The sequence below is a fragment of the Nocardia sputi genome (assembly GCF_023501985.1).
Genome location: NZ_JAMFLC010000027.1, coordinates 1 through 57,671, shown reverse-complemented (window position 1 = coordinate 57,671; position 57,671 = coordinate 1). Strand labels below are relative to the sequence as shown.

The following is a 57,671-nucleotide window of genomic DNA, read 5'->3' as shown; positions in this document are numbered from 1 at the left end:
ACCGGAAAACAGCGACGACTGCCCGGAAAGGAATCCCGAGACCATGCCCCTCCGCACCGCCCTCACCACCCTGTTCTACTCCCTCACCGCGCTTTTCCTCTACGACGCCATCACCAGCGTCGCTCGTCGACGCGCTGCCGCCGCGACCCACGACGTGCTCACCCACTACGGCACCGACCACCACGACACCACCCCCGGCGTCCCCCACAACTGAAACCCCAGGCCGTCGCGGCGTCGCCGACCATACACCTGGGCTGGATCAAAACAACCACCCCACCCGCCAAAGACCCTCAACGTCAAGGAATCCGATGATTGAACACGGAACCGTGAAATGGTTCGACAACACCAAGGGCTACGGGTTCATCGCCCGCGACAATGGCGGTGATGACGTCTTCGTCCACCACTCCGACATCATCGCCGACGGCTTCCGCAGCCTCGACGCCGAGCAGCGCGTCCAGTTCTCGATCGGACAAGGCCGCAAAGGACCCACCGCGCAGCAGGTTCGACCGCTGTGACCACCACCAGCACACCCCATCCCAGCACCGAGACCATCACGCCGCCACCGCGCGCGGTGCGCAAGCACCGCACCCGCCAACGCTTGCTGCAGTCAGCCACGAAGCTGTTGCTCACCGACGGCTACACCGCCACCTCCATCGACCGCATCGCCGAGCACGCTGGATGCACCAAGGGTGAGTTCTTCACCCACTTCGATCACCTGCAGCAGATCGGCCACGACGTCGCTGACACGCTGACCCGCCATGCCATCCGAAGGATCGGCTGCTTCCAGCCACGTGACAGCGACCAGCTCATCGCCACCCTGGCCAGGTGGGCCTCCATCCTCATCACCCGGCCCGGCTGGATCCGGCTGGAACTCGACCTCGCGGCGCTCGACTCATCCAGTCGTACCCAGGTCATCTGGCGGCGCAACCAGCTGCGCGATGAGGTCCGTGATCTGCTCACCAGCAGCACCGGCCCACATGACCCGAGGATCGATCTCGACCTCACGATCTCGCTTCTGCTCTCGATGATCGTCGGCATGGCCACCCCACACACCGGCGACCTCCTCGCGTCCCGGGCCACCACCCGCGACAAGGTGGACCTCGTCCTGCGCAGCGCCGGAATCGCCTGAAACCACCACAGCGCCCGGCCGTTCACCCGCGGGCACGAGATCCCGATCACGGCTGCGCCGCTGCCCAGCCAGACGTCGATCGGCGCGCCAACCGAACGCTCTCCGCGATACGACAGCGTCATCACCGCAGAGCACACGCAATCGTGTTCCAGCAAACGCACGAACTCGCCGACCACTACCGCGATCCCCCGGGGAGTTACGCATGCCCTATCCCGTACCTGACACCGGTGTTCGCACACCGGTCGGTGTCGATACCACCCGCGCGAGCATCTCTCGCGTGTACGACTACAGCCTCGGCGGCAAGGACAACTACGAAGTCGACCGCTACGTCTTCCACACATTGTGCGAGGTCGCACCCCGCCAAGCCGAGGTCTCCCGCATGAATCGCCGCTGGTTACACCGCGTCTTGCGCTATCTCGCCACCGTGGCGGGTGTCGATCAGTTCCTCGACCTCGGCGCCGGACTGCCTACTGCCCTCAACACCCATACCGTCGCACAACGGGAGAACCCCGACGTGCGTGTCGTGTATGTCGACAACGACCCGGTCTGCCACATCCACGGCCGAGTGCTGCTGGAAACCAACCGCAATACCCGGTTCGTGCTGGCAGACCTGACCCAACCCGAGTCGCTGCTAGGGCTCGCCGAGATCACCGATCATCTCGACTTCACCCGGCCGGTCGGGCTGATCCTGTGCGGGATCCTCCACCATGTCGATGACGCTCTGGACCCGGCCGCCATCACCCGCCAGTACATCGACGCTCTCGCACCCGGCTCGTATTTGGCGATCACCCATTTTTGGGACCCCGCCGACGGCTCCGCCGCCCACGACCTGGCGTGGGAGCTTCAACGCCGGTTCACCGAGACGGGGTTGGGCTCCGGCTGGTATCGCACTCGCCGGGAAATCCTCGACTACTTCGGTGACCTCGAGATCATGGCACCGGGCCTGGTGGAACTCGATGACTGGTGGCCCGGGGGTCCGGCTTTCCGACCCCGTCTGCTCGAGGAGCGACTCATGCTCGGCGGACTCGCTCACAAGCCGCGTTCCGCCCGGGTTGTGCGGATGGTCGCCCGATGAGCCGCAAACCGCATCCCCGAACCTTGCGACTATCCCCGTGCCCCGCGGACGCCAGCAACCGCCGGCAGTTCCGGAACGTTCGGTCACACCGATGGCAGCTATGGCGCGGATGTTCGAGCCGCATCGCCTGTTTATGCTGGTCATTCCGGTCGCACGGGCTGCGCAGATGGGGTTCGGGATCAGCGCGGCGTCGCGGTGACCTACCTGCTAAGTTCGCGGTCATGCCCGCTCGCGACGACAAGACTGTCGGCCTCGTATTGGTTACCTACCAGAGCGCGGAGGATCTGCCGCCGTTTCTGGAGTCGCTACCGGCGGCGGTGGAGCCCTACAGCCTCGACGTGGTCGGGGTCGACAACACCTCCACCGACAACAGCGCCGACCTCGTCGAGGCATTCGGGGGCGCGGTCATCCGTAACAGCAAAAATGTCGGGTTGGCCGCCGCGATCAATCAAGGCGCCGCCGCCACCAATGCGGGCTGGATACTGGTCGCCAATCCCGACACACGCTTGGCGCCGGGATCGATCGCCGCGCTCGTCGACACCGCCGCGGCTGATGACCGGATCGGGATGATCGGGCCGAAGGTCGCCCGGCTGGACGGCACACCGTATCCGACCGGCCGACGGTTCCCCTCCCTCGCGGTCGGGATCGTGCACGCTCTGCTGGGCGGGGTGTGGCCCACAAACCCCGCCACCCGCCGGTACTTCGGTGAACCGGTGACAACGGTGGGTGATGTCGATTGGATCTCTGGCTGCTGCATGCTGTTTCGGCGCGAAGCCTTCGACGCCATCGGTGGGTTCGACACCCGCTACTTCCTTTACTTCGAAGAAACGAAAGTGGCACTCGACATGCATCGCGCCGGATGGCGGGTCGTGCTCGACCCCAGCGTCGAGATCCGCCACCGCGAAGGCGGCAGCATGCGCTCGGCTCCGTTCCGCAAGATCCGCAGCCACCACCGCAGCGCCCTGCGCTTCTACTGCGACTACCACCAAGGTTCACCCTGGCTGCTGTTCGCACCACTGGTCGCCGCGGGACTGGTCGTGCGTGGTGCGCTATCGGTGCTGCGGACCGCGGTCACACAGCGCCTGACCCGCTAGGACCCAGTCTCGCAGCACAGCTTCAGGCACTTCCGCCAGCCAAGCGGGTACGAACCACCGCTCTAGGCGAAGGACTGCTCGTCGATTCCGATCCCGGCATCGAGGTCGGCGAGCAGCTTGTGCACCATCCGGTTTCCTGTTCGGGAGGACGGCATGCATTGGGCGCAGTCGTCGGGGATTCGTTGGTACGCGGAGGTCGAGACCACCTCTAGTATCCGTGACCGCTTCACCGACCCGAGGTCGTAGCCGGTTTGCGCGAAGCGGGGCTCGGCTTTGAGGTCGCAGGGCGTGAGGTGTCCATAAGCGCCGATGGTGGGGCGGAAATAGCGGCCCAGGCATTCGTCGGTGCGTATGCGGTCGATAGGTTGTCCATTGGCGACGGCGACGAGTTCGTCCGCGATGTCGATGCGGGTGTGTGGTGGCGGGTTGTTTCGGACTGTCCGCAACTGGGCGCGGATGTGTTCGAGTTGGTCGACGGTGAGTCCGTCGGTGACGTCGACTTCGTCTTTGCGCAGGTCCAGCCAATCGGCGCCGAGATTGTGCGCGAACTCGGCCATGTCGGTGATCTGCTGGTGGTTGTCCGGCTGGATCACGAAGCCGATCCCGACGGCAAGGTCGCTGTCGCGCTCGTCGAGAAGAGCTACGAGATTCGCTGTGACGCGTTCGAGGGCGCGCTGCCTGGGGCGCGTGCGGGCGATGTGGTCGTAGGTTCGCGGGTCCGGGGAGTGGATGCTGAACCGGATGCGGTGGCACCGCAGCAGGGCATGGAATAGGGGCGTGCCGGGGCGGATGCTGAATCCGGTTGTATAGACGTGAATTTCGAACTGAAGGTCAGCCGCGGTGTGGAGGATGGTCGGTAGGTCGGGGTTGAGCAGCGCTTCGCCGCCACCGGAGACGACTAGCCGGCTCACGTCGTTGTCGCGCAGGTCGTGGAGGACACGAATCCATTCACTGGTGGTCATCAAGCCGTCGGTGTCCAGGTTCTTGGTGGCGTAGGTGAGATGCTTCTGGTCTGACCACAGGCACATCACGCAGCCGTAGTTGCAGGTTCCCCGGGTGGGGTGGATCTCGATGGTGTCCGACAGAACCGCCTGGCGGGCACGGATACGTGCCGGACGTTCAGGAGACCGTCGCCACTGCTGGACCGTCGCTGCAGCGAACGCCCAGCGCAGCCGATGCGGGTAGTACGCGGAGCTGATGAGCTGGCTGATGGCTGGGGCTTCTCGGCAGACACGGTAAGCGGCGCGTACCGTGTCGAGGCCGCCGTCCAAGCCGGTGGCGAGAGCAGTAGCCGGGGTCGATGGTTGCGCGAGGTGGCACAGGATCGCCGCGCGGACGGAGTCGTCTCTCGGAGCCGCACTGATCGCGTTCTCGGCGAGCTGAGCGAGGTTTTCATCGGCGCGCAGTACCTGGAAGGCGTTCTGCAGCAACATGGTCATGCTGTCCTCGATCCGGTCGCCGCCAGCGCGAGTTCGCTACTGAGGGCTTCGCATTCCTCAGGCTTCAAGAGCGTGACCAACGAACGCGTGCGGTCGAACACGAGCACGATGCCCGTGGGATGTTGCACGATCCGCTGGCTGTCCGGATCGGTGCACAGCTGCGCCGCTACTGCGGCGAAGTCCAGTGGGTTGCTCATGAGCCAGTGCTCATCGACGCTGGCAATCGGTGTCATCTCGACCTCCCGCGCCGGACTGTCCGTGTGTGCGATGAGTTGGTCGGTGATGGTCTGGTCGGCACCCATTCCGATCTGGAACTTGTGGCGCGCCTCGACCACGCGGGGCAACTGCCGAGCGCGGCCATCTGACAGCAGCGATTGCGCGGTGACCAGCAGATCCGAGATACGTTCGGTGTGGGTCGACCCGATGACGGCGTTGCCGACCATTTCGCGGCCCCATGTCGCGGCCTGCAACCGGAACTCTCCGTTGGGGCGGATGTTGCACAGCGTGTCTTTGACCTGTTCGGACAGCTGCTGCAGGGTGATGGTACGGCCCGAGTTGATCACCACCGGGCGCACGCCGGTGGCTGGCCACATGGAGTTGAAGGTCAGGTACACCCCGCGGTCGAGCATGGTCTGGTGGTGGCGGTCGACGAGCGCTTGTACCTTGTGGAAGTCATTTTCTCGCAACGCCAGCCGGGGGTAGTTTCGCCGGGCTTGGCCGGAGAAGCTTGGAGCGCACAGGTGGTGCTGGGTCGCCAGCCCCGTCTCGGCGAGGTAGTCGGTCAGCTCGATCACTCGCGCCCAGTTGCCTTGGTGGACCACCGTGATCACGGTGATCGGCTTGCCGGTCTCCCGCAGGCGCTGTAGTCCTTCCAGCACGGTCGGCAGGTTCTTGCCTCGCGCGGATCCGTGCAGGTCATTGTCGACGCCGTCGACGCTGGTGCAGATCCGGGTGAGGTTCGATCCGGCGAGGGCACGCTGTGTGCGGTCGATGACCATGGTGGCGTTCGTGATCAGTGTGGAGGCACACCGCCTCAGCCGATGGGTGGCATCGAGGATTCGCGGCAGGTCCTCGTGCAGCGTGATCTCGCCGCCCGTCAGGACGACCTCCAGGATCCCCGCATGCTCAGCCGCGTCGAACGCGTCGGTGATGACCGCAGCCGGGAGTTGTTCTTTGAGCCAGACCTTGCCCGGGTGGCAGTAGCTGCACCGCAAGTTGCATTCGTTGACCGCGTCCACGACCAACCGCAAGGTTCGTCCGACGGGCTCGGTTCGCCAGGTGCGCCCGACTGAGGCGGGATCGAATTCCGGTTCTTTCATGGCTGATCTCCTGTTCTTTGCGCATCGCGGTCCGCACGCACGTCCATGCGTCCGAGAGCGCGGGTGTCCCTGACCGGGGCGGCGAAATTTGTGGCAGGCGGCCACGGGATCTGCTGCCTACGGCCACCACATGCGCGCCTAAGCCGCGCTCTGTTGCCTTTGGAAGCGGGGCAGCAAGCGACGAAACCCGTCACCGGGGGCAGTCGCTATTGGGAACGTGGGCGAAGTCGGTGCCTACCGAGCACCGATGGATGCTTCCTCGCTACCCATTGGCAGGCGCGCAGGAACGGACGGTTTGATACGCCGCTTCCCACACCGCCGATTCATCGCGACGTTGGTCGCTGTCCTAGCTGGTCATAGGAGATAGCGTCGCTCGCGCGACCTCGGCTGCGCTAACAACGCAGCGTTGTACAACACCTTGTTGTGATTGGATCAACTCAGTTGTGCGACGGCGAGTCGCAGAGCGGCTATTCCCGCAGCCTGCATCGGATGCTCGCTGACGATGCTGTGGACCTGATCAGCGGTGAACGGCTGCAACTCGAGGACACGGCCTTCGGCGTTGCTGGTCACGGCCGTCCCGAAGAGGTCGTCGAAGACTGGGGCATCAATAACGACTGCGGTCAGTAGGTCGGTGGCGAAGCTGAGCGGATCGACTCCCAGACCGAGGCAGTAGGCGGTGAGCGCGCCGTCGCGGCGCGCCTGCTCCATGCGGGCCGCGAACTCCCACGCCGCATAGTCGATGGGGGCTTCTTCGCTGCCGTGATCTTCGTCGGCGCCGCAAAGTTCCTCGGCGTACTCGCGGATCATGTTGCGCCACAGCGAGAAGTCGTTGGCGACGTTCCAGTCGGGGTATCCGGAAGGCTGGAAAATTCCCACCGGCACGACCTGGTACAGGCCGCCGGCGTGCCCGACCTTGCGCGGATCTCGCCAATGCAGCAGGAACGAGCGCGAACCAGTGCCGGGATCGCGGCGAATGGTCAAGGAGCTGATGGCCAAGTTGATCGGCCGTTGCCCCGGATCGCACGGGTCGGCGATTGCCGCGCGAACACCACCTGCGCCCCTGTGGCCCAGCTGCTCGGCAGTGAATTCGTGAGCAGCAGCTTCACCGACGTTGATGCTGTCGAAGTAGTAGCCCGTGCCGAACCGCAACACTGGGGCGCCGCAGGCCAGGTCGGCGTGCAGCAGCCGGTAGGTCGGCCGGTTCTCGAACACCACTGGGGCAGCGATCTCTCCCACTGCTTCGGCGTAGGTTTCATACGGCTGGCCGCTGGCGCGCACCGGCAACACCGGACTTGCCAACGGCAGGACTGGCGGGACTTGTTCTGGACACCATTCGAGGGTGATGTCCTCCAGCAGCAGCGGCGCAGTCGGAATCCACTGACTTCGGGTCAACAATGGTGTGTCAGCAACCCGAGGTGCCTCGGAAAACATTCCAGCCGCAGCCACATCGAGGGTCGTTCGGCGCTCTCGCAGGTATGTGCGGGTATCTATCCATGCGCGTTCGCTCGATGTCAATGTGCGGATGTCCGCGCCCATCACTACCTCCGCGTGCTCGGCCCTAGCTGATCAAGCTGTCGCGATGCTGCCACGCCAACGCCAGACATGCAGCCCCCGGCGCGGCGACCGGCTCATTCTCCAACAACCGCTGAATCGCGGCAGCGGTGAACGGCACACCGTCGGCGGCGCGGCCACCCTCGACAGCGACCACTTCACCTTCGTCGTTGAACTGCACCGTCGAGCCGAAGACCTCATCGAAGACGTCGTCATCGATCACGACCACCGTCAAGATCGTCGCCGCCAACGTCAGCGCATCCACTCCGAAACCCAGAATATGGGCCCGCAGCTTGCCTTCCTCCCGTGCCGCGCTCAGCCGCTGATACAGCGGCCACCGTTCGTAGTCGATCGCCGCGCTGCGGCTACCGTCGTGCTCAGGCAGCCCTAGCAGCTCCTCGGCGAACTCACGGACCATGTTGCGCCACAGGGAGAAATCGTTGCGCCGATCCCACAACGCGACGCTCGACGGCTGAAACTCCCCCGCCGGGATCACGTCGTACACCCCAGCGGCCGTTGCCACCCTCGCCGGGTCACGCCAATGCAGCAGAAACGACGGCTCCGCCGGATACCGGCGCAACCGGATCGTCAGGGTCGTGATCGCCGGGATCACCGCGCGACGCGCCGGATCGAAAGGGTCGCCCACCAGCTCGCGAAACGGCAGCCGCTCTTCCAGCTCCGACACGTGATCAGGCCAGCGCTCCATGCACGCCGCGGCCATCTCGTGTGCCAGCGCCTCGGAGACGTCGAGCTTGTCGAAATAGGAAGCCAACCCGAAATCCAGCACTCCGGCCGCGATTGATCCAGCCAGGAATCGGTAACTCGGACGCGACTCGAACAGCCGCGGAGGGTCCAGGTGTTTCACCGCGGCCGAATAACTGTCGAATGTCGTATCGGCCGTGCGCAGCGGCCGAACCGCCAACGTCTGCGCCTCGGTTCCCGCGACCTGCACCGACTGCGGTCCCTCGTGCAAGCGAAGCCGTACTGAATGCAGGTCCACCGGGCGGGTTGGGACCAACCCTCCCGCGGCGATAAGCGAAGTCCTCGGCACTCGGTCCTCGCTCGGGTACCACTGGGCCGCCAACCGACCGAGCTGTGCGCGATGCCGATTCAGCCAATGCCGTTGCACCCGCCACCGCCCTCGGCTGGCAACCACAGCAGCCGGCGCTGCCACCGACACGGAACGCCGACGCTGCACACCCGCCATCCCGAGTTCCTCCAGCGGAATGCCCAGAACCGATGCCAGGCTTTGACGGTGCTCGACGTCCGGGTTACGGACACCAGTCTCCACTTGGCTGAGAAACTGCTGCGTTATCCCCATCGCACTCGCGACAGCGGCCTGGTTCAACCCTATGGCCAGACGGTATTCACGGACGACGTCCCCAACGTTGCGGAAGTGGCGAGGCTCGATTTCACGCCGCAACCACCTGGGAGCTGGTTTTCCATCCACGTCGCCTCCTCCTCCCTGGCCGGTCACCAACATCGAGCAGATGTCAGGGCAACAGCACAGTATGGGCAGCGGCCACGGCAAAGACAATGCCAGCCCCTCCCGGCGAGCAACTGCGGATCGACCCCAATGGCGCCGGAAGATCCCGGGAATACGACCGACGTGCTGTCTCGCTACTCCTGGACACGGGAAGTCCGGGCTGTCATCGCTTGCGGAGTGGTGGTTTTTCTGCCAGGCCAGCCGTTTAGGCCATTCGGTCAGGTAGTCGGAGTCGATCGGCGCGAACGGTGGCGGTGGGGAGGTCGAACGCGGCGGCGATCTTGTCCAGGTGCGGGACCAGGGCGGTGTACCGGTCGCGCAATTCGCGTCGTGTCTCGGCCACTCAAGCTCGATGGTCGTCGGCGGCCGAACCATACTGTCCGGAAAGTCGCGTCGCGCGAGCTCCACTATCTTCCCGGTGGGCTCTGCGCGTCTTCGCCGTAGGATCTCGAGCTTCTACAGATCCCCATCGCACCCGCCACGTCAATCCGGAGCGCGCCGCTGGGGCAGGCCGCGCCGAGATGGCTTCGGGGTTTGATCAAGCAGTGACCGGGAAATTGGAACTCGTGTTGAGAGGAGCGGTTTTGGGGAAGGTCACCGGGAGTCGCTGCAGAGCACGGTGAAATGGTCCGGGACGCCAGGCCAGTTGTTCCGCGCGTACGGCCAGCCGTATGTCGGACAGAGTATCCAGGAGTTGGTCGATGGCGTGCTGCGCGATGAGGTAGGCCACGTCCGTGGCTGGGCAGACGTGTGGTCCTGCGCCGAACGCGAGATGGGAGCGGTTGCCGGTGAGGTCGCCACCGGCGATGTCGCGGTCACGATGACAGGCGGCGATGCCGATGAGGACGGGCTGGTCGGCAGGTATCCAAGTCTGGTCGATCATGATCGGCTGGCGGGGGTAGGTGGCGCAGAAGTTTGCCATCGGCGGGTCGGTGAACAGCACCTCGTCGAGGGCGTCGCGGGTCATCAGAGACCCGCTGAGCAGATCGCCGCCGAATCGCTCGTCGGTGAGCATCAGCAGCAGGGCGTTGGTGATGAGGTTGCGTATCGGTTCGATGCCCGCCCCGTAGAAGCTCAGCAGCTGAGCCAGCATCTCCCGATCGGTGAAATCGGCTGCATGGTGCGCCAGCCGGGAGGTGATGTCGTCGCCAGGTTTGGCGCGCTTGTGCCGGATCAGCTCGATCAGCGCCGCGCTGGCCCTGGCCATCCCGGCCGCGGCATCGGGGCCGGAGTCGAACCGCGCGGCCATACCGGCCGCGACTTCGTTCCCCATCTCAGGTGAACAGCCGATCATGTGATTGAGCACATCGAAGACGAGCGGGAACGCGTAGTCGGCGGCAAGGTCGGCGCCACCGCGGCCGCAGAAGGTGTTGATCCGCGGGATCGCGAGCGCTTCGACCGAGCCCTGCAGGCCATGCAGATCGATCTCCGCGATGGCATCCGACGAGCCTTCCCGGTAGCGGTCGTGCGCCGATCCGTCGTGGAATCGGGCGGCGGGCTGCCACCCCAGCATCGCGCGAATGGGTGAATTCGGCGGGATGGCTTTCTCCCACTTGCGTGGGTCGGCCGGAAATCGGGCTGGGTCGTGCAGGATGTTCACGGCCGTGCGGTAGCCGAGCACTAGTGTTGCCGGGACACCAGGTGCAAGCTCAACCGGCGCCAACGACCCGAACCGCTGACGCATCGACTGGTAGGTGCCGTGCGGGTCGGCGGCGAACTCTGGGCTGTACAGCGATACCCGGTGTCCGTCGCCAGTGTCGTGGGGGGTCCCGTGCCCGACGGGGCATCTTCCGGGCATCATCGGATTCGGCGGGGTGGTCATTGAGGCAACTCCAGATGGGATGCAGCGGTGGCCGGGCGGACCTCGGGGCAACGCGCAGACGGTCACGAAGGTGTCGAGGTTCCGCAAAGCGCGGACCAGCGTCGTTGCGCGTGGCAAGTCGAGTCCGCTGTGGGAGGTGAATAACCGCGGCGGTGCGCCGCGATGGCGAGCGGCTAGGTCAAGACAGTGCCGAGGGCGGTGAGTAGCGCTTCCTGCTCAGGCAATCCGCACAGTGCATGGATGTGGCCGTCGGGGTGCAGCAGGCACAGGGTGTCGGTGTCTTCGGCGCCGTACAGTTTGTGGGCGGCATAGCTGTCGGCGACGATGGCGCCGTCGGGCGCGGCGGCGCGCTGATCGGGTGATGTGATCACTGTGGACCGCACTCGATCACCGAACCGCCGCGCGACCTGTCTTTCCAGTGCTTTCAATGCGGATGCCGAGTGGGCGTCGCGCTGGAATACGAGCAGCGTATGCCCAGGGTGGTGCAGCAGTGCGTGCAGGCGCTGTCGGGAGGTTAGGGCAACATCGGGGGCGCGGTCCCCCGCGACGAGCCCACCGAGTGACGTGATGCCCGGGGCTGTAGAGACGGTGTGCCGATAGGTGGTGCCGATCCCAGAGATTCCGTTCACCGCTTGTTGGACGAATCCTGGTTCCCGAATGATCGCGAGGCGCTCGGCGATCGGCGTGCCGTGTGCCATGAGCAGGTCGTGCAGCGTTTGCGTCCTTGCGATGACCTGTTCCGCTGCCGGGCGCCGCTGCGGCTCGTAGGTGTCGAGTAGCTCCTCGTGGGCTTCTCCCTTGGTGACCAGGGCGAGCTTCCAGGCGAGGTTGTAGGCATCCTGCAGGCCCAGATTCATCCCTTGGGCGCCGGCGGGTGAGTGGTGGTGGGCGGCGTCCCCCGCTAGGAAAACGTTGCCGCGCCGATAGTCGCTGATGCCAATGCGGATGGTGAAGTTCGACGCCCATTCGGGCTGGCCGAGGGTGACCGTGCCGTGGAAGTAGCGGTCGAGCACCGCCTGGAACGCTTCCTGCGTGATTTCGGTTTCGGGATTGGCGCCCATATCGCTGACCAGCAACCGGTGGATGTCCGCGGGCAGGGGGATGAGCAGCGTCATTCGGTCGCGTTCGACGAGGTAATCAAGGTCTTCCCCTGACAGCGGGAGCCCGGATATCGGCGCGTCGGTCATTCTCATCTGGTCGGCGTAGTACTTGCCGCTGACGACGGTCATACCCATCTGCTGGCGGACGGTGCTGTGCACCCCATCGCACCCGATGATCCGATCGGGATGCAGGATCTCCTCGCGACCATCGGCTTTGTTCACCACCCGCGCGGTGATGTGACCGGCACTGTGGGTGCTGATGGAAAGCAGTTCGGTGTTCCACTCGATAGTGCCTCCGAGCGAGGCGTGCTCCTCGTGCAGGATCCGCTCGGTCTCGGCCTGGCTGATGGTGAGCATGTAGGGATAGGGGCTGTCGAGCTGGGTGAAGTCCAGTCGCGCAACTTCGCTCGTGCCCAGGAAGTGATAGTTCATCCGGCGAGCACGGCGTCCCCGCACAACCAAGGGGTCAGCGAGCCCCAAGTGAGCGAGCAGTTCCAGCGATCGCGCATGCACAACGCACGCGTTCGAGGTCGTCGCCCGACCGTCGGCCATATCGATCACGCGGCACGCCACTCCCCAGCGCCGCAAGATGATCGCGGCCAGCGACCCGACCGGTCCAGCACCGACGATGAGGATGCGGTTGCTGTGTTCGGAATCATGAGACATGGATTGGCCTTCCTGATCCAGGGCTACGGTTTGCGAGCGACCGCCCCGTAGGCGGAAATCGGCCGAGTTTCACCGACTTCGGTCTTGCCGCAACGCCATTGGGTGATGGATACGAAGCCGGGCTCGACCAGCTGCAGCCCGTCGAAGACGGCTTTCAGCTGTGCCTGCGGGCGCGGGACATAGGGTGTGCCGCCGGTGCCGGTGTAGTTCTGGCACAAGGTGACGTATGCGCGGCTGTCGTCGGTGCCGTCCCACAGCGCCAGATAGCTGCCCGGCGGGACGGCATCGATGACGGTGTTCACGATGCGCAGCAGCTCGTCGTAGGTTTTAGCGTGCCCGAGCACGCCCATGAACATCACCGCGATGGGCTCGTGGAAATTCAGGACGTTCTTGGCGTCGGAGATGATCCGCTCGGGATCGTGGTAGTCGGCGTCGATGTAGGTGACCACGCCCTCGGCCGTGGTGCTGGTGAGCAGCGCCCGCGCGTGGGTGAGCACCAGAGGGTCATTGTCGACGTAGACGATCCGGGCATCGGGTGTGGTGGCTTGGGCGACCTCGTGGGTGTTCTGCATGGTCGGCAGACCCGTTCCGACGTCGAGGAATTGCCGCACTCCGGCGTCGCGGACGAGGTAGCGCACTACGCGGATGAGGAACTGGCGCGATTGCACGGCCATGGTGGTGATGTCGGGGTCGACTTCGATACCGGCGTCGCCTGCGATGCGGTCGATCTCGTAGTAGTCCTTGCCGCCCATCCAGTAGTTCCAGATCCGCGCCGACTGCGGGATATCTGTCCGGATGAGGGGCACACCGACACCGAGTTCTGCCGCCATGGTCCTCCCTCGTGCTGCTCCACCACCGCGATACAGCGGTGACGATCAGCGTCTCGGGCAGGCACGATCAGCGGTAGATGAGAGCAGACCTCGCTGATGGGGCGGGCAGTTGCACGCATCACTGCTGTTCAGAAAGCTATTGGCGGGTTGAGCGCGCGCGGCGGTGAGGCGGCCTCTCACCTTGCAATCTTGTCTGCGAGATGATCACCGCGCGCCGGGTTGACCGGTGGGCCCGGCGAAGGCGGACTACCGTGAGACTGTTCACTGGTACGTGGCAGGGGCGGATGAGGGATGAACACCAACAGGGCTCGATCATGCGAGCCGACATGCGCCAGACGTATTCGCGACCGAACCGTCGCACAGCAGGGGGAAGGGCAGAAACCGTCCATCGAATCGTTGCATGCGATCGCCACCGAAATCGCGACTCACTGCGGGCATTCCGCGTTCAAGTCGCATCGGCTGGCCTGGGGATGGACCGTCGCCCAGGCCGTCGAAGAATTCCACCGGATGTGCCGGCGCGAGAACTTCAAACCCCGCGGCCTGGTCGTGCGCTCGTGGATGGAATGGGAGGCCGGGGCACGTCCCAGCTGGGACTACCAGGACCTGCTGTCACGGCTGTTCTCCACCAACCCCGTGGCCCTGGGATGGGCCACCGACTACGGCCCGGCCACACCACCAAGGTCCTCTCATGATGTCCTGCTGTCCGCTCGCACGCTGGTGCACCTGCCACCGGCCACCGACGCGTTCACCGGCCACCGCGACGAGGTCGCGCGATTGGTGAGTCTGCTGGAGAGCCCGTCCACCGCCGCGGTCGTGATCGCCGCGATCTCCGGCACGGCCGGTGTCGGTAAGACGGCGTTGGCCGTCCACGTCGCCCACCAGCTCCGTGACGCCTATCCCGACGGGCAGCTGTATGTCGACCTCGGCGGCACCCACACCAGCCCGGTCGCGGCAGCCGATGTTCTCGCCGGGTTCCTGCGCGAGTTCGGTGTCGAGGGCAGCGACATTCCCGAAGGTCTCGACGAACGCGCCCGCAAGTACCGCGCATGTCTGGCCGGGCGGCGAGTGCTGGTCGTGCTGGACAACGCCTCCGACGAAACACAGCTTCGCCCTTTGCTTCCCGGCACCGCCGGATCCGCTGTCCTGGTCACCAGCCGCGCGCCCATCGCCACGCTCGGAGGAATGCACGTGCCCCTCGATGTGCTCCCCGAAACCGAGGCCATCGAATTGCTGTCGCGGCTCATCGGAGCCGACCGCGCCGGCACCGAATCCGATGCGGTGCGTGAGATCGCGCGGCTGTGCGGCGGGCTGCCGCTGGCCCTGCGGATCGCGGGCGCCCGGCTTATGTCACGCCCGAACTGGACAGTGGCGTGGTTCGCAGACCGCCTGGCTGATGAGAGCCGACGCCTCGACCTCCTCGCGGTCGGTGATCTGGAAGTACGCGCCTCGTTCGCGCTGAGCTACCACAGCCGCAGCGCCGAGGAGCAGTCCGCGTTCAGAATGCTCGCACTGACCGCCCCGAGATTCCCTGCCTGGAATCTCGCCACTCTGCTCGATACCGACCTCGACAAGGCCGAGCAGCTGCTCGAGAACCTCGCCGACGCCCAGCTGGTCGAGATCGCCGGAATCGACACCACCGGCGCGATTCGATATCGCCTGCACGATCTCGTCCGCGTATTCGCCCGCGAATGCTCCACCCGCCACGACACCGACGATGCGCGCCGCAACGCCGCGCGACGGCTCATCGGCGACTACGCCACCGCAGTTACCGCTGCTGCCTCGATCCTGCACCCCGGAACCGACCCCAACATCAACAACCCCGACGGCGCCGACCGAACCGCCGCGGTCGAGATCGCCCGCGCCGCCCCCCGGCGATGGTTTACCGTTGAGCAGCGCAATCTCGTTGTCGGCGTTGAACTTGCCCACCATCTCGGATTGTGGGAGCAGACCTGGCAGCTGGCCGCCGCACTCTCAGCGATGTTCGAGTGGCGCGCGGACTGGCAAGCATGGGCCCACACCCACGAGCTGGCCCTGGACGCCGCCGGCAAGATCGCCACCGACGGCTACGGCGAAGCGGTCATCCTGCGTAGTCTCGGTGCGCTCTACCGGGAACTGGGCCGCTTCGAGGAAGCCGCCACGATGCTGACCCGCGCAGCCGCCGTCTTCCGGCGCCTCGCCGATCAGCGCCGGTGGGCAGCCACGATGAAACTGATCGGTGACACCCGCCGCTACCAGGGCCGTCTCGATGATGCCCTCGACGCGTTCTCCGCCTCGCTGCTGACCGCGCAATGCGAGTCCGACGACCGATCCGTCGCCGGTGTCCTCAACGGCCTCGGCGACGCCAGCCGCGGCCTGTCCCGCTTCGCCGAAGCCGACCGCTACTTCACCGAAAGCCTCACCATCTACCGCGACCTCGGCGACGAACTCGACCACGCTCGCACCCTCGTCCGCTACGGCCTGGCGCACCGCGACCAGTGGAACAACCCCGAGGCCCTGCGCCTGTTCGAACAAGCACTCTCAGTGTTCGAGGAATTCGATGACCAGCGCTGGCAGGCACGCACATTGCGCCACATCGCGGTCGTCCACCGCAACACCGGAAACCCCGACCACGCACTCGGGTTGTTCGAGGAATCGTTGTCGCTGTTCGATCGGCTCGCCGACCGCCGCGGCACCGCGGTCACCCTCCGCAACCGAGGCGACGCCCATCGTCTCACCGGCAACCGCCCGTCCGCGGCCGCCGACCTCACCCGCGCCTTAGCTATCTTCGAATCCATCGCTGATCACCGCTGGATCGCCCGCTGCCAGCTGAGCCTGACCGACCTGCACCGCGTCAACGGCGCCTACGACCAGGCCCACCACGCCCTCGACACCGCCTTCGACATCATCTACCGCACCACCGGTGACCGTCCCGCCCAAGCACGCGTCCAACGCCAACTCGGCATACTCTGCCGCGACGGAGGTGATTACGACACCGCCACCACCGCCTTGGTCGACGCCCATGCCCTGTTCACCAACCTCGGTGACGAGCTGTGGATCGCCCGCGTCCATGCCAGCCTCGCCCGGCTGGCGCAATGCCGGGGAGAGGACCCGGAGCCGGAGAGGAAGGAAGCCCTGGCGATCTGCCACCGCCGCGGAATCACCACACCCGACAGCATCGAACTGGTGTTGAAAGAATGGTGACAATGCCCGAACCCGTCGCCGACCCGACCCGCTACGAGCAGATCATGCGCGAGCACTCCCGGCACATCGGGGACGCGGCTGCCGTGCTCTGCGACGCCAGTCAGGCGGCGCGCTCGCTTGTTCCGGTGTCCAGCGAACATGAGCGGGTCATCCGCGATGTCGCCGCCGGTGTCGCCGCACCAGCGCTGGTCGGCGCTGTGGTGTGGATGCTGCGCGAAGCCGAGCGACGAGGTCTGGCGCGGCTGCGTTTCCTGTCCCGGGACGGGCAGATCTTCTACGAACTCACCAGGCGCCTCGCTCCTGTCGTGGGCGTCGATATCGACATCGAGTACGTCTACAGCAGCCGCCTGACCTGGAGCCTGGCCGCCAGCGACCCCACCCGGCTCGATGAGGAAGCTTGGCTGTTCAACAGCTTCATGAAATCCAACGCCCACGACCTGTGCGCGCGATTGGGTCTTACACTCGACCCCTACAGGACGCTGCTGGCGACTGCAGGAGTATCCCTGGACCCCGATGCTCGCGCCGACCAGCCTCGGCAAGCCGAAGCGATGCGACGGTTCCTGCGCACACCTCAGATCGCGGACGCTGTCGGGGACCACATCAACGAAACTCGCCGCATGCTGGTGGATTACGCCGCCGAGCATCTTCTCCTCGACCGTGAGACCGGGTTGGTCGACGCCGGATGGACCGGCCGTATGATCAACTCCCTGGCGCGCGCCTGCGGCATCACCGGACCGCAGCGGCCGCACGTGCTGCTGTGGGGGTACGAGCCGCGCGAAGTCGACCAGGCCGGCTTCGACCGGGTCGCGGCGTATATGTACAACACCGCCACCGGCGACGGCCTCCAATGGCGGGTACCCGACGCCCCCTTCCTCATAGAAACGTTCTGCATGGGCGACCATGGAATCGTCCTCGGCTACCGAGAAACCTCCGCAGGGCATGTACAACCAGTCCTGCAAACGTCAGGAAATCCCGCCGCCGAGGCGTGGGGCCTGCACACCTACCGCTCGACCCTCCACGCCTTCACCGAGCAGCTGACCGACCTGCCGAGCCAGGATCTGCGCCCACTCATCCACCAGCTCATGGACTCGTTCTGGTGCCATCCCTCGCCCGGCGAAGCCGCAGCCTGGGGCTCGTACCCCTACGACAGCGACCCCGCCGCCACCGCGACCCGGCCACTGGCCAGACCCCTCGATGAACATGCTCCCGTCCGCGGCGACCGCGCCTGGATCGCCGGTGCGCTGGCATTGAGCTCACCGACCGCCCGCGGACGCTACCTCGCCGAAGCCTCCGCCGGTGAACTTCTCGGAACCCCCGCCGCAGACTGAACGATCATCACAGGCGAACCGCGCGGCCCACCTCCCGCGCAGCGCTCAACGACCGATCGGCGGCCTGTCCTGTGGGGTGATGCCCAGCCGCTATAGCAGTATCCAGGAAAAACCCCACTGAGAGGGCGTCTCATATGGACGGAAATGGCTACACCGCATGGCGTGAGCGGCATGGCCGCTCGGGTGCCAGATCAGCCGAATACGGTTGCGGCAAAGCAACATCCGTAGACTCAAGCGAGAACTAATAGGACCTCGCCATAGGATGAGAGTCAATATATGGACAAATACAGTATTATCTGGGCGCAAGCGGCGCAAGAGTTGTTCTATGCCCAATCTAGCGAGTATGTGATCCTCAAACTCCCGAAACACAAGGATGTACCCGACTCCTGGACTGTCAGCGGGAAATTTGACGCGTTCCTCGGGCAGCTTCCGAAATCTGATTGCCGCTATGCCTTGTTGGCGTTCTTTGACGAACCCGTCGATGGGTGGAGCCGCGCCAAGTACTGCTTTGTCTCGTGGCTACCTGAGGACGCACCGGCGGAGACCGCGGTACGGTACCACTTCCATCAAGCTGACCTCTTCGACTCTCTATGCGAGGTGCTCCACAATGGTTTCCAGCACGTCGCAAAGACAGTCGCGAAGATAGAGGCCAGATATTATGACGATCTGGCCTACGAGGCAGTGCTGGACCAGGTTAACCGGCAAATCGAGAGCTGACCTGCGCGCGGGCAGAGTCGGTCACCTGTGGAGTGTGGTGAAGAAGGACCTTTCTTCCGTTGTCGCGGGCAGGTAGAGCGGAATATCGGCGAGGTCGGTGAAGTCCAGCCCGATGCCCGGATGCTGGACGGTCAGTCCGCACGATCGGTAGAAGGAAGTCAAATGCCGTCGCTCGGTGTCGAATCGCCCGTAGAAGATGCGAGCCTTCGCGGCTCGTGCGACGTCGATCGCGTTGTCCACGAGCGTCTTTCCGACCCCTCGTTCGCGATGCTCGTCGTCGACTCCCACAATCTGTAGTTCCGAGGTTTTCAGCAGCGCCGCCATCACCTTGTCACGGTCGGCCGACAACACCTGGGTCAGGACCGCCCAGGACGGCCCGGCGATGATCCCGCCCACGATGTGGCCGTCGAGAACGGCCACGAGCACCGCGGTGCGGGCAGCTACCGCCGCCGGGACACCGCCCTTGCTCTTGAGCAGCTGCTGTATCGGTTCGGTGGCTGGGCTGGTCAGCACCGATCCGAGGATTGCGGTCCGATGGAAACCGATCAAGAGATCGACCAGCATCCGCGGGTCGGCGTGACCTGCCATCGCCGACCATTGCTCGAATCTCCATAGTTCGCGCTCGCTTTCGGCACGGCGCACGATTAGCCGGCCAGTCGAGCCGCTGCGTAAGCTGTTGTCGCGGTCGGCAGCGTGGGGCGACTGCGCGGTGGTGCTGTCGGGGTGACGATCGATGGACATTGTTGTGTTCTCCTGTATCTAGAGGGTGTTCAGGACGCTGCTCGAGTGGAGACCGAATGCGCGCTTCGGCGTTCGCGGCACGCCTCGATCGGGACGGTGGTGAAGGCGTCTTCCGGTGCGCGGCGCGTGAACTGCTCGAATGCCCGCGCTGAGGCCGGCCAGGGGTTGGTGACCTGTCCGCTGGGGTGCTTGTACCAACTCCGCCCGGCGAGCGGCCACACGGTGTGGTCTATGACGTGGTCGAGCCATCGCTGATAGCGCTGCATCGTGGTCGCGTCGACTTCGATCGCTTCGGCGCCGATCTGTTCGCGCCAGCGCAAACTACGGATGATGTAGTCGATCTGGCGTTCCTTCATCACCGGGTTGCTACCTGCCGGGTTGAAGGTGTTCGGTCCGGCGATGAGGAACGCGTTCGGGAACCCTGGCACCGCCACTCCGAGGAATGCCGAGGCGCCCGAGGACCAGTGTTCGTGCAGCATCAAGCCGTTCCGGCCGCGGACGGTGACCGGTACGAGGAATTCAGGTGCTCGGAATCCGGTGGCGTAGATGACGGCGTCGGCTCGGTGGTGGCTGCCGTCGGCGGTGTCGAGTCCGTCGCTGGTGAACCGGGTGATCGGGGCGGTGATGAGTTCGACGTTGGGCCGGGTCAGTGCCGGGTAGTAGTGATTGTCGAGGATGATGCGTTTGCCGCCGATCGGATAGTCGGGGGTGAGTTTCGCGCGCAGCACCGGATCGGGGACCTGCCGGTGCAGGTGCCAGCGGGCAAGCAGTTCGGCCGGGCGTGCCGACCAGCCGCGGCGCATGATCGGCGCGATCACGGCGTCGGCGCCGCGGTACAGGGCCTGCCGGTAGAACCGGTGAGCGCTGGGCAGGCGCAGCACGGTACGCGACAGCGGCCCGAATTCCGTGGCGGGCTTGGGTAGCACCCACTGGGGTGTCCGCTGGAATACACGCACGCGTCGTGCGGTCGCCGCGATGGCGGGCAGGATCTGAGCAGCACTGGATCCCGTACCGATCACCGCGACATCAAGGCAGGACAAGTCGACGTCGTGGTCCCAGCGCGCGGTATGGAACATTGGCCCGATGAACGCCTCCTTCCCCTTGAAGGCGGGGACATTCGGCCGGTGCAGCTGCCCCACGGCGAAAACCACGACTTCGGCCACTATCTGCTGCCCAGATGCGGTCGTGAGTCGCCAGCGACCCTGGTCGTCGAGGTAAGTTGCCTCGCTGATCGGGGTGCCCAGCCGCAAATGCGCGGTGAGCCGGTGTTCACTGACGACCTGTCGGAGGTAGTCGAGAATCCGCGGCTGGCCGGGGTAGCGGGTGTGCCGGTTGCGGTAGGGCGTGAAGGAAAACGAGTAGAGATGCGCCGGGACGTCGCAGTTGCAGCCGGGGTAGGTGTTGTCGCGCCAGACGCCGCCGACGTCGTCGGCTTTCTCGTAGATGGCGAAGCGGTCGATGCCCGCGCGCCGCAGCGCTACACCCATACCGATCCCGCCGAAACCAGCACCGACGACAGCCACCTGCAGCTCCTCGGGTTCGACGTCGATCGGCGTCGCGGCGGAAACGGCTGGAGGAGAGGAGTGCTGCGCGGATGTGGTGTTCACTGGTTCACCACCTGATGAAACAGCGTTTCCCCGGGCAGGGGCGCGACGCAGGCGGGCAGATCGATCAGTGCGTTCATCTGCAGTGGCGCATCCGGTTGGGACACGTTCATGCCGCCGTGATGGTAGAACTCGGCCAATCCTGGTGTGTCGGTGTTGAACTGGCCGTATACCAAGCTCGCTCCGGCCTGGCGAGCGGTGGTGAGGGCGTGGCGCAGCAACGCGGTACCGACACCACAACGTCGCCAGCCGGGCTTGATCGCGAGGGCGTGGATCTTGATCGTTGCCAGCGCTGCTTGCAGGACGGTCGTGGGGCCAAGCATCGCCAGTTGTGCGCATGGGAAGAATGACGGTCCCGCTGCCAGGCCGCCGATGGGACGGTTATCGGCGACGGCGACCAGAGCCATCGTGCGCGCGGCCAGCACCGTCGGAATGCCGCCGGGGACGCTGGGGTTGTTCAGCTTCTCCGCGGCGTAGCTGTGGGTGAGGCCGGTGGAGAGGAGGCCCGCGTCGGCGACCTCGACGAGGTTGCGTCCGGCCGGGCGTGACTGCGGCACACCGGCGAGGTGATGCCATTGGGTGAATTCGCGCAGTTCGGCGCGGGAACTGGCGGGGCGGACCTGCACGGTGGTGCGGGCGGGGGTGGCATTAGTGGAGGGTTGCACGGGGTATCTCCGATCGAGGGTTGGTGAAGGCGGGACGTTGGCACACACGGCCTTCGGAGGGGCGTGGGCTATTCGGGCTGCCATATCCGCTGACCGTCGTGGGAGGTGGTGGCCCGGCCGAGTTGGGCGTCGGCGAAGTGCAGGCCGAACCCGAGAGTGCCGGGGGTGGTGAGCTGGGCGATGGCGGCGCGGCTGGTGATGACGGATTGAGCGGGGTCGTCGTCGATGGCGGCGGTGAGTTCGGGGTGGCTGATCTGCAGTGGGGTTTGCAGGGCGTCGCCGAAGACGATCAGCCGATGTCCGGGTGAGGTGATCACGTAGCCGAGGTGCCCGAGGCTGTGGCCTGGGAGGGCCAGGGCGTGGACGCCGGGGAAGATTTCCTCACCGTCGGTGATGGTGCGGACTTGGGCGGTGAAGATGTCGAGCATCTCGGTGCTGGCGCCGGTCGCGGCGGCGAGGCGGCGGTGCTGCCATTCGGTGTCGCCGATCAGGACGGGGATGTCGGCGAATGGGCTGCGCGCGGCGTCGGGGGCGGCCTGCCAGAGCCAGCCGATGTGATCGAGATGTAGGTGGGTGATGGCGACGAGTTCGATGTCGGCCAGGGTTTTGCGCGCGGCGGAGAGGCTGTCGAGCAGTTGCCCGCCGCGCATCAGCCCATACGGGGTGGGTACGGCCAGGGGCCCGAAGCCGGCGTCGATGAGCATGGCCCGGTTGCCGTGTTCGATCAGCAATGCGCCGACGCTGGCGACGAGGTAACCGTCGGGGTTGATCAGATGCGCGTGCTCGGCCCAGATGCGGTCGTCGGAGTCCGGCAGCCACGTGCGGGGTTCGAGCAGGGCGACGCCGTCGGGGAGGTAGGTGATGCGGTGGTCGCCAAACTGGTGGTGATGGAGAGTGGCGGGGCGGGTGTAGTGGTCGAGGCTGATAGTCATGATCGGGTCTCCTGATGTCGGGGTTCGGGGTGGGTGTGGCCGCCGCCGAGACGCGCGGCCCTGTAGCGCGGCGGGTCGGTGTGCTGGAGGGCGGGTGAAGTCGCGGCGGCTTGGCGGCCGGGTCACGGCGCGACCTCGCGTGTGGGTGCGCTCGCCCGGTGTTCTGTTGCGGGCTCCGCGGATTCGGAAAACGGCATGGGCTTCTCGCAGGTGGGATCAAATGCGGGCAACGGCGGTCTTGCCGCGTCGGTTACGGATCGGGCCCGGCGTCCGGATACGCCGCGACCGAGGCGGTCTCGCCTGCGTCGACGCCAATTGCGCTGTCCCAGCTGTCGGTCGCAGCCTCAGGGATCGCGGCGTCGAGGGCGTGGCGGGCTTGTTCGATCAGCGCTTTCGGTGTCGGAGGCTGCTCAGCATCCGGGTCTACGGTGGTGAGGTCGCGGTCGATGCGACGGAGGCTCTTCAGCGAGCGCCGCACGCCATCGGCGATAGCGGTGTGGGTGTAGCTGCGCCAGTGGGTGTCGAGGTCATCCTGGTTGTAGTGCAGGTAGCCCTCGACTCGCTGGGCGAGGTCCCTGGTGGCGGTCTCGAATGCTCGGGCACGGGACCGTGCGCCCAGGCCGATCGAGGTGGCGGTGCGGTCGGCGCGCGTCCACAGCGCTTCCATGTTGCGCCGCAACTGGTGGGCGGCGGCCGGGTCCGGCTCGGCCTCGGCGGTGGTGATACCGAGGAGATGGTCGCGGGCGACGGCGATGGCGGCCATGTCGGTGAGCTGGCGCATGTCGTCCGCGACGCGAGGGGTGCTTCGCCGTCCCGGGCCGGGCGTGGCGCCGGAAGCAGGTGATCGTCGTTCCAGGCGCGGCCGGTTTCGGCGAACCGCCGAACAACCCCGATCCAGTCGGCCGGCACACCACGATCGCGGGCTTGGATCTCCGCCAAGCTGAGTTGCCGGTCGGTCGCGGCGATCTGCTCGAACAAAGCTGTCGTCGCTGTGGCCTCCGCGTCGATGGCCGGGAGGGTGTCGCGCAGGTGGGTGGCGTCGGCGGCCAGCTGGTGGATGCGGCGCAGCAGGACCGCGTGTTCGGGTGGGATATCCCCGCTGCGGATGCCTGGTCGTGGGTGGGTCATTGTCCGTAGCCCTCGCCCGGTGAGGAGAACTCCGGCACACCGATCTCGGGGTCCGTCGTGGGGTCGTTCACCCATGCCTCGGTGCCGACAGCGTGGCTGAAAACCGCTGTGGCGCGGTCGGTTTCGGTGTCGTGGACGGCTGCGCCGGTGGGAATCGCGGCGTCGACCGCGGCGTCGATGTCGGCGCCGGTGGTGTCAGCGGACCGGAACAGCGGCGGCGGGAGCGTCAGCCCTGTCGTGATCGCGTGCACCAGCTCGTCGTGGTCGCACAACGCCGCCGCGGTGGCGGTCGGGATTCCTGCGTTGTTCAGTGCGATGGCTTGCAACGCGTAGGAGCGAGTGTCGGTGCGGGCGATCTGCTGCCAACGCTGTATCACCTGTTCGGCGGGAAGGCCGTCGACGGACGCGAGTGCGGCGTGAGCCCACTCCTCGGTGTTGCCCCACAAGTCGTGGCCTTCCTCGCTGGTGAGGCCGAGCAGGTTGGCCACCGCTGCGGTTCTGGAGCGCAGCGCATGTAGGTTGCCCTCGACCTCGGCAACGGTGGTGGCGTCGCTGGCCGGGTTGATCCGGTCGTTGGCGGTGTGCACGGCGGTCCACTCGCGCAGCTGGTGCACATCGGCGGACAGATCGCCGAGGACGCGGTCCCAGTCGGCGGGTTCGGGGGTGCGCAGGTAGAGGTCGGCGCGCCAGTGGGTGCCGCGGTCGCCGCGTTCACGCACGTGCTCGATCCACACGCGCGGCACCCCACCTGCGGAGGCGGCATCGATCAATGCCTCACGCACGAGCGCGCGGCCTTGATAGTCCTCATACCAGGACTGCGGCGGTGTTTGCCCGGTCTGCTGCTGGCGTTCGGTGGCGTTGGCGACCATCCGGTTGAGGAACACCGTTTGGTTCTGCAGAGCTTTCAGCACCGCCGCCTGCGCCCGCGTTGGCGCCCTCACGACCCCGCCCCCGGGGTGAAGCTGTCACCGAAGGCGCGGAAGTCGGGACCGAACCCGAGCCGCTCGATCGGGGTGCTCGCGCCGGGCGCCCCGAACCACGCGGCAGGCACGGGTTCGGCCGGGAGGCCGGGGGTGTCGATGTGCTGGTCGGGGGTGCAGCGGTGCAGGGGTCCGTTGGCGGCGTCGAGGATGTAGCGCAGGTGCGGGTCGATGTGGCGGGTGAACAGGGTGCTCATCGCGGATTTGTCTTGCGCCACGCGGGCGGCTTCGAACCCCCGGTGCAGCCCGGCGAAACGGACCGCGACGGCGCGATGCGCCCACCACCGGCGACACCACGTGTATTGGCCTTCGCGGTTGTTGGCCGCGATCCGCACCGAGGTCACCGGCAGCAGCCACTGCTGCACGAACTCACTCCAGTGCTCGAATAGCGGCGGCGGCCCCTTCTGCTCCTGGTGGTCTCCGTTGTTTGCGGGCTGGGAGGGTGTGAAATAGCGGGTGGGGACCGGCTCGAACGGCAGGCTGGGTGTGGCGATGTGGGTGGTGCGGGTGCAGCGGTGCAGGGGGCCGTTGGCGGCGTCGAGGATGACTTTGAAGTGGGCATCGACGTGGGAGAGCACGAAGGTGCTGAAGCCGTTGCCGGTGCGGGCGCGTTTTTGGGCTTCGAACGCGGCGTGCAGGTGCGCGATGCGCACCGCGACCGCGCGGTGTGCCCACCACCGTGGGCACCAGGTGTAGGTGTTCTCCCGGTTGGCTTCGGCCAGCCGGACGCTGATGAACGGCCACAACCACTTCTCGGCGAAGTCGGTGAAATGCTGATACGACGGCGGCTGCGGCTTCTTCGGCGCGTTGTTCTTCCCCGCCGCGGGACTTGCCGTCCCCGGGGTCGGCGCGTTCACCGGTGCTCACCGCCATCGGCCGGATCCTCCTCGGATCCAGTGGCTGACGCCGCGTTCTGCTCGGCGGCTTTCTGGAACCGGGCGAGTGATGTCCGGATCAGGGGCGCGTATTCGGTGTCCGACCACCAGATTTTGCGGACCACAACGGGTCCGTGGTTCGGGAGCCGGACTAGGGCGCGGTCTTTCGGCAGGGCTGCCAGCAACGCGGTGTCGAGGATGGGTTCAGCGCGCCAGGACACGGTGCGGTTGGTGCCCTGGGCGCCGCGGCTGCGGGAGCGGTCGGCGACGTCGTGCGGGCCGGTCATCGCCGACCAGTGCTCCAGATAGTCGGTTGCGGCGATGCCGCCGCCGTAGACCTCGATGGACTGGGCGCGCATCGTCTTCAATCCGTTGACGCCCCAGAGGTCTTCGCCTTGTTCGAGGACTTGCAAGATCGTCATCAATACGATTCCGCAGCCGCCGGCGTAGGTGTAGTAGGCGGGCAGTTCGGCGATGCGGGCGCAGTTGGCGGCCTCGTCCAGCACCGCCAGCAGCGGCACCGCCAGCCGCCCGTCCGGGCGAGCTCGTGCCGCGTCCAGCGCGGCTTCCAGGATTTGCCCGACCAGCGCGGAGGTCAGGGGGGTGGCGCCGTCGGGTCCGGCCATCGACAGCGCATACAACGTGTCGCTGCTGGTGACGAACTGCGCGGGTTGGAACTGCGGCAGGTCATGGGTGGGGTCTTGTTCGGTCCGGTCGATGACGACTTCGGTTTTGCGGGTCTTCTTATCGACCGCCTCGCGGACCGCTATTCGCACTCGCCGTTGGGGTGTGACCATGCGGGCGTAGCCCTCGTCGGTGAGGACGTTCAGGAAGCGGCGGGCCATGTCGAACAGGCCGTCGCGTTGGCGGCTGTAGAGCGCTTGGGATTCGAGGATGCGTTCGGCGGAGCGGTGGTGTTGGTAGTGGCGGAGGATCAGCGCCGGGGTCTGGTCTTGATCTTTGCCGAGCCATTCGGCCACATGCAGCAGATCCCCGCCCACGCAGGCCGCAGCGTACAGATACAGTGCCAGCAGTTCTTGGGCGCCGCCGTCGAAGTAGGAATCGACCTTGGCGTTGGCGGCTTGTGACGCGGAGCCGGAGGCGGCGGAGACGAAGAACCCGGCCAGCTTCCGCGCCTTGGGCAGGCTGGTGACCTGAGCCAACAAGTCGACCCAGAACCCGCATTCCACTTTCCCGGTGACTCCTTGGAGGTCGCACAGCCAGATCTGGCCGCGCTGTTCACGCCCGTGGAGGGTGTGCCGGTAGAGGTCCGGTTTGTTGCTGGTCGCCAAGCACGGGCCCCACGCTGAGAGCACAGCCGGGATCGCCCACGCCATCGTTTTGCCGGTGCGGGTGCCCGCGGCGATCGTCACCCCCAGCTCGGCGGGCACGAATAGTTCCACCCCGCCGATGACGGTCTTGCCCAGCGGTGGTCCTTTGAGGGCTTTGATTTCCTGGGGCGCGTCGCGCAGCAATCGCTTGTTGGCGCGCAGGATGTCCCGCTTCCGCGCCATCCGAATGTCGCGGGGCCGTTGCATGGTGCGCGCGGCGGCGTCGATCTCACTGCCCGATCCGAATGTCCGCCAACCGAACACGGCCAGCCCGCTGCCGGCCAGCAGGTAGACGGCAGCGATGAGGGTGGCTTGCCACGGCCAGGTGTGCTGCCCGGTAGCGACCTCCAGCAGGGCACCGACGGGGTGGCGGGTGACGGGCAGTCCGGCCCAGCGGCTGCCCAGGCTCAGCGCAGACCACGCTGCCAGCGCGATCAGCACCACGACGAGAAACAGCAGCAACAGGGTGGTTTCCTCGCCGAGTCCGCGTTTCGTGCGGCGGCGAGTTTCCCGAGTCGAGAACATGATTCAGTCCTTCCGAGGGATGCGCATGTCTGGGGAGCGAGGGGTGTTCAGGCCGTCGGGTCGGCGTTCACAGCGGTCTCGTGCGAGGTCACGGCCGGGTGGCCCTCCAGGTCGTCGGTGGGGCTCCACTCGCCGAACTGGCTGTCGGGCAGCGCGGCGTCGATGGCCGCGCCGATCTCCGCGCCACCGCCGTGTTCGAGGCCCGTCACCGGGTCCGGCAGCGCGAGGTTTTCGAGGTTCGCAGGATCATGTGAGTAGGTACCTGCCAGTCCGGCGTGATAGGCGGCCTCGATGTCGGCCGGTGAGGCTGCGGCGTCCGCGGCGGCGACGCGGGCCGTGCGGGCGGCATCCAGAAGGGATTCCAGCCGTGCGAGGTGCTGTTGATACCGCTCAGGTGCGCTCGGCCACGCATCCGAGAGGTGGGTGTGTTCGGCGGTCGCGTCTTGCAGTTGCCGCAATGCCATGCGTTGACGGCTGAGGCGTTCGTCTCGGCCGGTGTCGCCGTCGCCTTCTGTTTCCTCGGCTTCCAGCAGCCGGTCGGTTTCGGCGATGATCGCGTCGACTTCGGCGAGGCTGGCCAGTTCCGGTCCGCGTCCGCCGAGCGCGCGTTCCAGCACGCTGGCGCGCTCGGTCGCGCGTTCTGGTGAGTGGTCGGGTGGTCGCCAGCGGGCGCCGTCTTGTTCGGAGCCGGTGGTGGGGGTTTCGATGTGGCCGGTGATTTCGGCGGCTTGGCGCAGATTCCGCCACACCACCGGCTCGACGGCGAAGTCCCCGGCGGCTCGGGCGCGGGTGATGCGGTGGTAAGCGGCGCGGGTGAATTCCGGGCGCGCCTCCCACCCGGCGACCGCAGCCTGTAGTTGTCCCCACAAGCGGCGGTGCTCGGGTGCTTCGTGGCGTCCCCAGTGGGCGGCCAGCTCGTCAGCCCAGGCGGTGAATTGTTGCTGTTGTTCCGGGGTTTCGCCGTGTGGTGCGATCAACCGCAGCTGGTAGTAGTGGGTGAAATCCGCCCGGATTCGGGCCTCGGTGTCGTTGGCGGCGTCGCGGTAGTAGCGCGGATCGGTGGTGCCGCATCGCGGATCGGGCCAGCTCATCGCCGCACCCGCCGATCATCGTGAGGGATCGGTCGATGCTGCTGCGCAACAGCGGGATTGAGTGTGGTTTCGGACATCGTCGACCTCCGGTGAAGGAAGGGCGTGTACCGCGTTCCGTCATGTGACGGCATTTGCGCGGTAGTGGATGTCCCCTGGCGGTTCGGGTTCGAACGTTCCGGTCAGTACCCGGTGACCAGTACGTCGACGAGAAAGCGTGGGCAATGAAGTCGTCAGTTCAGTTGATCGGTCGTCGGCGGGTGTGTTCCCTTCTCTGTGACGGCTCGAGCAGGCTCGGCTAGTACGGGTCGATACCCAGGTCGGTCGGCCCGCGGGAGCCCCCGACGGGATGGGAGGGGTCGGGCTCGGCATCCCACGCGTGTTCGCCTGTGGCGACGGCGGCGTCGACGGCCGCGCTGATAGCGGCTGCGGCGCCGGGGTCTGCGTCGGTGGGCTCGCTGTTGAGGGCGGCGTCGACGAACTGCGCGCGCAGTGATGCCGCGGCGGTGTCGATCATCTGCTGCGGTGTCGGTGGCGTGACCTCGGTGCCAGCGGTGGGGGTGCCGGTATCGGGGTCGGTGGGAACGTAGGGCGGGATCGCCAGGTCGGGGCTCGGGGCTGCGTAGGCGTTCCATTCGGCCACCAAATCCAGCTCGTTGTAGGTTTCCAGGTGCACCGCGTGCGTGCGGCGCGAGCCTTCCGCGGCCGGACCCCAAAACAGGTCGGCTTCGGTGGCGGTGAACTGCGCGGCGTGCGCCAGCGCAGTGACTCGTTGGTGATACAGCTGCATGTTGCGGGCGAACTGCGCTGCGGCGGCCGGGTTGGTGCCGTAACTCCACCGCCCGGTGGAGATCCGGTCCGCGTGGGCGGCGGCGAGCGCGGCCATCCGCTCGAGATGCCACAGATCGAGGCTGAGCATGTCGATGTAGAAGTCCTGTGCGGCGTTGTCGCGCACCGGGTTTTGCCGCACCCCGGCCTCCACCCGGGGGCGGGTGCTGGCGGTGCCGAGTTCGCGAGCATCGGCGATCCACGCTGGTTCGATGCCTGCGGTCAGCGCGGTTTGTTCGGCCTGCTCGCGTTGAGCTTCCAGTCCGTCCAGATGCGCTTGCCACGCGGCCTGCTGGTCGCCGTCGCTGGTGAGCGCTTCGAACTTCTCCCACCCGGCATCTGCGATGCGGGTGTGTTCGGCGGCCAGCCGCCGGATCCGCATCAACAACTGCGCCTGCCACTGCGCCACGGTCTGCGCGGGCGAGAATTCCGCTTCAGGAGTGGTCATCGTCGTGCCCGCCTCACCAATCACGCTCGATCGACGACCCGGATTCCGGTGGCCGGATGTCGGGTTTGCCCGCAGGTTCGCTGTCCCATACCGCGGTCAGGTCGGCAGGCAGCGCCGCGTCCACCGCCGCACCGATACCGGCCTCGGCGGCCACCTGCCCGGGTGTGACGGTCGACAGTGCTCTGGTGGCGCGGTCGATGAGCAGGTGCGGGGCGGGTGGCGCGGAAACCGGTTCGGGGGTTGTCACCTCGTTGATGGCGAGGGTGTCGAGTGCTCGGCGGGCGTCGTGTTCGATGCCGCGCCAGGCGTAGGCGCGCCACCGTTCCGACAGGGCATTGTCGTCGTAGCCGCGCACGGTCACCGACACCAGCTTCAGCCAGCCCGCGTCGTCACGCTCCCACAGCTGCGCGCGTTCCTCGGCGCTCAACCCGATGACGTGGGCGGTTTCGGCCGCCCGGATCCACAAGGCGTCCATGTTCCGGTCGAACTGCTCGCGCGCGGCGGGGTCGTCGGCCAGAGTGTCGTCGAGTCCGCGCAGACGGTGCTCGACCTTGACCGCGGCCATGTGCTCGAGCTGCCAGATGTCCGCGGCGATACCTTCGACCATGTGCGCGCGTACCGGGTCTTCCCCGTGGCGCATCGTGGGTGGGGAGTGCACGCTGTCGCCCCACCGTTGGCCGCGCTGTCCGGCGATGCGGGCTGCGGTGATCGCCGTCTGCGGTAGGCCGACGGCGGCGGCGTGGATTTCGATCTCGCTGCGGTCGGCGTCGAGGGCGCGTAAATGGGTGCGCCAGGTCTGGACTTGGATCTCGCCGCTACCGTAGTGCGGCTGGTAGTTCGGATATCCCTGGTGCAGGACCCGGGTGTGGTCGGCGGCGGTGTTCTGGATGCGTTCGAGCAGCCGCAGCTTCCAGCTCGGCAGCCCTTCCAGATCAGGTGTTGGACGACTCACGGGCATGTGCCTTTCTTCTGCAATGTGTGGACAGGCGATCGGTGCATTCCAGGCGGGTCACGGCTCGGGTCCGGGAGTGAGTTCGGGCGGCGAGCCGGCCACCTCGAGCGCGTCGTCGACCGGGTTGGGGCCTGCGCTGCGGGTGTCGGACAGGCCGGCGGCGTCGATGGCGGCGGTGATATCGGCGGCGAGCCCGGGTTCGCGGCCCGGGTCGACGACGATCAGCGCGGTGGCGGCGCGGTCGGTGGTGGTGAGCGCGGCGGCAGCGTGTTCGACCATGCGGTCGGGTGAGATCGGCATCTGGGTGGCGATGTCGTCGGGGGTGATCCCCGCGGCTTGCAACACCAGCATCGGCATCGCCACCGCGGTGAAGTCCGCGCCCGCCACTTGCTTCCACCGCTTCGCAAGCTGCTGGTCGCTCTGCCCGCGCAGCTGCTCGGCCACCGTCGTAGCCCAGTGCCCGTATCCGCGCTGCCACACCTGGTGGCGTTCGTCCTCGCTCAATCCCAGTGCGTGGGAGACCGCGCCGAGGCGCTGCCAGGTCATGCCCATCACTCGGCGAAACCGCGCTACCGCGTCCTCGTCGAGCGCGGTGCGGCGGGGGTAGGCGGCGCCGAGACCGGCCATGTCCTGCAACCCGTGGATCTCCTGCCGCAGCGCGGTGACCAGGGCGTTGCGCTCGACCTGCCCGGAACCGAGGAGGGCTTGTCCGGGCTGCCAGCGGGTGCCACGTTCTCCGGCGGCGCGCGCGTAATCGATCCACGACTTCGGTACCCCGACCGCCAGCGCGACCGCTTCGCACTGGTGGCGGGAGCGCTGCCCGATCCGTACTTGCGCCACCACCTCCGGCGGCGGACTCGTGTGACCGGCCTGGTGGGCGCGCTCGAGCAGTTGCTGGCTGTCGTAGGCGAGGTTCTGCACCGCTTTGAGCAGGTGCGCCTGCAACGGAGTCGGGGCGTCCATCTCACCGGCCTCCGCCCCGCCGCTGTCGCTGCATGCAGCTTCGGCGGGTCATAGCTCGTGACCAAGATCAGGTGTGCGGGGCATCGCAGCATCGGGGAGTTCGGCCTCGATCCCGAAATCCAGCACCGGTGTCGCGCCGTCGTCGGTGAGTCCAGCGGCATCGATCGCGTCGCCGATCACCGACCCCTCATCGGATGTGGTGTCCGGTTCGCCGACGAGATCAGCGAATTCGTGGGTCAGGTGCGTGGCGATCGATAGTTCTTCGGTCAGTCCGATGACGTCCTCGATCGCCACCGCCGAGGGTCGGCGTGCAGTGCTCAGCGGGAAGTCGATGTCCTCGACAGTGGTGGCGTCGATGATGGACGGGCCAGCCTCGATCGCCAACGCCGCCGACTCAGGTGCGGCGGCGCCGAATGTGGGATCGATGTCGTCGACGAGGGTGGCGTCGATGACGCTGGAAGGGTCGCTGCCGGTGTCTTCGGTGAACCGTTCGGCGTAGGCGTCGGCCTCGTCGGCGTGCTGGTGCGAGAGTCCTTCGGCGCCTTTCGCCGCAGCGAAGGCGGCGGCCGAGGACATCGCTTCGCCGGTGTCGCCGTGCGCGCTCAAGGTGTCGCTGAAACCTGCTGCGCGGCGGCGGATGTCGATCAGCATGTTCTTGTATTCGACATCGAGTTCGTGCAGCTCGTTCTCGCGAGTCTCCCGATTCCCATAGGCGGTGAGCTTCGCCCGGTGGAGCTCACGGCTTTGCCTGCGTTCGAGTGAGCCCGCCTTCTCGCGACGCGCCAAGTCGGTGTCGGCGCGTTCGATCTGCCGTTGCTTCTGTCGCTGCTCGAGTGTGTGCTGTTGGTCTCCGCGCTGGATACGGGCACGGACTTCATCCACTCTGGCGCTGTTGAGGTCTCGCGCGTGCCCGGCGGCTTCTACCGCGTTGGTCACCCGCACCCAGTGTTCGACCGACGAGCGGTGCTCTTTTGCATCGGCGTGGCGTATCCGCTGGTCGGATTCCGCTTTCGAGCGGGCGTGCCCGCTCTGGCCGCGCATCAGCGCGGCGGTGGTGTGCGCGGTTTGCAAGGCTTGGACGAAGCCTTGGCGCATCGCCTGGCTGGATTCCTCGACTGGATCACCGCTCACGACGCCACCTCCATTCCCGACAGCAACCACGCCGACCGGTCCGTGGTGCGGGTGGCGCGGGCGTAGACGGTCCAGCGGATCGGTGGCTGACCGGTGGGCTGCAGTTCGACCGACAGCACCCGGTGTGCGGTGGTGGCGGTGTCGGCCGGGTGATCGTCACCGGTCACCCGTGCCGTGGTGGTGATCGTGGTGGCGGTGGCGCGCCACTGCTGCCACTGCGCCACGGTGACCGGCGACCACACCAGTGCCGCGGGCTCGGCGCGTTCGGCGAAACCGGGATCCAGCAACGGGCGCGCCACCCGCAACGCTGCCCGCTGATCTGCCTGCTCGCTCGGGCGATAATCGAACACCGCCGCGACTGCCGCAGTGAGGACCTGTTCGGGCGAACACGGATCCACGCTGGTGAACGGTGTCGCGAAACGGTCCGCGTGGCACAGCGGTTCGCTACTGGCAGTCTGTGGCGTGGCCGTCGCACCGCACCCCGCGACCGTCACCGCGGCAACGCCGATGAACAATGCCGGCGTGAGCGTTCGGGCTCTCACGGCTCACGCCCCGGATCGGGTGGGGACGGCGCAGCGGCAGTGTCGGGTTCGTTGGCCGGTTCGGCGCTCCAGCTCAGCTCGAGCTCATCCGGCAGGGCAGCGATGACCGCCGCGTCGTCGGGTGCCGTACTGGCCGTGTACTCGGTGCCGTCGTCTGGGGTGCCGCTGTGCTGCAGGTGATGGATCGCGTGCTGGATCAACTGCTGGGGCCGTGGCGGCAACGCCTCGGCGTCCAGGACCCGATCCCGGTCGCGGTCAACGGTGTCGCGGATGTTGTCGACGACGTAGCGTGCTTCCCGCTCGATGCCCGGCCAGGCGTGGGTGCGCCATCGCTCCTCGAGGGTGTCGGTGTCGTAGGAGTGGACCGTGGCGGTAAGCAACACACCCCACCCGCGCGCGCTCCTCGCCCACAACTGCCCGCGTTCGAGGTCGACGAGGTTGACCGCCAAGGCCAGCTCGCACGCGCGTTGCCATACCGCGGTCATGTTGTTCTGGAATTGGCTGGCCACGACCGGGTCGGGCTCGGAATGGATGCCCTGGGCGGCCAGCCGAGCGCGGCGCGCGGCCGTCAACACGGCCATGTGCTCCAACTGCCACACATCATCGGCGAGTGTGTTGAGGACCCAGGCGCGGCGGGCTTCTGCTCCGCGCGGCGGGCGCGGGGGCGCCGGGTCGCGGTCGGCCCAGCGCACACCTTGGCGGCCCAGCAGCCGGGCAGCCTCGATCCACGGGGGCGGAACCTCGACCGCGCGGGCGTGGATTTCGGCTTCACTGCGTATCGCGTCCAAGACGCGCAACCGGCTACGCCAGCTCTGGATCTGAAACTCACCGTCACCGCTAGGGGTGTAGGTCGGGTAGCCGCGACGCAGCAGATGCGCGCGTTCCACCGACAGCTCCTGGATGTCCTCCAGCAGCCGCACCTTCCACGGCGGCAACACCTCCCACGGCAGCCCAGCCCCGGTCACCGCCGAACCTCCGTGCCGCGGGCAGCCGTGTGCAGGTGAAGGATGTATCGGTTCACGAAAGCCTCCTCATCTGCGCGGGAAACGCAGTCGATCACCGGGACACGGCTTCTGCGGCGAGCAATGATCAGTAAGTAGGTGTGATCACACATTTCGATCTCCTGGGAGTGGGTTGCTGTAGCGGCGCACGTCCATGCGTTCGCCCTCCCACGCGCTCAGCGGGGTGAGGGTGACGGTCTGCCCGGTTTGCGGAGCGTGCAGCAGCAGGTCGCGGCCCTGTGCGTCGCGGCCGTAGTAGATGCCGACGTGATGGGAATCCGTATCGCCCGGGGCGGTGAAGAAGATCAAATCCCCTGGCGCTCGCTGCGCGAACGGCACTATCTGAGCGGACGGGTGGTCTTGCTGGGCTTGGGTGTAATGCGGTAACCGGATTCGGCCACCGGAGGCGTGGTAGACCGCGTAGAGCGTCAGGCCGGAGCAGTCGAACCCACCGCCGGTCGGGCCGTTCACGTCGCCGCCGCCCCACACGTAGGGTGTGCCGATCCACCGTGCACCGTGCTCGATCACCGCCCGCCCGAACTCCTTTGCTTCCGCTGGCAGCGGTGTGCCGGAGTCGGTCGTTCCGCATCCTGCGGGGGGTGACCCGCCCGGTGTGCGGGGCATTGATCCGGGGTCGAGGTCTGCGAACATCGCATACAGTCGCCGCGCCAACTCCAGCTGTCCGGCGTAGGCGTTGGGGGCGGAGCGTTCGATCGCTTGGGCCAGTTCGGCCGGGGACATCCGCTCCGCGGCGGCTCCGAGCTGTGTGGCGTGGTCGTAGAACCAGTTGATCTGATAGATCGGGTCCATCAGTTTCGCGATGCCGACCGAGTCCCAGACGCTGGCACGCATCTGGTGCGGGCCGACAGAGTCGTGGTCGTAGCCGAGTCCGTCGTTGCTGTAGTTCAAAGACTCCGGCACCGCGGGATTCGCCAAGTTCCGGAAGCTCGATTCGGTGGCTTGGGCGGCGAGTTCGGCGATGATCACGTTCTCCGGCATGCCGCGCTGTTTGCCGATCGCGACCCCGTTGCGCGCCAGCTGCAGCTGCGACTCCGATAACCCAGCCACCGTCTGCCCGGTCGGGCCGCTCACCCCGCCCGCGGCCCCCGCCCACATCGGTGCCGCGCAGGATGTCGTCTGGTCGACGCCGAGGAGCACCAGAAGCAGCAGTAAGAGCGCAACTGGGAGCCCCAGTGCGGTCGCGGTGACGGTTTTCGTGGGGGTGCCCATGGGTGCTCACCGGTTGGCCTGCCCCGTGCCGGGGAGGTTGTCGAAACGTCGGTTGGTGTTGTGGACGTCCGCGGCCCGCTCGCTCGGGGTGAACACCATCCGGAATGGGATTCCTGGCTCGTTCGCCTCCCCGGTTTTCAGTAGGAAGCAGCCGGTGCCGGGCGGTGTTTCGCGCCGGGCGGGAGCCAGGTCGTCGTCGCTGGGCGGCCGCGGCGCGGCCCACGAGGTGACCAGCAGCTTCTCGGTGTCGGTGATGCCGACCGCCGCGCGGATGCGGTGGATCTCTTCCGGGCCCACGGGTCCGATCAGCTTTGCCCGTGCCCGTTCGAAGAACCCGAGGGCTTTCGCCTGCGCGGCCGGGGAGTCGAACGCGGCCAGGTCTTTGATGGTGTGGCTGCACATGATCAACCCCGTGCCCAGCGTCCGGTTCAACCGGGTGAGGGCGTCGACCCGGTCGACCATGAACTCCCCCACCCCGAGGACACGCCAGATCTCGTCCATGACGACCTCGAACGTGCGCGGCGGCGCGAGACCGGCGTCGGCGAGGGCATGGGCGGCGGCGACCGCGCCGAAACCTTCGCTCCAGCACACCATCAACACCGCGGCCAGCAGTTTGGTGTCGCCTTCGGGGATACGGGAGACATCCACACACACCGCCGGACTGCCGAGGTCCAGCCGGGTGGTGGTGGGTCCGTTGAAGATCGCCCCGAACGGGCCTTCGACCAGCGCCCGCAACGAGCGGCGCAGGGTTTTGGTGCTGGCTCGGTAAGCGGTCTCGTCGTCCTCTTCGGCGAACTGTCGCAGTTGTTCGGCACCACCGGAGATGACCGCGAGCAGGTCTGACAGCAGCGGCGGGCGCTGATAGGTGAAGCCGCCCGTGGGGCTGTAGAGCTGGCGCAGCCCGGCGGCGAGCAGCACTTCTTCGTAATCGGCAACTCGGGAGCCGCGCACGAGCTCGATCAGCCCGGCGACGATGTTGACTTGGCCGGCTTCCACGCGAGCGGTGACCTGGCGGCGCTGGTCCGGGTCGGTGAGCTGTTCGACCACCGCACCGAGAGCGCCGACGTCGAGAGGATTCACGGTGCCGTGGCCATAGCCGACATCGACGACCTGCCCGCCCAACTGTTCGACGAGGTCGCGGTAGTCGGGTTTGGTGTCGCCCATGCACAGCACGGTTTCCCCGGCCGCGACCGCGCCGGTCACCATCCGACGGATCAACGACGATTTTCCAAACCCGTTGAGCGCCAGCACGAACGCGATCGGCGCGGTAATGAACCCTTTGAGAAACCATGACATCGGGTCGAAATGCACCGGTGTGCCGCTGATGTAGTGCGCCCCGATCGGGGTGCCGACGGTCGGAGCGCTGGCGCCGACGGCAAACGGCCACAGCCCGGCGACTTGCACGGTGGTCGCCCGCCATTCCGGGGTAGTGGCCACCACGGCGGCGCGGCCGCCGCCGAGCCCGCGATACCCGCGGTCGGACAGACTCGCAAGCGATCGGTCGAAGCCATCCCCACCACGGTCTTCCGCGCGGCGGGCGGCGGTGGCGCGTCGATGATCATCGCTCGATATCGCCAACCGCGCACGCCAACCACGCATGCCGGGCTGGGCGGCTGCCGCCTGGATCGCGGCGCGCGCCGAAGCGGTGAGCACCCGCACACCGGTGACGGTTTCGGTGCGGGCGGGCCGTGGTGTCTTTTCACTGCGGGGCTTGGTCATGCCGACACCCGCTTGGAGATCGAGGTGTGCTCGGGCAGGATCAGCCCGATTCCCAAGCTGGCAGCGAAGGCGGCGGCTTGGGTGCCGTAGCAGCGGCGCACACCCAACCGGGACGCGGCGGCCATCCCCTTCACCGACGCTTCGATACCAGGCAGGTCCCCGTCGAGGTGATCGGTGACCGTCACCAGAATCCCGAAGCGGGTCAGCCCGGCGCCGCGGGCTTGTTCCTCGCGGGCGGCTTGGGTGTTGCCCACCCGGATCCGTGCCGACGCCGACGCGATACCGCGTTCGGTTTGCTCGGCCGCGACGGCGTCACGGAAATCGGAGTCGACAAGAGTGGTGGCCTCGGCCGCCGAATGCAACCTGTACACGACCGCGACCCTCTTGCGCGGCACATCTGCGCGCGGGCGCAGCAGCTCCTCGAGCACGGTCTCCATCACCGCGCCGCGCGGAGCGGCGTCCATCTCCCAGGTGATCGAGCGGGCGCCGTCGTGGACATAGTGATCCCAGCGATCCTGATGCGCGAGCGGCCCGACGGAGTCCCACGACTGCGTGGACGTGATCGCCGCACCCGCGGCTTCCACGTCGCGCTGGGCGGCGAGGTCGTAGCGGCTGCGCACCAGCCCGAGCACCTCCCACGCCTGGAATGGCGTCGCGGGAAGTCCCGCGCGGGCGAGTTGGGAGAGCACGCCTTGCAGACGTTGGCCGATCTCGCGGGCCTGCTCGGCATCATCACGACGGCCTTTGCCGATGGCGCGGTAGGTGATAGCGATCCGGCCTTCGACCCGGACTCCGACCCCGCCGATATCGGCGGCGGCCTCGCGCATCACCGCCTGCGCATAGTCCGGCGCGCTGTCGCGGACCAGACGGGCGACCTCCTGTGACTGCTTGAGGCGGGTTTCGACCACGTTTTCCAGCACCGAGCACACCGCGACCACTTCTCCGCCACGGCTTTGGGTGGCCAGGAACTGCCCGTAGCCTTCGACCCAGGCGTCGATCTGGGCTTGGTCGACCAACTCCTTACCGCGCGGGATCACCTTCAACACCACCGTGTAGTGATCGCTGCGACGGATGTGGAGCATCGCGAACCGCTTCCCGCCCGCCGTCTCGTACTCGCTCAGTCGCGAATCCGCCAACAACCCAGGAAGTTTCGCGATCCCGGGAAGCCGGGAGAACCGTCCGGCGCGATAAACGTGCTCACCACGCGCGCGGGCAGCGGCGAACTGAACCCGCAACAAGACGATCTCCCAGCCGGTGCGGCCGTCGCGGGTGACCGCCAACGGGGTGAACACCACCGCCGCGGCCAGGATCAGCACACCGGCGGACAGCAGGGATCGGGTGATCAAGAACCCGACCATCACCATGATGATCAACCCGAGCCCGAGCAACGACACACCCCAGGTCAACCCGAAGAACCCAGCCGAGCGGGGACGTTCCCAGCGGCCATACATACGCGCGGTCATCGACGCACCTCCCCCGGACCCAGGGCCTCTGGATCCAAGCCCACCGCCGTCGCGTCGCGGGGTTGGTCTTCCATCACCGAGGCCGTCTGCTGCGCAGCTTCTTTGACCATCGACCCGCCGATCGCAGCGACACCGGCCGCACCGGCACCTGTGGCACCGACCGCCTCACCAACACCGCTACCTGCGCCGGACGCCGTCGTCGGCTTGCCTGCGGGCCCCGCAGGACGGGCGCCACTACCACTGCGGTTGGACGAACCGCCCGGACTACTCCCGCCGGTGCCAGCGCTGTTCGCCGGGGGGCTTGCGGTGCCATCGCTGCCGCTGCCAGGCATCGGGCGGCCACCACCACCTCCCCCACCTCCAGCGGACGGGCTACTCGGAGGAGATGAGCCAGGTGTTGCGCCGCCAGCCGCGTTCTCGCCCTCGCTGAATTTGCGGGCGTTCGAGCGGTCCCCCGCCGCCGCCATGGCGATCCCGGCTGCGCCTCCGGCCAACACCGCCGCTGCGCCGCCACCGCCGCCTAGTGTTGCTACAGCGGGGGCAACCAGCCGGATAAGAGCAGGCAAGACAATCACTGTCATGACCAGCAAAATCAAGCCCAGCAGCACCAACTGCGGGTCCTGCTGGTCACGGCCGACCACTGTGAACGCGATCGCATAGACCAGCGCTCCGACGGGCTTCCACAACACGAACGCCAGCGACCAGCTCAACAGGCGCTTGTACGCTTGAGAACCTGGCCCGGTGCCCGAGGCGGCTGCCGCGATCGGAATAATCGCGACAACGAGAATCAGCAGGGCTTGCCGGAGAACCAGCATCACCAACTGCACGAGCATGCTGATGATTCCCAGTAGAAACAGCACCAGCAGCACGCCGCTGCCGAGCACGGAGTTCGTCCGCAAATCGAATTCAACGAGTTCCGCGACGATGTTGTGCGCGTCGCCGCGGGACGCGTCGAACAACACCCACTCGCTGAAGGTGTCACCGGCTCGGGTTCCGGCGGTGATTACCGCGGCGAAGGTCATCGATGCGAACACCGCTCGCGCCAGCATCAGGAAGCTTTCCTGAGCTTCACCAGCCATTCCTCCACGCTTCGCCAGCGCCAAACGTGCTGCGGCAAACATGATGCCGGCGGTCAGCAGCAGTACCTGAAGACCAGTGGTGTACTCCCTGATACTTGCCAGCGCCGGACCGAGTCCTCCGTGGTTGTCCGTCAACTGCGGAGAGGGCACTGCCGTCCACCACGTCACCACCAGCCGCAGCAACGCACCGAAACTCTCACCGAACTCCGCCGCAAGGCTGTCGAGCGCGGAGTCGGCTGCATCCGTGGCGACCTGTCCGAGTTGTTCACATGCCTGTTGAGGTCCCAGCGGTATGTCGCAGACATCCGACGGTGGCAACGGAGGCAGCTGCGCACGCCACGGCACGGCCTCGTGGGGCGTCGGAGCAAAACTGATGTCGGTCATGGTGTGGCCTTCCATGACCCGAACTCGGTGAGAACCGGTGTCGAAGCGCCGGGCCCCCAGAGTGTTTCGATGTCGTCGGGGACGCGCACGCGCCAGTCGCCGTCGATCCAGGCCATCGGCCAGGTGGAGATGGTGTAGCCGAGCTCGTCGTGGGTGGCGAACTGCACGACGGCGAGGTCGTCGCGGTAGCCGGGCTGGATCCCCACACCGTCGGGGACCACGACGTAGCGGGCGGCGCCGGGCGTGCGCTGGCGGGAGCGGGCGAACCGATCGGTGAGTGCCTGGCCTCCGCCGTAGTAGCGTTGGTGCACCACCTGTTGCCACACCCCGTCCGGGGCCGCCAGAACACGCGCGAGGGCATCCGCGGCGGCCAGCGCCGCGCCTTGGGGTGTGCGAGCGAATCCGGTCGCGATGCCGTGCTCGATGCGGGCGGGGCCGTCGCTGCCCGACATCGGCAGCGCGGCGCCGCCCCAGCCGCGCTGCCATCGCATCCGGGCAGGTGGGGTGGTTAGGTAGTCCGGCCGGGTCGGATCCGGGCGGGTGCTCGGATCCTGGGGAAGGGCTGAACCGGCGTCGTCGCCGGTGACTTCCAGGCGGTTGCCGAACAGATCGGTGGTCGGCGGCAGTGCCGGTGTGGACGGCGGCGGGTCGGGAAACGTTCGCGTGGCCGGGGCACTCGACCTGCCGGGATCGGCGGGCCGGTTGAGGGCGCCGTTGTCGTTGGTGACGGTCAGGACGAACACCGCGATCACGACGGCAGTGATGCTGGCGAGCAGGATGGTCAGCAGACGATGGGATTTCATGGGGTGTCGGGTCTCTTCTCAGCGCGGCGCGAGCGCGACCACATCAGGCGGGGGCATGGCGACGTCGGTGACCGGCGCGGTGGTGGGGTGGTCGGGTAGCTGTAGTCGCCAGTCGTCGCCGTGCCAGACGACGGTGGTGTGGTTGCGGGTGACGGAGTTGTCGGGGTGGATGCTGTAGATGTCGACGTCGGTGGCGTCGAGGGTGTAGCGGGTGATCACATACCCGAGGACTTTCGGCCGGTCTTCGGTGATCGGGGCGGTGATCGAGATCTGGGCGCGCGCGGTTGCCCAGGCGTCGCGGCCCGGTCCTGGGGCGAGCATGCGTTGCCCGACCACAGACCATTGGTTGTCGGTGGCGATCGACATCCGCACGGTCGCGTGGATGGCCGCCAGCGCCGCACCGGCCGGGCCCCGGTCGAACCCGGTGGCCACCGGCCCGTCGATGCGGCGGGGGCCTTCGTCGGCGACCGGTAGCTCGACACCTTGAAACGGCTGCCACCGCACTCCGGCGGGTGCGACGGTGGTCGCGGTAGAGCTGCTATCTGGTGCCGGGTCGCGGGGGTCGTCGCTGCCGCAGGCGACCAAACCGGCGGCGATCGGTCCTGTGAGGGCCAGGGCCGTCAGGGCGGCGATTCGTCGTGTGTGGGACGGGTGCACGGGAACGGTCTCCTCGGTCAGGTGGGCAGGACGGCAATAGCCAGCGAGCTGGCCGAGCCGAGCAGGACCGCGGCTGCCAGGGCGCCGACAAGTCCTTCGACGGCTTCCTCGCGATAGAGCCGGATCGCCAGCAGGCCGCCGACCCAGACGGCGCGGGCGATGCACAGCAGCAGCACGAACCACGCCAGCCAGCCCAGTAGCTGTGTCAGCGGCGAAAGCACCTGTGCGGGTAGCGGTTTAGCGGTCAGCATGTGCTGTGTCCTGTTGATGGGTGCGGTAGGCGACCTCGAGCGCGGCCAGGATCGGCTCAGCGGCCTTGGCGGGTTCGGCGTACGGGAGGGAGTGCCCGGCGCTGGGGACGTTCTCGAAGTCCGCCCAGATCCGTTCGGCCAGAGCTTGCGCGTGGCCCGGGGTGACGACGGGATCGAGGTCACCAGCGACAACCCAGCTCGGGATGCTGCGCATCACGCTGACGGCCTCGGGGGTGAGGGTGGTCGCGGCATACACGGCGAGTTCGTCGACGACTGAGTCCAGGTACTGCGGTGTCAAACGCGCACCCGGCGCACGCGGGTGCATCCGGAGCCTCCTGGGCTCGCGCCGGTAGGCCCGTGGGGTGAGGTACAGGTAGGCGTGGAGTTGCTCGATGGGCTCGATGCCGTGCCGCCGCACGCGGCGTGTGGTCCATCGGCTGTCGGATGGTGCTGGGACGGCGGGGAACTTCGTGCATCCGTTGAGCAGCACCACACCGGCCAAGCGGCGGGCGCGGTGCCGGAAGGTCGCGATCCACGCTTGAATCAGCAGCGACGCCACCGAATGCGCTGCCAGCACCACCGCCCCGCTGGCAGTGGTCAGCACGGCGTCGAGGTCCTCGACGAGAGCATCCATCGTGGTGCGGCGACCCGCCCGGGTCGGATCGCTGTGGCCGTGGCCGTGCTGGTCGTAGACGATCTGGGCGATACCACCGTCGAGGCGTTGGTGCAGGTATGCGGTCAGCGGATTCCAGTAGCTGGAGTCGGTGAGCATGCCGTGGACATAAACGACCGTCGCCGGTGCCGACTCTGGGCCCAGATGTGCACCCGACAGCTGTATGCCGTCGCAGCCGCGAACGGTGAACGGGCTCGAGCTGCGAGGACCGTCAGGGGCTGTTTGCACAGCGGCGGACGGCGCGGCTGGGGATAGTTGGGGATGAATCCGGAGGTAGCGCATGGTTATCCGCCTCCGGTGACGGCGGCGTTCATGATCTGACCTGCGCTGGTGGCGATGATGCCACCGATCAGCGCGCCCAGGATGATCTTGGGTGACTCGACCGCACCGCCGTGAAAGCGTTCCCACCCGAATTTGCCGCCGGCGTAGATCAAGGCACCGATCCCGGCGAGGGTGACGATCCAGGACAGGTAGTTGACGAGGTTGATCAGCTTATCCGCCCCGGGTGGGGTGGTCGGGGTGATCTGGATCTGCTGGGCGAGCACAGTGACCGCCCCGGAGACCGCGTATACGGTAGTCATGGCGTTCGATCCGAATATTGTTGCGCCGCAACACCATTACGTGCCTCGGCGAGGTGGGTGATGATCTGAGTTCCGGCGTGGTGCACGTCGGCGGGAACGGCTTCGGTCAACCGGGAGCGGCGCGATAGTGGTGGGTCGAACGGCACGTATTGGGCTAGGTCGGTGAGTTCGCAGCTGAGCAGTTCGTCGTACCAGGCGATCTGGTAGACGCGCTCGACCAGCTCCGCTACGACCGAGCGGTACCGGCGCACGACCACGGGGACACGCCCCGGGCGTGCGGCGGTGAGCACGAGCCCGATCACCTGCACCCCGTCCGGGGCCAGTCCGGCGTGCCATTCCCGCAGGCGATCGGCCGCGGCGGTCAGGCCGGGCATGCACAAGCGTGCTGCGACGATGACCTGTTGGGTGGTGGCCGGTGAGGCTGGCCAGGCCAGGCCGGTGTCGGCGGCGGGTGCCCACCACCGCGCCAGGGTGGATGTCCCTGCGCCGCCGTGCGCGCCGAGCACCGCGAACAACGGCGGATGCGCTCCCGTAGTCGGCAGCGGGGTCTCCCGCACCGGCGCCAGCCGTTGCGGCGCGGCGACGGTTCCCGGCTCGAGTCGCCCCGTCACCCGAGGGTGGTCGTCTCGGTGCAGGTGTAGCGGTGCGGCCATCGGTCAGCCCCGCTTCTGGATGTTGGTGATCACGACGCCGGCAGGGTCGTGGCGGAGGTTGATCAGTTGCAGGTAGTCGACGCGTTGCCCGTCGGGGTGCTGTTGGACCACGTGCACCTCCGCGGCGCTGTCGGTGATCGGGGTGATCGCGACGCAGTGTGTGGTCCCGGCCGGGATAGAGGCGATGCCCGCGGCCAAGACCTCGGCGACGAGTCCGGCCTCGGGGGCGACGAACCGCATAGCTGCCTCAGCGCTGCGCTGGACGTAGTAGGCGTGCTCGAACGCCGCGATCACCCCAGCCACGCTGTGGGTGTCTCCCGCGGAGTCGGTGACCGTCTGTCCGGACAATCCCGTGCACGCACCGCTGAGGTGCGGCGTGGTAGTCGGTGGAGCTGCGGTCAGGGTCGGGATCGCCGTGACGGGATCCGGGGTGTCGGCGACCCAGCTGAAACCCAGCCCGGCAAGCACGGCCGCCCCGCCGAGGCCGGTGGTGAGCCCGACCCACACACGGCGCGGCACCGTCATGCGCCTCCGCCCCGGCATGGGTCGTTGTGGTGAGGGCTGCTGCGGGTTGATCCACCGCCATTGCTCGCCATAACGCTCCGGCTCTTGGGTCGTGTGCGAGAGCGGCGAGAGTACGGTGGGTTCGGCCGGTTGCAGCCAGCCCCAGCCGTGGTCGCTGCCGATGTCGGTGTGGTCTCGGGTGTGGGGCATCGTAGGTTTCACCTCCTCGGTGTGCGTGGTTGCGCGGGATAGTGGGCCCTTCGGGCGGGGTGCCAGGGGAGAATCAGCAGACAAGGCTCGGGTACGTCTGCGGATTGGGCGGGAACCGCCCGAAGGGGTCTCACGGACCGCCGCTGGACGTCGGCTCCCCCGATACGGCGGTACTGGTGGCCGGTGCCGTCGCGGGTGCGGAAGACGGCCATGAGGCGGTGGACTGTGGTGCGGCCGACGGTGAACCGGTGGCCGCGAGGTCACGTGCCACCGCGGTGAACCAGTCGGCGGTCGCGGCCAGCGCCGATCGGCCGGTCGGTGTGACCGGGGCGGCGCGGTAGGAGCCGTGACGGCCGGTGGTGTCGCTGTATTGCGCAGCGGCGGCGAGGGTATAGAGCTGCTGGTGGTCTGTGATGGTGCTGGTGATCGCGGCGAATGCCTCGTTGACCCAGCGGCTGGCGGTCTGCGGCGGAACCAGCTCGACTACCGCAGTGGCGAGTTTCGCGCCCAACGTGGCGACCGCCGCCCACGGGTTGGCCAGCCCGACGGTCGCCAACTCGGCGATCGTGGCAGGAGTGAACACCTTCCGCGCGACCGTCACCGCCGCGTTCAACCCGATGGTGCCAATCTTGAACAGCGCCGCCAAAGCCTCACCCGGCCCGGGTGGGACGGTCTCGGGGTGCGAGGCTTCGGCCAGTCGCTGCCCGAGCGGTTTCGAAGGCTGATACGACAGTTGATCCAGACTGGTCCCGGTGACGTCCTCGTTGATCACGCCCACCGCGGTGGTGAACACCGTGGTGGTCAAGGCTTCGGCGATGGTGGAGATCGCTGCGATCGGATCACGCAGGTCCGAGCGGGCGGCGATGTTCGCGGCCATGGCGGCCAAGCTGCTTCCGGGCGGGGTGTCACACGTTGCGTCACCGGCTACGCACAGGTCCGCGACACGACCGGTCAATGCCCCGAACCCGCTCGATGCCGTCGATGTGGCGGCGATTCCGGCACCGGTCAACGGCTGGTTCAACAGCGAGACCGTGCCAACCTTCCGCCCCGCTGTTCCGGGCACGGGCGAGGGAGTGGTGCTGTCGGGCCGGCCGGGCAGCACCGGGGTGTTGGTGGCGCGGTTCGGATTGGCCAACAACGCGATCGCGGCGATGTGATCAGCGCTGACGCGTGCGTCACCTGTACCGACCCGCTCGGCGAACCGCGCGACCGCAGGCGCGCCGTGCGCGAATCCGGCGGCGGCGATCTTCGTGTTCGGGCAGCGCGCTACGACTTCGACGGCCATCTGTTCCAACCGCTCAGCCGCAGCGGTGATCGCCGCCTCAAAAGGCAATGCCATGCCGTCGGGTGCGCGACCGTAGGGGACGTAGGCGCGTTGCACCAGATCCCCCGCCGCCGCGGCCAGCGGCCCGAACACCTGCCCGAGCGCGCCGGAGTCGCTGTTAAGCCCGGCCTCCGGGGCAGCCTCTTCACTGCCCTGCACCCCGAACGTGTATAGGACCGGGCATACCGTCCCGAGCGGCACGCCGGTGGTGTCTGCCTGTGCGGTGCTGATGGCGGTGGTGAGCGAAACAGTAGCCGTCACGAGCACCGCCACGGCGGCGTGACACCGCGCACGAGTGCTTGTGCTGTGGCTGGGGCGCATAAGTGTTGACCTCGATTCGATCTGGTTGGGGGCCTGCCCGCACACACGGCGAGGGGTCGTGGTGCGGGCAGGCCGATTCAGGTGGTCTGCGGGCTGGATGGCGTGGGTCGACGTTGCAGGTAGCCGGCCAACCGGGCGACGGCTTCAGCGGCACCGTCCCGGGCGGCGCCCACATGACTGGTCGAGTACTCCCGCCAGCTCAAATCCACGCCGAGCGCGCGGTATTCGGCGAACAAGCTGCGGCCGATCGCGACCGGCACCAGGGCGTCTTCGATGCCGTGGTAGAGATGCACCGGCACCTGGGGGGCGGCGCGGCCGCTGGTCTCGTTGGCCAGCACGTAGCGCCACAGTGGGTCGTTCCACGGATCGGGCCGCTCGCACCAGCCGCTCAGGGGCTGGTTGCGGTAGGTGAGCAGCAGCTCTGCCGCGTCGAGCACTCGAGCCTGCTGGACCGTCTCGCGGCCGGTGTCGGTGAGCACGTGCCCGGTTGGTAGGTGGGAGTATGCGCGGCTGAGCCCGATGAGCCCGGCCAAAGCGAGTCCTGCCCACGGCCCGCCGTCGATGCCGGTGATGAGTGCGGCCGGGTCGGCGACGACGCCACCGGCGGCCACACCCCGCAGATCCAGCTCTGGGGCGTACTCCGAGTGTTGTTCGGCCGCCCACACCGCGTTGCGGCCGCCGTCGCCGTACCCCCACACCACGCACGGCCCGGCCTCGTCCAGTTCGGGCAGGTGGCGGGTTGCGCGCGCCAGGTCGAGCACGGCGTGCGCGCCCGCGGCTCCGGCCAGGAACTGGTGCGGACCCAGCCCTGTCATACCCAAGCACGGCCCGTCGGGAACAGCCACGACCCAGCCGCGCTCCAGAACTGTGGTGATGAAGTGGGATTCCGGCTCGCGTCCCTCGGCCAGCAGTTGCGACGGCGCGCAGCGACCACCGAGACCGTGGAAAGACGGGCAGTACACCAGCACAGGAACCGGACCGGTCATCCCGGCGACCGGGCTGGCGGTGATCACGGTGCCGGAGGCGGGCATCGGTGCCCGCGATCCCGTCGTTGCGTACACGATCTGCCACGCCTGGCCCGCGCCCGCCAAGCCGGGGACGGTGATGGGGCGGCGGCGCAAGATGTATCCGGGCGAGGCGTCGATGCCGGTGGAGGGGCTGGTGTAGAAGTCGTCGTCGATCGCGATGGGGTCGGTCATGGCCGGGCTCCTGTGATGTCGTGGGCGAGGGCGACCATCCACGCGATGCCCGAGTTCAGCTGGCCGTTGACGGCGTAGTTGTTGTGCCGGGCGACGGTGTCTGCGAAACGCACCCACACCGCGGGATCGACCAGGTCGGCGTTATCTGCCGCCAGCTGGCTCCACGCCGCGGCCAGCTGACCGGTCACCTTGGGCAGCAACCCGATCGGATTCGCCGCCACGGTGGCGGTGATCTCGTTCCATCGCGCCGCAGCAGCCCCGATCTCCTCCGCGCTCGGTGCCGGGTTGCGCGGGTCAGCCGCGTCCACCAGCCGAGCTGCCAGCGGAAGCTGCGGAAGGTAATCGACGTTGCCGCCACCGACCTGGAAGTCGTGGAGCACCACGGTCGTCCAGACATCACCCAGAGCAGCGGAGAACAGACCATTGAGCGAGGCGATCGCGGCCAGGGGATTGCGCAGGTCGGCTTGGGCGGCGATCTCCGCCCCAACGCGCAGCACCGCCGCGCGGTCCGGCGCGGAACAAGCCAGGTCCCCGTCGGTGCAGATATCGGCGACCCGCCCAGTGAGTTCCCCGTAGCTGGTCGCGCCAGCGGCGATACCACCCCCACCGGCGGGCGGGTTCGACATCCGCACCGCTGACACCGCAGCCCCGCTCGTGCCCGGCGCAGGATCCGGGACGATCTGCCCCGGCCGCCCTGGAAAAATCGGCGCGCCCGGTGCGCGATCAGGATGGGCATACAGCGCGATCCCTGCGACACGCTCCGGGGCCACCGGTCCGGCGCCGGAACCGACATCGTGGGCGAACGACGACATCGCCTGCGCACCTTGTGAATATCCGACTCCAGCGATCAACGTGCTGGGGCAGGTTTCAGCGATCTGCACAGCGGCTGCATCCAGCTGACGGCGGGCATCGGCCACCGACACCGCATACGGTTCCGGGCCCCCGCCGGGCACCGCGCCACCGAAGCCCGCGCCGTAGGGGATGTAGCTGCGCTGCACAAGGCCAGGAGCAGCTGCCAAGACTGGAGCGATCAGGGCGCCCACGACGCCGGTATCGGCGAGCGGGTCCGCGGTAGGTGAGGACTGGCCGGTGCCCTGGACACCGAGCACATACAGCGCGGGACATCCCGGACCGATCGGCACTGCCGCAGCCGTGGCGCTGCTGGTGGTCCCGGTGGCCACCCCGAGCGCGGCGGAGGCCGCGATCGCGGCGGCGATGGTGCGCCGACGGCTCAACGACGAGAGGGTCATGGCTGCCCGACCCCCACTCCAGCGCCGAACCCAGCACCGACGGATCCGACGGCGACCGCACCGACGACCGCGGCCGGGATACCAGCGATCGCGGCACCGGCAGCGGCGCCAGCGGCGGCACCGAGCGCGGTTCCGGCGACGCCGGAAGTCACTGCGCCGATCACCGGGACCGGCACCACCGTGCCGAGCGCGGCGCCGGCGATACCACCGACGGTGCCACCGATCAGGCCACCGACCACCGCGCCCGCGGCAGCAGCCGGGACACCGGCCACGGCAGCGCCGACCGCGCCACCGATACCCGCGCCGGCGAGCGTGGCACCACTGACGCGGTCGGAGCGCCCGGCCGGGATCCCAATCGAATCCAGCGCGGTCGCAACCTGCGCTTCGGCGTTCGCGGCGACGTCATTGATGACGTCCGCGTATTCCGGCGGCAACCACTCCGGGCGCGGGGCCTGCCACTGACCGACCCGAATCATGTTCTCCGGCGGCTCGATCGGCGCCACCGGCTCCACCGGCTCGGGCAGGTGCAACTCCTCGATCCGTACCGGCTCCACCGGCTGCTCCGGCGGCGGCGCCGGACGCGACGGCGCGGCGTTGCGGACCTCCGGCGGCTGCGAGTAGTACACCGGCGGCGGTACGGGTGCCGGTGGAGCGGGCGCGGGTTCCGGCGCCCGTGGCCGGGGCGGTGTGCTCGTGCCGGGCTGGTCGGGGCTAGTCACACCGGGTTGATCCGCGATCACTGCGGGTGTGTCGGCAGCGTGCGCTGTCGCGGCCGCCGCCAGCATCATCGCCAGAGGCACCGCACCGGCAAGCAGGGCGCGGCTGCCGCGATGCAAGTTGGCGCGTGAGCAGTGTCGCTCTGTCGCTTCGGTTCTGCGGCGAACGGGCGAGGTCCGCCGATGAGTTGTCCTGTTTTCGGGCATGCGAAATAGACCCTTTTCATCGTTCAGGGCGGGCGAAGGGAGATTGCTGGGCGGACGCGGCGAGTCGGGCGGCGGCTCGCTGTGCCTGCCAGAGGCTGATTCAGCCTCTGGCAGGTCGCTTCTCAGGCGATTCGCGTCAGATGAAGGGCAGGATGAGCGCCAGTGCCTGCGCTGCCACGGACAGGCCGTTCGACAGCACCGACAGTACGGTGTTCACCCCACCCAGTATCACGAAGGGGTCCACGGTTCGTTCCTCTCGATTGGTTCGGACTTGCAGGACAATCCAAACCTCGAAAACTGCTGGAAGGCTAGGGTTTTGACTCTCCTACTTTTAGGTGAGAGCGAAACTGTCAAACCGCTTTTCAACCGGTATGCAGTAGGTTTGCCGCCTGTTTGACAATCAGACTGGCAAAGAAAGTTTTTCGGCACATCTACCGTCGGCGGCGGTGAATCATGACGACAGCTCGACGAAGCATGCGTCCAGCCAGCTACTTACAGGCGTAGTCGAAAGTTCAATTGCCTTGCCGAGCACTAAGCGTTCTGATAGGAAGGAACGTTCGACCCGGTGAGCAACCTTCCATCGTATCGCCCGCTCACCATGTGACGGAAGACACCATTTGGGGGCCACTAAGCATGAATCGTGCTACTACACATCGTTCGTCCGGCAGCGCCGGAGACAAGCCACTGCCACGTATCCCGACCCTGGGCAGCACCTGCCTGCTGATCCGGGAGGACCTGGGGTTGTCGCGCAACGGCGCCCAGCAGCGTCACGGCATCAGCCCGTCCCACCTATTCAACATCGAGCGCGATCGTTATGTGCCGACCTTCGAGACGCTGGAGAAGATCATCTCCGGCTACCGGCTCGATGCGATGATGGCGAGGCACCTGCGCGAACTTCGCGCTCCCGCTGAGCATCTCGCTCCAGCCGACAAGTTGCGCGAGTGTGTGAACGCCAACGACGCGTTGGTCGAGCACCTGCAGGACCTCGAGCGCCGAGATGTGCTGGCCGCGTATGTCGACCCGGTATGGAACGTGCTGGCCTGCAACGATTCGTTCCGCGCGGCGTTGCCTGGTCTGGACAAGACCGACTGCATCCCGACCTGGCTGTTCAGCCCGCACGCGCGCCCCGTCTTCCCCCAGAACCCCAAAGAAGCTGCCCACTCCGTGGCCACCCTCAAGGCCGTCTTGGGTCGTTACCGCGACTCCGAACAAGCCCACGACCTGATGCGTCAGCTACGCCCTCACAAGGAGTTCCAGCGGCTATGGACTTCCAGCATCCGCGTGGCCTACGGCCGCGACACCAACGAGCTGCTGCACATGCGCGACCCCGAGACCGACGAGCTGGCCTCCTACCGGCTCAGCGTCGCCGATGTCAGCCAGAGCCAAGACGTCCTGCTGCTCACTGCGATTCGCAAACCCTACTCCGGCCCTCCGGTCACCTAGCCGCCGGACAATACCGACACGCGCATGCGACACGCCTAGGCAGGCCGTCGCGGGCGCGTTTTTCCGTTGAGGAGATGATCTCCCCTTCCGGCGACCATCAGCCAAGTCTGCACCCCTCGCCACCTTGCACATGCTCTGCGGGCAATGTGGTGGCATCGATCATCGATTCAAGCGTCGACGACCACCGGAGCCTCAGCTATCGACGACACGGATCTCGTCCATGCCTATTTGCTGGCAAAGTTGGCACAAGATACGCACCCGATGACAGAAACGATTCGCTGGGCCTGTCGCACGACGTTTCCGTCCTCGATTCCGGGAGTTCGGCATGACAGACGACGCGGATACTCCACCGCAACCAACCGATGTTCCCCACGAGCCGACCTATCCCATCTCCGTCGGCGCTCGTGCACTGCGCAAATCGCGCCGTTGGTACGAGGAGCAACTCAAAGCCGGACGGCTGCCCGGCCATAAAGCAGGCCGCACCTGGTTCTTGACCGCCAGCGACATCGCCGCCGCGATCGAGTCCACTAGCCGCCCTGCCAAATCAACCTCCAGACCCAACACCATCGCACCAGACGCTGTCAGTCGGCCACGCCCCTCACGACGACGGGCCACCCGCCGACGAAGGGTGATCCCGCCACAATCCGAGCAACGATGACACACCAACCGCATCAAGCCGAGCGGCCGATTCAAGAGCGGAACGTACTGCCCGCGGGACAGCAGCGTCCTGCGATAGCGGTGACCTTCATGACGGATCGCCTCCGGATGTGTCGCCGGTCACTTCCGCCGATGTCGCTGTCCGCAGAGCGATTAGGCTGTGTGCCAGCCGGATTCATGGGCGCGGGGAGGTTCGGGTGACGGGGAATGCAGAACTGGAATCGGACAGACCGCACCCCGCGCGGATGTACGACTACTTCCTCGGCGGCACGAACAACCACGACGCCGATCGCGACGCCGCAAAAGAAATCCTCGGCGTATGGCCCACCGTCCAAGTCGCGGCCCGCGTCAACCGAGCGTTCATGCAACGCAGCACCCAGTTCCTAGCATCCGCAGGAATACGGCAGTTCATCGACATCGGTACCGGGATCCCTACTGAACCCAACTTGCACCAGATCGCTCAGAACCTCGCGCCCGACGCACGCGTCGTCTACGTCGACAACGACCCAATCGTCCTCGCACAATCACATGCTCTGATGGCCAGCCACCCCGACGGTGCCACCGCCTACCTCCAGGCCGACGCCACAGACCCTGACTCCATCCTGCACTCCCCGCACCTACGCGGCACCCTCGATCTATCCCAGCCGGTCGGACTATCCCTGATAGCGCTGCTGCACTTCATCGACGGAGACGCCACACAACTGGTCCGCACCTACCTCGATGCCTTTGCACCCGGCTCCTATGTGGTGATCTGCCAAGTCACCGGAGACTACGACCCTGCCCAGGCGGCGATTGTCCGCGAGATCTACCTCGCCCGAGGCATCAGCGCGCGCGAACGAAACCGCGAGGAGTTCGCCGCACTATTCCACGACCTCGAACTCGTCGAGCCCGGCATCGTCCCACCCCACAGGTGGCGGCCCAACGGCATCACACCACCGGAGTCTCACGATGCGAAAGTCTCCTGTTATGCCGCCGTCGGCCGCAAGCTTTGACCGGCGCAACCGTCCTATCGTCACGACGGTCTACCTGCGACAGTGGTTGCGATGCCCGCTACTTGCCTCCAGATGTTCTCTGGCGGCTGGTCGAGATCGAGGGCACAGATGTGGATTCTGATGCCGGACTGTCGGACAGTGTGTGTCCCGATGTGGTCGCCTGAGGCGTAGATGAGGTGGCCTTCATACGCTCCGAGGGCGGTGCAGTAGGCGACCATTTGGTAGAGGTCTGCCTCGTACTGCTTGCCGTTCTCTAGGCCCTTGTATTTTGCGTCCACTACGGTCGCGGGTCGGTCGCGTGGTACCCAGACAAGGTCGGGCTGGATCGGAATCTGTTTGTTGGTGTCGAGATGGCTGCGGTATTGGCTGTGCAGTTCGCCGTCGTGGTGTTCGAGTGCGCGCCGCAGCGTGACGGTGAGCCAGCGTTCGAATATGCGGTTGAGGTCGAATACGAATCCGCTAGCGGTGGTGTCACCTGGCGGCTGATCGAGGCTTCGCTCGGTGAGTACGAGGCGGGCGAGTCGCAGCGCGGATTGGTAGTGGCGGGTGAGCCTGATCGACGCGGTCTCGGGAACTGGTAGTGCGGCGCCGAGGGGTGTGACATCGCTGAGGTTGAGTTGCAGTCGCCGCAGGCCAGTCAGCGTGGCCGGCGGTAGATCAGGGATGCGTAGGAGTCGGTGTGTGGCGGCCAGCAGGATCTGGTTTTCAGGAATGTCGGTGGTGTAGTCGTCGTATCGGACTTCCAGGGGCATGCCGAGGCCATGGCGGTACCGGAGCTGGTCCGCTTCGCGAAGCCGTCCTCGGAGTCCGGGCAGCGATTCGTCCACGGTCTTGTAGCCCTTGAGCAGGCCGTGGATGGTGGCTCGCTGGGCCGCCACCCGGAACGACACTGCCAATGCGCTTACGATGTCGTCGGTGGTTGCGAGTTCGACGATGTCGTCGTCGCGCCACCCCTTGGGGTTCTGTGCATGCCCGATAAGCCAGAGCAGACGGCGGATTCCGATCTTCGGTGTGATGCGGAGTTCGATGTCACCAGCGCGGAGGACACCAACATGCGACGACGCTTGCAGCACGGTGCGGCCACCCAAGTCTGCGCTGGCCTTCACGGCGCCGGTGGCAGACAGGGCCTCGGCGACGGGCCTCGGAATTGGGTCGAATGATCGCGCTTGGTGTTCTGGCAGGGTCAGACGTCTCACGAGGCTCGCTCGCCTGTCTCCTCTTCCGGAGCAGTTTGCTTCTGTTGCTGGGGGCGCGTCGCGGTGCCGTTACGGAGAGCGTCGAGACCATAGCGGGCGTGTACATCGATACCTTCGCCGATGTGCCGTTCTTCCAGTAGAGGCATGATGTGGTGCTTCCAGATCCTGGCTAAGCCCGCTTCCGTACCGGCCCGCGGCGTCATGAGATAAGACGGCCCGATAGCCACGTCCCGATCTGCTATGCGGTCGTTGAGTGCATCGAGCAGGTCGGCGCGATCGACCGGAACCTCATTGGCTTCCAGCCAACGGCGCAACATTCCTTCGACCGGGACTTCGCTAGGGAACAAGCCTTGCCACGCGAATCTTCTGCGCATCGCGGCGTCGACCAGGGCGATAGACCGGTCGGCGGTGTTCATCGTGCCGATGATGTACAGGTTCGGTGGAAGACGGAACTCTTCGGTTGGTGAGTACTGCAACTGCACGGCGCGATCGCGATACTCCAGTAGGAAGTACAGTTCGCCGAAGACTTTCGCGAGGTTAGCCCGATTGATCTCGTCGATCACCAATACGAACACGCGGGTGAGGTCCTTGTTGGCCTCGTCGACGAGCAACTTCAACGGACCGCTCTCAAGATCGAACGACACCATCCCGGCGGTAGTTCCGCGCTGCGGCCGGAAGCCTTCGAAGAAGTCCTCGTACGAATAGGAAGGATGGAACTGGACCAGACGGTGCTCACCACCGGACTGTTCGGACAAGTATTGCGCCAGCTCAAGGGCAAGGTAGGTCTTTCCTGTCCCCGGTGGCCCGTACAGGATGAGCTGTTTAGACTCACGCAGCAGATCTACTGTCTCCGAAAGCCATTCCACGTCGATAAATAGCTCGTCAGCGAACTCAGCCGTCGGTTCGGGTAATTCTGCCAGCTCGGTCATGACGGGCTCGGGGCCAGTCTCGGCAGGATTCAGGTCGGGATTTACGCCCACCAAGGTCGCCAGTTCCGCAAGATGGCCAGCGCGCAGCACGCCAACGCCCACCAACGGCGCCAGCCGGCCTCGCAGAGCTGGGCTCAGTTCGTCCCGGGTCACCGGATCCTCGGTGTTCAACCAGCGGACGTCACGTCTGAATTCGTTGAATCCGGTGGGTGCCGCTGTCCAGGCCGCGGGCCCGGCCACAATACCCACGTACACATTGACGCCATCAACCGTCGCGATGAGGTCGCCATTCGACATCTCGTTTGCGAACTGATAAAAGGCCCACGCCATGACGCTTCGCTGCTTCGCGGAGCGGCCGGGGGCGCGTCGGGCGAGCTCGTCGACCATTTGAGAGGGTGTGAGTTCTGGCCGGAGTCCAGGGTAATCCGAATCCGACAGGGCGCAGTAGCGTCCAGCCAACCACTCCGAAAGTGAGCGGGCTTGTGAGTCCTTGGGCTGCCGGACAGCCCAACCGCGCTGCCGGTTCCGAGCTGTGCGGCGAATGGCACGTCGTCGCCACAGCCCGTGGAGGTCGTCGCTGTAGAAACTTATTCGGCAATCGCGTCGTTGTTCTAGTGCAGCGCGCAACGCCGCAAGGTCTCGATCGACGTCACCGGTGGCGTTGGGAATGTCGTCAGCAAGGCCGTCGACGATCTTCTGCTTGTGCTCACGCGACACGATCGGCTCGAAAATGCCCGGGAATACGAGGTGAAGCAGAGCGTTACGCTGACTGTAGGCGCTGTCGATAGGGAATGAATCCGCTACGCCGCGGAAGGCCCATGGATCCGCACGCGCACCGCGCCGCGCGTCCGCGGGGAGCTTCTTCCATGTGACCAGGAACCTGACCAGCCACAACAGTTGCTGATCACGCCTCATCCGGTAGGCCATGCCTGCGCTGGCGAAACCACCATAGAGGGCCGCGTCCAGATCCGCTGGAACCGCAACAGGCCCCTCCGTCAGCGCAAGTACCTTGTGCAGGAGTGCATGTTTTGCGGCACCACCGATATCGGAGGGTGCCAGCAGATGCAGGTAAACCAGTTCTGCAGTGAGTTGCACCGTCAGCTGCGGAGCATCCGCGAGCTGGCGTACTAGCTTCTCAATGAACTTGGCTCTGTCCCACTTTCGGTGGTAGCGAATCAGGTCTCACCCGAGGAGGATTCGGTGTCGAAGTAGCGGAAAGCCTGCGCGACCATACATTTGGCGCTTAATCAGCTTCGTCTTCGTGTTGATGCCCTCGGTCGGACCGCTGCTGTATGGCAGGGTCAAACCGGCGACCACGGCGTCGTGGTCCTGATCGAGCCCAGCAAGAAACGGTTCGAGCTCAACGAGCCCGGCCTCGCGGACCTGCTTCATCCAGCCGTCGATCTCGGCGCCGCGGCGTTTGGTCATCAGCTGCGCGAAGTCACGCACCACCTCGGCGAGAGCGGTCATCTCAGGGCACGCGGCCAGCAGTTCGTCCAGGTGAGCGCGCCGCGCCTCCGGCAGGTTCGCTGGGCGGGTCAAAATCCAGCGGGTCACCCGCCGGGGAGAGGGCGTGATCCGGTCCCCGTCGAGACGGCCCTGATTGACGTACTTGTAGAGCAGGTTCAGGCCACCGGTGTAGCCCAGTTCCTTGATCTCGGCGAACAGCCGCAGCACCGGGACACCGGGCTCCGCGGCGCGGCGAGCCCGCAGATGATCGCGGTAGGCGTCCACCAGGCAGGCCCGATACTGGGGCGGACGGCGCAGCCGCTGCGGTTCGGGCACCCGGGCGTAGCGTTTCACAGTGTTCAGCGAAATACCCAGCCGCCGTGAGCAATCCAGCAACCCAACTCCCTGATCGAGTAGGGCGTGGATGGCGTGCCAGCGTTCGAGGGTGGTCTGCTCCCGGGTCAGTGATTGCCGCTTCGGTGCGGCGGCCGCCCAGCAGCTGCTGTGGGCCGCGACGGCCTTCTCGGCCACTTGGGCCAGGCCGTGCCAAAGATGCCACCGATCCGACACTTGGATCGCTGCTGGCAGCGCCCGCCGCACGGCCTCGGCGTAGGTGGTCGACCCGTCCCGCGCGACGATCTCGACGCCGGGGTGCTCGCGCAGCCAGTCGGCGAGGGTGTCGGCCTTGCGATCGGGCAGCACGTCAATACGAGCGTGGGTCTCGGCGTCGACCACGACCGTCGAATACCGGTGCCGGCGGCGCAGCGCGAAATCGTCGACGCCGACCGCCTTCGGCACCAGCCTCGGCGGCAGCGGAATGCGCAGTAGGACGCGGATCGCGGTTTGCCGCGACAACCTGACCGGCAGCGCCGCCAGCAGCCGCATGCTGGCTCGCCCGGCCAGCTCTCGCACCACCAACCGGAGCTGGCCGGTCAACCGGCCGGTGCGCCGCTGATAGCGCTCAAGAACACCCGGCACCTGCTCACGAAACGTGCTGCGGCAGTCCCTGGTTGGGCAAACAAGCCGCCGGACCCGGACCCGCACGACCACAGGGCGTCCGTCGAGCGGCACGTCCGCCACCGTCCGCAGGTAGTACCCGTGCACCCGTGCGGACTCGGCTCCGCAACCTGGGCAGATAGCCGGACCGCCGGGCGTCCGGGCCCGCACCGCGACCTGCTCACCCTCATCAACCACTTCCTCCACCACCAACGGCGACAAACCCGAAAATGCCACGGCGGCAGAAACATTCACCTCGCACACCGCAACATCGTGCCGTCACGGCGACATCACCACCGAAAGTGGGACAGAGCC

General features: G+C 66.9%; 51 protein-coding genes and 1 pseudogene. 10 read left to right on the top strand and 42 right to left on the bottom strand.

The window, feature by feature from the left end:
• Positions 1-43 precede the first annotated feature (43 nt).
• The 5 genes from M8859_RS30410 (at position 44) to M8859_RS30390 (ending at position 3,298) form a co-directional block, all read left to right on the top strand.
• A complete protein-coding gene (locus M8859_RS30410) occupies positions 44-214 on the top strand; it encodes a hypothetical protein (protein WP_249645259.1) in 171 nt (56 codons plus the stop codon).
• A gap of 94 nt (positions 215-308) precedes the next feature.
• On the top strand, positions 309-515 hold the full coding sequence (locus tag M8859_RS30405) for a cold-shock protein (RefSeq protein WP_283780215.1): 207 nt from the start codon (positions 309-311) through the stop codon (positions 513-515).
• Positions 512-1,129, top strand: coding sequence for a TetR/AcrR family transcriptional regulator (locus M8859_RS30400; RefSeq protein WP_249645258.1), 618 nt, complete (start codon positions 512-514; stop codon positions 1,127-1,129). Before M8859_RS30405 ends, M8859_RS30400 begins: the two co-directional genes overlap by 4 nt.
• Positions 1,130-1,331: 202 nt before the next feature.
• Positions 1,332-2,204: an SAM-dependent methyltransferase gene (locus M8859_RS30395; protein ID WP_249645257.1), complete on the top strand. Its 873-nt coding sequence runs from the start codon at positions 1,332-1,334 to the stop codon at positions 2,202-2,204.
• A gap of 221 nt (positions 2,205-2,425) precedes the next feature.
• Positions 2,426-3,298: a glycosyltransferase family 2 protein gene (locus M8859_RS30390; RefSeq protein WP_249645256.1), complete on the top strand. Its 873-nt coding sequence runs from the start codon at positions 2,426-2,428 to the stop codon at positions 3,296-3,298.
• 62 nt (positions 3,299-3,360) lie between these two features.
• On the opposite strand, the gene M8859_RS30385 is transcribed toward M8859_RS30390, so the two are convergent.
• The 9 genes and pseudogenes from M8859_RS30385 to M8859_RS30350 all read right to left on the bottom strand — a co-directional run bounded on the left by M8859_RS30385 (position 3,361) and on the right by M8859_RS30350 (position 13,511).
• Positions 3,361-4,737 (bottom strand): radical SAM/SPASM domain-containing protein, encoded by a 1,377-nt coding sequence (locus M8859_RS30385; RefSeq protein ID WP_249645255.1) that lies wholly within the window; start codon positions 4,735-4,737, stop codon positions 3,361-3,363.
• On the bottom strand, positions 4,734-6,056 hold the full coding sequence (locus tag M8859_RS30380) for a radical SAM protein (RefSeq protein ID WP_249645254.1): 1,323 nt from the start codon (positions 6,054-6,056) through the stop codon (positions 4,734-4,736). Before M8859_RS30380 ends, M8859_RS30385 begins: the two co-directional genes overlap by 4 nt.
• 432 nt (positions 6,057-6,488) lie before the next feature.
• Complete coding sequence (locus M8859_RS30375; RefSeq protein WP_249645253.1) at positions 6,489-7,592, bottom strand: hypothetical protein; 1,104 nt, start codon at positions 7,590-7,592, stop codon at positions 6,489-6,491.
• A gap of 22 nt (positions 7,593-7,614) precedes the next feature.
• Positions 7,615-8,559, bottom strand: a complete 945-nt coding sequence (locus M8859_RS30370) for a hypothetical protein (protein WP_249645252.1) — start codon at positions 8,557-8,559, stop codon at positions 7,615-7,617.
• A 270-nt stretch (positions 8,560-8,829) separates the two neighbouring features.
• Positions 8,830-9,090, bottom strand: a pseudogene (locus tag M8859_RS37750) (helix-turn-helix domain-containing protein); the annotation flags it as partial.
• Between the two features lie 208 nt (positions 9,091-9,298).
• Positions 9,299-9,436 (bottom strand): hypothetical protein, encoded by a 138-nt coding sequence (locus M8859_RS30365; protein WP_249645251.1) that lies wholly within the window; start codon positions 9,434-9,436, stop codon positions 9,299-9,301.
• 195 nt (positions 9,437-9,631) lie between these two features.
• Positions 9,632-10,915 carry a cytochrome P450 family protein gene (locus M8859_RS30360; protein ID WP_249645250.1) on the bottom strand — a complete coding sequence of 428 codons (1,284 nt, stop codon included), beginning with the start codon at positions 10,913-10,915 and terminating at the stop codon, positions 9,632-9,634.
• Between the two features lie 173 nt (positions 10,916-11,088).
• On the bottom strand, positions 11,089-12,681 hold the full coding sequence (locus M8859_RS30355) for an FAD-dependent monooxygenase (RefSeq protein WP_249645249.1): 1,593 nt from the start codon (positions 12,679-12,681) through the stop codon (positions 11,089-11,091).
• Between the two features lie 23 nt (positions 12,682-12,704).
• The gene (locus M8859_RS30350) at positions 12,705-13,511 is read right to left on the bottom strand and encodes an SAM-dependent methyltransferase (RefSeq protein ID WP_249645248.1); all 807 of its coding nucleotides are present in this window, start codon (positions 13,509-13,511) and stop codon (positions 12,705-12,707) included.
• Between the two features lie 396 nt (positions 13,512-13,907).
• Between M8859_RS30350 and M8859_RS30345 the strand changes: the two genes are divergently transcribed.
• The 3 genes from M8859_RS30345 to M8859_RS30335 all read left to right on the top strand — a co-directional run bounded on the left by M8859_RS30345 (position 13,908) and on the right by M8859_RS30335 (position 18,736).
• On the top strand, positions 13,908-16,691 hold the full coding sequence (locus tag M8859_RS30345; protein ID WP_249645247.1) for an ATP-binding protein: 2,784 nt from the start codon (positions 13,908-13,910) through the stop codon (positions 16,689-16,691).
• Between the two features lie 2 nt (positions 16,692-16,693).
• The gene (locus tag M8859_RS30340) at positions 16,694-18,019 is read left to right on the top strand and encodes a hypothetical protein (RefSeq protein WP_249645246.1); all 1,326 of its coding nucleotides are present in this window, start codon (positions 16,694-16,696) and stop codon (positions 18,017-18,019) included.
• A gap of 276 nt (positions 18,020-18,295) precedes the next feature.
• Entirely contained in the window at positions 18,296-18,736 is a 441-nt protein-coding gene (locus M8859_RS30335) for a cofilin family protein (protein ID WP_249645245.1), read from the top strand.
• A 21-nt stretch (positions 18,737-18,757) separates the two neighbouring features.
• Here the strand turns inward: M8859_RS30335 and M8859_RS30330 are convergent, their stop codons facing one another.
• From M8859_RS30330 to M8859_RS30185, 30 genes are all read right to left on the bottom strand, one after another.
• Positions 18,758-19,477 (bottom strand): GNAT family N-acetyltransferase, encoded by a 720-nt coding sequence (locus M8859_RS30330; protein ID WP_249645244.1) that lies wholly within the window; start codon positions 19,475-19,477, stop codon positions 18,758-18,760.
• Positions 19,478-19,506: 29 nt separating this feature from the next.
• Positions 19,507-21,084, bottom strand: coding sequence for a flavin-containing monooxygenase (locus M8859_RS30325; RefSeq protein ID WP_249645243.1), 1,578 nt, complete (start codon positions 21,082-21,084; stop codon positions 19,507-19,509).
• Positions 21,081-21,746: a GNAT family N-acetyltransferase gene (locus tag M8859_RS37370; protein WP_249645242.1), complete on the bottom strand. Its 666-nt coding sequence runs from the start codon at positions 21,744-21,746 to the stop codon at positions 21,081-21,083. The genes M8859_RS30325 and M8859_RS37370 overlap by 4 nt, the downstream gene beginning before the upstream one ends.
• Before the next feature lie 68 nt (positions 21,747-21,814).
• Complete coding sequence (locus tag M8859_RS30315) at positions 21,815-22,678, bottom strand: MBL fold metallo-hydrolase (protein WP_249645241.1); 864 nt, start codon at positions 22,676-22,678, stop codon at positions 21,815-21,817.
• A 250-nt stretch (positions 22,679-22,928) separates the two neighbouring features.
• A complete protein-coding gene (locus M8859_RS30310) occupies positions 22,929-23,459 on the bottom strand; it encodes a hypothetical protein (RefSeq protein WP_249645240.1) in 531 nt (176 codons plus the stop codon).
• A 343-nt stretch (positions 23,460-23,802) separates the two neighbouring features.
• Positions 23,803-24,747 carry a hypothetical protein gene (locus M8859_RS30305; RefSeq protein ID WP_249645239.1) on the bottom strand — a complete coding sequence of 315 codons (945 nt, stop codon included), beginning with the start codon at positions 24,745-24,747 and terminating at the stop codon, positions 23,803-23,805.
• A complete protein-coding gene (locus M8859_RS37365; protein ID WP_249645238.1) occupies positions 24,744-25,643 on the bottom strand; it encodes a DUF4913 domain-containing protein in 900 nt (299 codons plus the stop codon). Before M8859_RS37365 ends, M8859_RS30305 begins: the two co-directional genes overlap by 4 nt.
• Positions 25,640-27,517, bottom strand: coding sequence for a type IV secretory system conjugative DNA transfer family protein (locus M8859_RS30295; RefSeq protein WP_249645237.1), 1,878 nt, complete (start codon positions 27,515-27,517; stop codon positions 25,640-25,642). Before M8859_RS30295 ends, M8859_RS37365 begins: the two co-directional genes overlap by 4 nt.
• Before the next feature lie 47 nt (positions 27,518-27,564).
• Positions 27,565-28,608 carry a hypothetical protein gene (locus M8859_RS30290; protein WP_249645236.1) on the bottom strand — a complete coding sequence of 348 codons (1,044 nt, stop codon included), beginning with the start codon at positions 28,606-28,608 and terminating at the stop codon, positions 27,565-27,567.
• A 295-nt stretch (positions 28,609-28,903) separates the two neighbouring features.
• The gene (locus tag M8859_RS30285) at positions 28,904-29,881 is read right to left on the bottom strand and encodes a hypothetical protein (RefSeq protein ID WP_249645235.1); all 978 of its coding nucleotides are present in this window, start codon (positions 29,879-29,881) and stop codon (positions 28,904-28,906) included.
• Between the two features lie 13 nt (positions 29,882-29,894).
• Positions 29,895-30,833: a hypothetical protein gene (locus M8859_RS30280; RefSeq protein WP_249645234.1), complete on the bottom strand. Its 939-nt coding sequence runs from the start codon at positions 30,831-30,833 to the stop codon at positions 29,895-29,897.
• Positions 30,834-30,890: 57 nt separating this feature from the next.
• The gene (locus M8859_RS30275) at positions 30,891-31,796 is read right to left on the bottom strand and encodes a hypothetical protein (protein ID WP_249645233.1); all 906 of its coding nucleotides are present in this window, start codon (positions 31,794-31,796) and stop codon (positions 30,891-30,893) included.
• Between the two features lie 48 nt (positions 31,797-31,844).
• On the bottom strand, positions 31,845-32,927 hold the full coding sequence (locus M8859_RS30270; RefSeq protein ID WP_249645232.1) for a hypothetical protein: 1,083 nt from the start codon (positions 32,925-32,927) through the stop codon (positions 31,845-31,847).
• A complete protein-coding gene (locus M8859_RS30265) occupies positions 32,924-33,469 on the bottom strand; it encodes a hypothetical protein (RefSeq protein WP_249645231.1) in 546 nt (181 codons plus the stop codon). The genes M8859_RS30270 and M8859_RS30265 overlap by 4 nt, the downstream gene beginning before the upstream one ends.
• A complete protein-coding gene (locus M8859_RS30260) occupies positions 33,466-34,434 on the bottom strand; it encodes a hypothetical protein (protein ID WP_249645230.1) in 969 nt (322 codons plus the stop codon). The genes M8859_RS30265 and M8859_RS30260 overlap by 4 nt, the downstream gene beginning before the upstream one ends.
• A 141-nt stretch (positions 34,435-34,575) precedes the next feature.
• Positions 34,576-35,700 (bottom strand): C40 family peptidase, encoded by a 1,125-nt coding sequence (locus M8859_RS37025; RefSeq protein ID WP_283780214.1) that lies wholly within the window; start codon positions 35,698-35,700, stop codon positions 34,576-34,578.
• A gap of 6 nt (positions 35,701-35,706) precedes the next feature.
• Positions 35,707-37,419 carry a putative type IV secretion/conjugal transfer ATPase gene (locus M8859_RS30250; protein ID WP_249645229.1) on the bottom strand — a complete coding sequence of 571 codons (1,713 nt, stop codon included), beginning with the start codon at positions 37,417-37,419 and terminating at the stop codon, positions 35,707-35,709.
• Positions 37,416-38,882, bottom strand: a complete 1,467-nt coding sequence (locus tag M8859_RS30245) for an SCO6880 family protein (RefSeq protein WP_249645228.1) — start codon at positions 38,880-38,882, stop codon at positions 37,416-37,418. The genes M8859_RS30250 and M8859_RS30245 overlap by 4 nt, the downstream gene beginning before the upstream one ends.
• Positions 38,879-40,345, bottom strand: a complete 1,467-nt coding sequence (locus M8859_RS30240; RefSeq protein WP_249645227.1) for a hypothetical protein — start codon at positions 40,343-40,345, stop codon at positions 38,879-38,881. Before M8859_RS30240 ends, M8859_RS30245 begins: the two co-directional genes overlap by 4 nt.
• Complete coding sequence (locus tag M8859_RS30235) at positions 40,342-41,148, bottom strand: DUF8175 domain-containg protein (RefSeq protein WP_249645226.1); 807 nt, start codon at positions 41,146-41,148, stop codon at positions 40,342-40,344. Before M8859_RS30235 ends, M8859_RS30240 begins: the two co-directional genes overlap by 4 nt.
• 18 nt (positions 41,149-41,166) lie before the next feature.
• Complete coding sequence (locus M8859_RS30230) at positions 41,167-41,805, bottom strand: DUF8175 domain-containg protein (RefSeq protein ID WP_249645225.1); 639 nt, start codon at positions 41,803-41,805, stop codon at positions 41,167-41,169.
• Between the two features lie 17 nt (positions 41,806-41,822).
• A complete protein-coding gene (locus tag M8859_RS30225; protein ID WP_249645224.1) occupies positions 41,823-42,056 on the bottom strand; it encodes a hypothetical protein in 234 nt (77 codons plus the stop codon).
• Positions 42,043-43,011, bottom strand: coding sequence for an alpha/beta fold hydrolase (locus M8859_RS30220; protein ID WP_283780213.1), 969 nt, complete (start codon positions 43,009-43,011; stop codon positions 42,043-42,045). Before M8859_RS30220 ends, M8859_RS30225 begins: the two co-directional genes overlap by 14 nt.
• A gap of 2 nt (positions 43,012-43,013) precedes the next feature.
• Positions 43,014-43,310, bottom strand: a complete 297-nt coding sequence (locus M8859_RS30215; protein WP_249645222.1) for a hypothetical protein — start codon at positions 43,308-43,310, stop codon at positions 43,014-43,016.
• Positions 43,307-43,963 carry a hypothetical protein gene (locus M8859_RS30210; protein ID WP_249645221.1) on the bottom strand — a complete coding sequence of 219 codons (657 nt, stop codon included), beginning with the start codon at positions 43,961-43,963 and terminating at the stop codon, positions 43,307-43,309. Before M8859_RS30210 ends, M8859_RS30215 begins: the two co-directional genes overlap by 4 nt.
• A gap of 3 nt (positions 43,964-43,966) precedes the next feature.
• The gene (locus M8859_RS30205; RefSeq protein WP_249645220.1) at positions 43,967-44,677 is read right to left on the bottom strand and encodes a DUF8176 domain-containing protein; all 711 of its coding nucleotides are present in this window, start codon (positions 44,675-44,677) and stop codon (positions 43,967-43,969) included.
• 130 nt (positions 44,678-44,807) lie between these two features.
• Positions 44,808-46,262, bottom strand: coding sequence for a cutinase family protein (locus M8859_RS30200; RefSeq protein ID WP_249645219.1), 1,455 nt, complete (start codon positions 46,260-46,262; stop codon positions 44,808-44,810).
• A gap of 137 nt (positions 46,263-46,399) precedes the next feature.
• On the bottom strand, positions 46,400-47,521 hold the full coding sequence (locus M8859_RS30195; protein WP_249645218.1) for a lipase family protein: 1,122 nt from the start codon (positions 47,519-47,521) through the stop codon (positions 46,400-46,402).
• Positions 47,518-48,756 carry a cutinase family protein gene (locus M8859_RS30190; protein ID WP_249645217.1) on the bottom strand — a complete coding sequence of 413 codons (1,239 nt, stop codon included), beginning with the start codon at positions 48,754-48,756 and terminating at the stop codon, positions 47,518-47,520. Before M8859_RS30190 ends, M8859_RS30195 begins: the two co-directional genes overlap by 4 nt.
• Before the next feature lie 11 nt (positions 48,757-48,767).
• Positions 48,768-49,490: a hypothetical protein gene (locus M8859_RS30185; RefSeq protein ID WP_249645216.1), complete on the bottom strand. Its 723-nt coding sequence runs from the start codon at positions 49,488-49,490 to the stop codon at positions 48,768-48,770.
• Positions 49,491-50,327: 837 nt separating this feature from the next.
• On the opposite strand from M8859_RS30185, the gene M8859_RS30180 reads away from it, so the two are divergent.
• Positions 50,328-51,137, top strand: a complete 810-nt coding sequence (locus M8859_RS30180; RefSeq protein ID WP_249645215.1) for an MmyB family transcriptional regulator — start codon at positions 50,328-50,330, stop codon at positions 51,135-51,137.
• Between the two features lie 854 nt (positions 51,138-51,991).
• Complete coding sequence (locus M8859_RS30175) at positions 51,992-52,786, top strand: SAM-dependent methyltransferase (protein ID WP_249645214.1); 795 nt, start codon at positions 51,992-51,994, stop codon at positions 52,784-52,786.
• Positions 52,787-52,806: 20 nt separating this feature from the next.
• Here M8859_RS30175 and M8859_RS30170 read toward each other — a convergent pair whose 3' ends face one another.
• The 3 genes from M8859_RS30170 to M8859_RS30160 all read right to left on the bottom strand — a co-directional run bounded on the left by M8859_RS30170 (position 52,807) and on the right by M8859_RS30160 (position 57,620).
• On the bottom strand, positions 52,807-53,982 hold the full coding sequence (locus M8859_RS30170; protein WP_249645213.1) for an McrC family protein: 1,176 nt from the start codon (positions 53,980-53,982) through the stop codon (positions 52,807-52,809).
• Positions 53,979-56,006: an McrB family protein gene (locus tag M8859_RS37360; RefSeq protein ID WP_249645212.1), complete on the bottom strand. Its 2,028-nt coding sequence runs from the start codon at positions 56,004-56,006 to the stop codon at positions 53,979-53,981. The genes M8859_RS30170 and M8859_RS37360 overlap by 4 nt, the downstream gene beginning before the upstream one ends.
• Positions 56,007-56,093: 87 nt before the next feature.
• Positions 56,094-57,620, bottom strand: a complete 1,527-nt coding sequence (locus tag M8859_RS30160; RefSeq protein ID WP_249645211.1) for an ISL3 family transposase — start codon at positions 57,618-57,620, stop codon at positions 56,094-56,096.
• Positions 57,621-57,671: the final 51 nt, after the last annotated feature.

Bases quoted from the DNA above. Each gene is read 5' to 3' on its own strand.
- M8859_RS30295 (WP_249645237.1), bottom strand. From the start codon at position 27,517: ATGTTCTCGACTCGGGAAACTCGCCGCCGCACGAAACGCGGACTCGGC.
- M8859_RS30335 (WP_249645245.1), top strand. From the start codon at position 18,296: ATGGACAAATACAGTATTATCTGGGCGCAAGCGGCGCAAGAGTTGTTC.
- M8859_RS30360 (WP_249645250.1), bottom strand. From the start codon at position 10,915: ATGACCACCCCGCCGAATCCGATGATGCCCGGAAGATGCCCCGTCGGG.
- M8859_RS30315 (WP_249645241.1), bottom strand. From the start codon at position 22,678: ATGACTATCAGCCTCGACCACTACACCCGCCCCGCCACTCTCCATCAC.
- M8859_RS30180 (WP_249645215.1), top strand. From the start codon at position 50,328: ATGAATCGTGCTACTACACATCGTTCGTCCGGCAGCGCCGGAGACAAG.
- M8859_RS30285 (WP_249645235.1), bottom strand. From the start codon at position 29,881: ATGACCACTCCTGAAGCGGAATTCTCGCCCGCGCAGACCGTGGCGCAG.
- M8859_RS30215 (WP_249645222.1), bottom strand. From the start codon at position 43,310: ATGACTACCGTATACGCGGTCTCCGGGGCGGTCACTGTGCTCGCCCAG.
- M8859_RS30195 (WP_249645218.1), bottom strand. From the start codon at position 47,521: ATGACCGACCCCATCGCGATCGACGACGACTTCTACACCAGCCCCTCC.
- M8859_RS30220 (WP_283780213.1), bottom strand. From the start codon at position 43,011: ATGCGCTACCTCCGGATTCATCCCCAACTATCCCCAGCCGCGCCGTCC.
- M8859_RS30275 (WP_249645233.1), bottom strand. From the start codon at position 31,796: ATGGACGCCCCGACTCCGTTGCAGGCGCACCTGCTCAAAGCGGTGCAG.
- M8859_RS30205 (WP_249645220.1), bottom strand. From the start codon at position 44,677: ATGCCCCACACCCGAGACCACACCGACATCGGCAGCGACCACGGCTGG.
- M8859_RS30290 (WP_249645236.1), bottom strand. From the start codon at position 28,608: ATGAGCTGGCCCGATCCGCGATGCGGCACCACCGATCCGCGCTACTAC.
- M8859_RS30250 (WP_249645229.1), bottom strand. From the start codon at position 37,419: ATGACCAAGCCCCGCAGTGAAAAGACACCACGGCCCGCCCGCACCGAA.
- M8859_RS30240 (WP_249645227.1), bottom strand. From the start codon at position 40,345: ATGACCGACATCAGTTTTGCTCCGACGCCCCACGAGGCCGTGCCGTGG.
- M8859_RS30405 (WP_283780215.1), top strand. From the start codon at position 309: ATGATTGAACACGGAACCGTGAAATGGTTCGACAACACCAAGGGCTAC.
- M8859_RS30410 (WP_249645259.1), top strand. From the start codon at position 44: ATGCCCCTCCGCACCGCCCTCACCACCCTGTTCTACTCCCTCACCGCG.
- M8859_RS30225 (WP_249645224.1), bottom strand. From the start codon at position 42,056: ATGCTGACCGCTAAACCGCTACCCGCACAGGTGCTTTCGCCGCTGACA.
- M8859_RS30210 (WP_249645221.1), bottom strand. From the start codon at position 43,963: ATGGCCGCACCGCTACACCTGCACCGAGACGACCACCCTCGGGTGACG.
- M8859_RS30375 (WP_249645253.1), bottom strand. From the start codon at position 7,592: ATGGGCGCGGACATCCGCACATTGACATCGAGCGAACGCGCATGGATA.
- M8859_RS30390 (WP_249645256.1), top strand. From the start codon at position 2,426: ATGCCCGCTCGCGACGACAAGACTGTCGGCCTCGTATTGGTTACCTAC.
- M8859_RS30235 (WP_249645226.1), bottom strand. From the start codon at position 41,148: ATGAAATCCCATCGTCTGCTGACCATCCTGCTCGCCAGCATCACTGCC.
- M8859_RS30355 (WP_249645249.1), bottom strand. From the start codon at position 12,681: ATGTCTCATGATTCCGAACACAGCAACCGCATCCTCATCGTCGGTGCT.
- M8859_RS30310 (WP_249645240.1), bottom strand. From the start codon at position 23,459: ATGCGCCAGCTCACCGACATGGCCGCCATCGCCGTCGCCCGCGACCAT.
- M8859_RS30350 (WP_249645248.1), bottom strand. From the start codon at position 13,511: ATGGCGGCAGAACTCGGTGTCGGTGTGCCCCTCATCCGGACAGATATC.
- M8859_RS30340 (WP_249645246.1), top strand. From the start codon at position 16,694: ATGCCCGAACCCGTCGCCGACCCGACCCGCTACGAGCAGATCATGCGC.
- M8859_RS30385 (WP_249645255.1), bottom strand. From the start codon at position 4,737: ATGACCATGTTGCTGCAGAACGCCTTCCAGGTACTGCGCGCCGATGAA.
- M8859_RS30380 (WP_249645254.1), bottom strand. From the start codon at position 6,056: ATGAAAGAACCGGAATTCGATCCCGCCTCAGTCGGGCGCACCTGGCGA.
- M8859_RS37025 (WP_283780214.1), bottom strand. From the start codon at position 35,700: ATGGGCACCCCCACGAAAACCGTCACCGCGACCGCACTGGGGCTCCCA.
- M8859_RS30330 (WP_249645244.1), bottom strand. From the start codon at position 19,477: ATGTCCATCGATCGTCACCCCGACAGCACCACCGCGCAGTCGCCCCAC.
- M8859_RS30395 (WP_249645257.1), top strand. From the start codon at position 1,332: ATGCCCTATCCCGTACCTGACACCGGTGTTCGCACACCGGTCGGTGTC.
- M8859_RS30245 (WP_249645228.1), bottom strand. From the start codon at position 38,882: ATGACCGCGCGTATGTATGGCCGCTGGGAACGTCCCCGCTCGGCTGGG.